Raw genomic sequence first — 57,671 nt, 5'->3', positions numbered from 1 at the left:
AGCTGGATGACCCAGTTCAGATTTTCGTAGCAACGCTCCTGATCACTGGATCTTGTCGAGAAGAAAATTTTACTGATCTCCACTGCGGTGATGGGCTCGTTCACCTCAAACCGGGGGTAGTACTCCACATGCTCAAACCCTATCAAGTAGGTGTTGTGGAAGTAGGCCGGATAGCGCTTGCCGGAGGCGCCGATGAACTGAAGCTCCAGAGAGTGGCCGAGCAGGTCGTACTCAGATTGCTCCGACCACTCTACAAAGTTGGTGACGCCGGAGCCGTCCTCACTGACCAGCACGGTCACCGTACCCTCCGGGAAGATACGGCTGTCCGACACAGCCGCCTTGGCCTCTGCCTGGATCAGATTCAGCTCCTTTTCATAGGTAAAAGTCTGGTACCCTTCGATTACCGAGTCGTCGATAAAGGTGATCCGGAGCCGGTAGTTCTCTCCCGCAAAGTCCCCCACCTGAAACAGGGAGGAGTGGGAGCCGTAGGTGCGGTACCCTGCCTCTCGCAGGGCCGCCCCTTCCGGACTGCCCCAGTCGTTGAGATCCTCGTAGCTGGCCGCAGACTTGTCCACCGCCTCTTCCTGAGACAGCCAGGGGCCATCCCCGTCTGCGGGGGGCAGCAGCTCCATCTCAAAGCTGTAGTCGGGTACGCCGGTGTTCACATCCGCACCCGGCTCCAGGCGGGTGGACAGGTACTCCATCTCTATAAAGAGCTGTCCGCCGGCCTGATGGGCGTCCAGATGGTAGGTCCAGGTGCCGTCGGTCCAGGTGAGTGGTTCCTCCAGCACCAGTACCGGGGTACCCTGATCCACCGCGCCCACCCCGGAAAAGTAGTCCGCGATCCGCTTGACCCCAGCCGCCACAGCCTGATAGTTGGCCAGGCACAGGATGAGGGCCAGACAGGCCACCAGGGTCCCCAGACGCTTGGGTGTAAAGATATGCTTTTTCCCGGCAGGGGAGGCCATGGCCTCGTTGGTGAGACGGGCCAGATCCTCCGCCTCCAGCAGTTGGTCCAGTTCATACCGCATAGGGGTCACTCCTTTCCGTCCATGGCGATGCCCTGGATCGCCAGCAGCTTTTTCAGCTTCTTCCGCAGCCGGTTCACCCGGGTGGTGACGGCGCTCTGGCTCAGCCCCAGGGCCTGGCTGATCTCCCCGCCGCCCCACTCGTACACGAACCGCAGGGTGAAGAGCTTCCGCTCCTCCGCCGTCAGCCCCTCCAGGGCCCGGCGCAGTCCGTCCCGCACCGCCGTACACTCGGTGCCGTCCGGTACTGTAAAAATCAAGGCGTGGTCCTCCAGAGGCTCCGCCGCACCGGCCAGCAGCTTTTTCCGGCGGTTTTTGGCCCGGCTGCGGGCCAGCATGCACAGATAGGTCTTTTCGCTGCCCCGGGAGGGGTCCCACTTGTCCGGCCCCTGGAGAAATTCCCACAGTACGTCCTGGGTACACTCCTCCGCGTCCTCCGGGGTGCCTGCACGGTCCAGAATACGGCTCACCACCGTCCGCACCAGGGTGTGATAGGTGTCGTAGATCCGCTGGGCCTCCCGGTCCTCCGCGGGTATCGTCCGCTCCATGCCTCCAACCCCCTTTCACCCTACAGTACCACGCCGGCAGTGGTTTTGTCACATGATACCGCAAAAATAGATTAGAACGGATGTTTGACTTTGCGAAAGAATAGGCATATAATAAAAGAAACGACCGTATCCTTTTGGAGGAGGGAGGGGCAGGCATGGACCGGGTGATTTTTCACTGTGATCTGAACAGCTTTTACGCCTCGGTGGAGCTGTTGGACCATCCGGAGCTGAAGGACAAGCCGGTGGCGGTGTGCGGCGACCCGGAGAGCCGCCACGGCATCATCCTAGCCAAGAATGAGCCCGCCAAGAAATACAAGGTCCAGACCGCCGAGACCATCTGGCAGGCCAGGCGGAAGTGCCCCGACCTGGTGCTGCTCCCCGCCCACCACTGGAAGTACCGGGAATACTCCCAAAAGGTCAACGCCATCTATGAGCGGTACACCGACCTGGTGGAGCCCTTCTCCATCGACGAGAGCTGGCTGGACGTGACGGGGACCCTCCACCTGTTTGGCGGGGATGGAAAAGCCCTGGCCGATGAGATCCGCCGGGTCATCCGGCAGGAGCTGGGCCTCACCGTGTCGGTGGGGGTCTCCTTTAATAAGGTGTTTGCCAAGATGGGCAGCGACTACAAAAAGCCGGACGCCACCACCGTCATCACCCGGGAGAATTTTCAGCAGCTGCTGTGGCCCCTGCCGGTGACCGACCTGCTCTTTGTGGGCCGGGCGGCGGCCCGGGTGCTGGCGGGCTACGGGGTGCGCACCATCGGAGATTTAGCCGCCTTTGACCGGGAGAGTTTGGGGGAGATCCTGGGGAAGGGGGGCTACACCCTCCACGACTACGCCACCGGCCGGGAGCATGCCCCGGTGATTCCAGCACGGGATATGCCGGGCCCCAAATCGGTGGGCAACGGCCTCACCTTTCCCCGCAACCTGGTGGGGTGGGGGGAGCTGCGCACCGCCCTGTCCGAGCTGGCCGACGAGGTGGCGGCCCGCCTGCGCAAGCACGGCCTGAAGTGTACCACGGTGCAGATTACCGTCCGGGACCCGGCCTTCAAGGACATCTGTCGCCAGAAGCGGCTGGGCGCCCCCACCTATGTATCCCGTGACCTGACCGACAGCGCCATGGAGCTGCTGCGGTCCTGCTGGAACGAGAAGCAGCCGGTGCGGGCCCTCACCATCACCGCCCAGAACCTGGTGGAGGAGGGGGACGCCGGGGAGCAGGTGGACCTGTTTGCCGCCGACGCCATTCCACGGCGTGACAAGCTGGAGAAGCTGGAAAAGGCCATGGATTCCATCCGGGACAAATACGGCCGCAAGGCCATCTCCCTGGCCTCCGCCGTCCATCCGGAGGGGCAGGGGGAACGGGAGGACCAGCGGCTGCCGCCCACCGACTGATATCATGTTCTATATTATATGACAATGTGCGAAAAACTATATAAATCAAGGGGAAGATTCTGACGTATTTTTAAGCAAACTGCCGTTTTTGTATAGAGTTTGGACAGGATGGGCCTTTTGTCTATTTTCATTTTTCAGCAAAAACGGTATCATAACCACAATGTTAGGTATCGATATGCCGTGAAAGGGGAAAAGAAAGATGAAAATTCCTGACAGTCTGAAGCGTTACGGTCTGGCTAAGGTCTTTGATTATCTGGACAAGGATCCCATGAACAACATGAGCAAGGTCATGGATCTGGTCAATAAATTTGCTGGCGACACCCTGTCTAAGCAGCGTGAGGCCTTTGACAATGTCATCAACGATAAGGATTCCTGCTGGCATCAGCTCATCGAGAAGGTCTGGACCCAGACCGATCCCGACGTGCTGAAGACCGTGTTCAACAACTTCTTTGTCAACGCCAACCTGGTGGGCTGGCCCAAGCAGGAGGAGATGCGCAAGAAGTACGGCTGCAACATCCCCTGGGCCATTCTGCTGGACCCCACCTCTGCCTGCAACCTGCACTGCACCGGCTGCTGGGCGGCGGAGTACGGCAATAAGCTGAACCTGACCTTTGATGATATCGACTCCATCATCACCCAGGGCAAGGAACTGGGCATCTATATGTACATCTACACCGGCGGCGAGCCCCTGGTGCGCAAGAAGGACCTGATCGCCCTGTGCGAGAAGCACAACGACGTGGCCTTCCTGTCCTTCACCAACGCCACCCTCATCGACGAGGAGTTCTGCCAGGATCTGCTACGGGTGAAGAACTTCATCCCCGCCATCAGCCTGGAGGGATTCGAGGAGGCCAACGACAGCCGCCGCGGCCAGGGCGTGTACGAGAAGGTCACCAACGCCATGGCCCTGCTGAAGAGCCATCACCTGCCCTTCGGTATCTCCACCTGCTACACCAGTGTCAACTACAAGGACATCACCAGCGAGGAGTTCTACGACAAGATCATCGACCTGGGTGCCTACTTCGTGTGGTTCTTCCACTACATGCCCGTGGGCAACGATGCCGCTCCCGAGCTGATGCCCACTCCCGAGCAGCGTGAGGAGATCTATCACCGCATCCGTGCCATGCGTCAGACCAAGGGCATCTTCGCCATGGACTTCCAGAACGACGGCGAGTACGTGGGCGGTTGTATCGCCGGTGGCCGCCGCTACCTGCACATCAACGCCAACGGCGACGTGGATCCCTGCGTGTTCATCCACTACTCCGACTCCAACATCCACGAGAAGACCCTGCTGGAGTGCCTGCAGTCCCCGCTGTTCATGGCCTACCATGACAACCAGCCCTTCAATGACAACATGCTGCGGCCCTGCCCCATGCTGGAGAACCCCGAGCGCATCGAGGAGATCGTCAGTAAGACCGGCGCCCACTCCACCGATCCTCAGTCTCCCGAGACCGTGGAGCACCTGACCGCCAAGACCCACCCCTACGCCGACAACTGGAAGCCCACCGCCGACAAGCTGTGGGCCGAGTCCCACCCCCAGTGCGGCGGCTGCACCGCTTGCAGCGGCAAGTAAGTACATAAAAAATCCTCCGTCCCAACCGGACGGAGGATTTTTTTCTTGCAATCAGGAATGGGAAGGGGAGCGGAAGTTCCGCAGATTGCAGAAGGTCTCCCGCAGATTTTCCTGGTGTACCTCCGCCGCCTTGAAGCGGAAGAGGGCGAAATTCAGATTAAACAGGGTGCCCAGCACCACGGCGGAGATGACGGTGCCGATGCCCACCTGGCCGCCCAGCAGCCAGCCCAGGATGATGACCCCGATCTCCACCACTGCCCGGCACAGGCCCACCGACCGGCCGGTTTTGCGGGCCAGGGCCACCATCAGGGAGTCCCGGGGACCGGACCCCAGCGCGGCCTTCATGTACATCCAGGTGCCGATGGCCAGCAGCTCCAGCCCCACCAGCAGCATCAGCGTGCCCGAGAGCAGATCATCCATCAGGGGGATCCAGTTCCGGGCCAGCAGAAAATCAATGAAGATGGCGCACAGGGTGATGTTCAGGACCGTGCCCAGCCCAAAACCCTCGCCGCAGAGGATGGCCACACCGATGGCGGCGGCGCCCACAATGATGGAGGCCGTGCCGTAGGTGATCCCAAAGGTTTGGGACATGCCCTGCTGGAGCACGCTCCAGGGCTCCAGACCAATGTTGGCCTGAAGCATCAAGACGATCCCGACGGCGCTGACGACCATGCCCAGTACCACCCACAGCAGGCGGCTGGGATAACGATGACTCATATGCCGTTCACCTCCCAAAATGATCAGGAATGGAACTGTGCGGCTGCGCCTTCAGTATAACGGATTTAATCTGGGATGTCAAAGTGATCTTAGAGTAAAATTCTCAAAAACAGCAGAAAATGAGCAGAACTTCTGTGTGGGACCACGGAGTTTTCGTGCACAACGCAATCAAGATAATAAAAAATTATTATAACGATAAACTACAGGGAAGAACGGCGGTCGCGGAGCTGCTCAAGAAAGGCGGGCAGGACCTCGAAAAGATCTCCCACCACCCCGTAGTGGGCCACGCCAAAGATGGGGGCGTTGGGGTCCCGGTTGATGGCCACAATGGTTTCGGCGTCCCGCATGCCGGCCAGATGCTGACCTGCGCCCGAGATGCCGCAGGCGATATACAGCCTGGGCCGTACCGTCTTGCCGGTGAGTCCCACCTGACAGGCGGGGGAGATCCAGCCCTCCTCCACGGCGGCCTGGGTGGCGCACAGCTGCCCGCCCAGCGCATCGGCCAGCTGGCGGAGCAGGGCAAAGCCCTGGGGACCGCCCACGCCTCTGCCGCCCGCCACCAAAACGGGTGCCTGCTCCAGCCCGGCGGACTCCTCCGGCAGGACCTCCAGCAGCTCGGTGCGGATGGCGTCGGTGGGGAAGGTGAAGTCCACCTTGGTGACCTCTGCCCGGTCCTCTCCGGCCTGAGGCAGGGGAAAGACGCCGGGGCGGACGGTGCCCAACTGGGGTCGGCGGGTGGGGCAGAGCACCGAGGCGGTGACGCTGCCGTCCACGGAGGGCCGGGACCAGAGGACGCAGCCGGTGTCACGGTCCAGGGCCATGCCGGTGCAGTCGGATACCAGTCCGGTGTCCAGGCGGCTGGCCAGCCGCGGGGCCAGATCCCGGCCGTTGGGGGTGGCTCCCAGGAGCAGAACGGCGGGGGATTGACGGGTCAGCAGGTGGTCCAGGGCGGCGACATAGGCGTCGGTGGAGTACCGGCGAAATTCCTCGCTGTCGATGAACAGAATCTGGTCGGCGCCGTGGCGGGAGGCAGCCCCCACGGCAGCCTTTACGCCGCAGCCGATGACCACAGCCACCAGCTTGCCGCCCTGTTCCCGGGCCAGATCCCGTCCGGGGCCCAGCAGCTCAATGCCTACATCCCTGGCGCTGCCGTCCTCCCGGGTCTCCACAAAGACCCAGAGGTCTCTGTTTGTTTCCATATGACAGACCTCCTTACAGTACCCCGGACTCCCGCAGCAGTCCGTATAGCTTTTTTGCAGCGGCCTGACCGGTCTCTTCCCGGATGACTACGGCTCTGCCTGCCGCCGGGGTGGGGGTGATAGCCTTTACCTGGGTGGCGGAGCCCTCCAACCCTACTTGGTCGAGGTCCAGATTGGGGAGCTGGGCGGCGGTCAGGCGTACGATGTTGGCTTTGCGGGCGGCCTCCTCGTACCGGGGGGTGGGGGCGGGAAGGCCGTGGGAGGGCGCGGCAAAGGTAATGAGACAGGGGGTCTTTATTCCCATCAGCCGGTAGTCGCCCTCCCCAGCGGTGAGCACGCAGAGGGTGCCGTCGGCATTGACTACCTCCAGTGCGCCGGTGATCTGGGGAAAGCTGAGCCGCTGGGCCAGGGCGGGGCCCACCGTGGCGGACCCGCCGTCGATGGACTGTCCGCCGCAGAAAACGGCGTCAAATTTCATCTCCTCCAGCAGCTCCACCAGGGAGATGGCGCTGTGAAGGATGCGGCTGGTGGCCATGGCGTCCGAGCCACGGAAGGCGGGATCGGTGACCAGATAGGCTCCGTCGGCCCCCAGGGCCAGAGCCTGTCGCAGGGTGTCCTCCGCCTGGAGCGGGCCCATGGACAGGGCTACCACACGGGTATCGGGGAAGAGAGAACGGATGCGGAGGGCGGCTGCCAGGGCACTGCCGTCATAGGGATTCATTCGGCCGGGGACGCCGTCCCGGACCAGGGTGTGGTCCTGGGGATCCATGATAAGAGGCGCCGTGTCCGGCACCTGCTTGATGCATACCAGAAGATTCATGCCAAACTTCCTTTCCAGAAAGGGGCGCGGGGAACGATGGCTCCGCCGCGCCTGGGAACAACAGCACTTTACCACATTTGGGCCGAAATGAAAACCCTGCATATTGTGTGAAAGCCCCCGGAGCAGCTCCGGGGGCCGGTGAAACCATTATTGCAGGGTGCCGTCGGGGGCCACCACGGCCACCCGCAGGGGGATATTCTTGCCGCTGGCGGCCACGGCGTTCTGGACGGCCCGCTGGATACCGCCGCAGCAGGGCACCGTCATGCGGACCACGGTGACGCTCTGCACGTCGTTGCCCGCCAGAATGGCGGTCAGCTTCTCGGTGTAGTCGCCTTCATCCAGCTTGGGGCAGCCGATGAGAGTCACCCGGCCACGAATGAAGTCCTGATGGAAGTTGCCGTAGGCGTAGGCGGTGCAGTCGGCGGCAATGAGCAGGTGGCAGCCGTTAAAGTAGGGGGCGTTCACCGGGGCCAGCTTGATCTGCACCGGCCACTGGCGCAGCTGGCTGGGTACGGTACCGACAGCAGGGGAGGGGGCCTCCTCCCGATGGATGGCCCGGCTCATGCTGCCGGGGCAGCCGCAGGGCGTGGGAGCAGCCTTGGTCGCCTTGGCAGCCATAACGGCGGCATGGTTGTAGGCGGGAGCCTCCCGCTCCTCAAAGGTGATGGCGCCGGTGGGGCAGGCGGGGAGACAGTCTCCCAGTCCGTCGCAGTAGTCCTCCCGGGTCAGCTTGGCCTTGCCGTCCACCATCTCAATGGCGCCCTCGTGGCAGGCGGCGGCACACAGGCCGCAGCCGTTGCACAGGTCCTGGTCGATCTTTATGATTCTGCGTTTCATGATAACGCCTCCTTGTGTTGTGTGGGTTAAGCATACCAGAGAGACAGCACATTTGATGTTGCAGGAGCAACAGAAACCGAAAAAATACGCCCGCGCCTTACAGCGCGGGCGTATCCGGTCCATCCTGAGGGGATCAGTCTCTGAGGTACTGCTTGACCAACTCCTGCAGCAGCTCGTCCCGATCCAGCTTGCGGATCAGGGCCCGGGCGTTGTTGTAGTTGGTGATATAGGTCGGGTCCTCCGAGAGGATGTACCCCACGATCTGATTGATGGGGTTATATCCCTTCTCCTGAAGGGAGTTGTATACGGAGGTCAGCACCTCTTTGATCTCAGGATCCTTCTCATAGCGGATACTGAATTTGCGGGTATAATCTGGCTCCATACCTGTCACACCTCCCGGTTAAAATCTAGTACCCATTGTAGCTGAAAAAGCCGCCGCTGTAAAGGGGCCCGACGAAAATTTATCAATCTTTAAGATGTTGGTAAGAAAAATCCTTCCGTGGTGCAACCATTTGCCAAAGAATATGGTATGATAGTATCAGGAAGAAATCTGCCCTGTTCCGGGCAAATCTGGTGACAAAACGGAAAGGAGATGACGGATCATGATGGACAAAGATGCCCTCCGGCCTGACCCGTCGGCGGTACGGGATAAGAAGAGAAAGCCCCTGAAAATCCTGGTGCCTGTCGGGGTGGCGGCTGTAGTTGCTGTGGCCCTGCTGGTGGCAGGTATCCCGGGGGTGACCGGCAACGGGCTGAGTGCCCACGCCGTTGCTCTGCCGGAGTACCCCGACCTGCCCCAGTGCCCCACGGAGCCCACGGGAAACAGCGAGGCGGCGTGGGAGCAGTTCAGTGAGGACTACAGCGCCTATTGGGACGCATGGTGGAACTACCGGAACGAGGCGGATAGCCTGTCCGATACCCCGGAGCTGCGTGCCGCTCTAGAGACCTACACCGGCGAGAGCACGGCTTTGGCCCTAGCGGGGGAGGGGAACCGGATCTATTCCCCCGTGTCCCTGTGGTTTGCCCTGGCCATGCTGGCTGAGACCACCGGCGGAGAGACCCGGCAGCAGGTGCTGGACACCCTGGGGGCATCCGACGCGGAGCAGCTGCGGGACTGGGCGGATATCCTGTGGCACACCATCTATCAGGATGATGGGACTGCTTCGTCCCTGCTGGGTACCTCCATCTGGCTGGATGAGGATGTAAAGTTCCACCAGGACACGCTGGACAGCCTTGCGGAGCACTACTACACCGGCTCCTTCCAGGTACCTATGGGCACCGATGCGGCGGATCACGCCCTCAGCCAATGGGTGGCCGAGCAGACCAAGGGCCTCATCGGCTCCGAGGGCAAGGTGCTGGAGACCGATGAGCTCACCCTGGCGGTACTGGCCTCAACCCTCTATTACAAGGCGGGATGGACCGATGAATTCAGCCCCAGCAAGACAGAAGAGGACCTGTTTACCGCCGCCGACGGCACAGAGACCAAGGCGGAGTTCATGCATAAGAACCAGGACAGCACCTTCCTGCGGCAGAATGGCTACCAGGCGGCCTCTCTGGGTACCAGCTTTGGAGAGATGATCTTCGTACTTCCTGATGAAGGAATTACCCCCGCCGACCTGCTGGCCCACCCGGACTTTCTGACCGAGGCCGCTGACTTTGAGAACGGTATCTTTGGGGAGGTCCAGTGGTCGGTGCCCAAGTTTGACATCAGCTCTGACCTGGACCTGAAATCCACCCTGACCGGTTTGGGCATCACCGATGTGTTCGACCCGGATGTCTCCGATTTCACCCCGCTCACCGATACCGAACCGGTATGGCTGGACCAGGCCAAGCAGATCGCCCGGGTGAAGGTGGATGAGCAGGGAGTGGAGGCCGCCGCGGTTACCCTGATGGCCAACTCCGGAGCGGCCGCTCCCCCGGAGGACTCCAAGATCTGCGTCATGGATCTGGACCGGCCCTTCCTGTGCCTCATCCGGGCCAGCGGCGTCACCCTCTTTGTGGGCGTGGTGGAACAGATATAAGTACAGCCCCTGCGGCAGATTGCCGCAGGGGCTTTGTTCGTTTTTATACCAGAGGGGCCAGTACACGCAGGATGGACCGGAACAGCCGCCGGGGCCAGGAGCGCTCCAGGCACTGCTCCAGGGTGATCCGCTGGCATTGCAGCTGGGTGGACCAGAAGTCGGCCTTGATGTCCAGAATGGCGGGGTCCTGATAGAGAAGCACCGCGTCCTCAAAGTGGAGGAACATGCTGCGGTAGTCCATGTTGATGGTGCCTACCACGCCCACCACGTCGTCGGATACCACATTCTTGGCGTGGACAAAGCCGGGGGTGTACTCGAAGATCTGCACCCCTGCCTCCAGCAGCGGCTGGTAGTGGGAGCGGGTCAGCTCAAACACCAGCTTTTTGTCGGGAATGTGGGGGGTGATGATGCGCACGTCCACCCCCGATTTGGCAGCGTTGCACAGGGCGGTGTTGACGCTGTCGCTGACGATGAGGTAGGGGGTCATGATATAGATATACCGCTTGGCTTTGGCAATCAGATTGAGGTATACCGTCTCGCCCACCGGCTCGTTGTCCAGAGGGTTGTCGGCGTAGGGCTGCACAAAGCAGTCCTTCCCCAGGGCGGCCTCCGGGGGCAGGGAGGTGGGACGCAGGGCGGAATAGTCCACGGTGACCTCCCGAATGTACTCCCACATGGTGAGGAACATCACCGTCATGCTCCAGGCAGCCTCCCCTTTCACCAGAATGGCGCTGTCCTTCCAGTGGCCGAAGCGGGGTTTTTGGTTGATATACTCGTCGGCCAGGTTGATACCGCCGGTGAAGGCGGTATGGCCGTCGATGATGCACAGCTTCCGGTGGTCCCGGTTGTTCATGCGGATGGAAATCACCGGCTTGAACCGGTTAAAGACACAGCAGGGGATGCCGGTCTCCTGCTCAAATTTGGCAGCGTAGTTGGCGGGCAGAGTGCCCAGAGAGCCTACGTCGTCGTAAATCACCCGCACATCCACTCCGGCGGCGTGCTTTTCTTTCAAAATCTCCACAATGCTGTCCCAGAATACGCCGGGAGCCAGAATGAAGTATTCCAGGAAAATATAGTGCTGGGCCTTTTTCAGCTCCTCCAGCATGACGGGGAACACATCGTCCCCCAGGGGGAAGTACCGGGTCCAGGTGTTGGTGTACACCGGGCAGCGGGCGTACCGCTCCAGGTAGCGGGCCTGATTCACCGCGTCCGCTCCCATGACAATCAGCTTGTGGGCCTTGTAGTCCCGCTCCAGCTGCTCCAGCATGGTGCGGTCCATGCCCTGCATTTTGCGGCGCATCCGGGCGGACAGCTTGTTGCCGCCGCACAGCAGATAGACCAGCCAGCCGAACATGGGGAAGAGGAGGATGGGGATGATCCAGCCGATCTTGTACCCCGGGTCGGTCTGCCGCCGGATGATGACCAGCACGGCCAGCAGAGACAGCACCACGCAGGTCCAGTACACGTAGACGTAGTAGCTGGAGGCCCACACCATGGGGACCAGCAGCACCACGGCCTGCAGCAGGATCAGCAGGGCCACGATCACTGAACGCTGAAAGAGAAAGGAAGATAGCTTTTTGATGTTCACAGGGTTACTCCTTGCCGCGAAACCGTAACGATCACTTTACCACCACATTGTCCGCTCCCAGCAGCTCCTTCAGCTCCTCCACCAGGGCGGGATGAATGAGACAGGGGGTGGTGAGCAGCTTGCCGGTGTCGGCGCAGCGTACCACCAGCTGCTCGGTGCCGGGGAACATGGTGAGCACCAGGCGGATCCTGCTCCAGCGGGGGTCCTCCAGACCGGGGATACGGATGTAAAGCTTTTTTGCTTTCGCCACCGGCTGCTCCGGCTCAAAGCTACCGCCGTCCCGCAGGTGGTCCAGAGGTACCACCCGGTCGCACATAAGCTGGGGGGCCTTTTCGTCCCGGACGGAGATGCGGCCCTCCGCCAGCAGGGGCATGTTGTCCTTCAGATAGGGGCCGCACTCGCCCAGGGCCCGAGCGAATACCAGCATCTCCATGGAGCCGCTGTCATCCTCCAGGGTGACATAGGCCATCAGGGTGTTGTTGCGGGTGGTGCGGGTGCGGGAGGCGGAAACCACACCGGCGATGGTCACCCGCTGCTCGTCCCGGAAGGTGGTGGGGCCGCCCTCCTGGGCGAAGTCGGACAGAATGGCGCCGATGGAGGCCACCTTCCGTTTTTTTACCACATCCCGGTACTCATCCATGGGGTGGCCGGACAGGTAGAGGCCGGTGGTCTCCTTCTCCATGGTCATCAGCTCCCGGCGGGAGAACTCGGGGATGTTTTTCAGGTTGAGCTGGGGGGCGGACTGGGGCTCGTCCCCTCCGCCGCCGAAGAGGTCAAACTGACCTTCCAGATTCTTGCGCTTGTTCTGGGCGATGGAGTCCACCAGGGACTCGTAGGCGTCCAGTAGCTGGGAGCGGAAGATCCCCATGCTGTCAAAGGCGCCGCACTTGATGAGGCTCTCCAGCACCCGCTTGTTGAGGTCGGAATCAAACATCCGCTGACAGAAGTCGGGGAAGGAGGTGAAAGACCCCTTCTTTCGTTCGGTCAGTACGTCATTGATAAAGCCGCGGCCCACACCCTTGACGGCCACCAGACCGAAGCGGATGTGGTCGCCGGACACGGTGAAGTCGGCCCCGGACTCGTTGATGTCGGGGGGGAGGAGGGGAATGCCGCAGTCCTTGCACTCGGCGATGTACTCTGCCACCTTTTCGCTGGAGTCCAGCACCGAGGTGAGGAGGGCGGCCATGTATTCCTTGGTGTAGTGGCACTTGAACCATGCGGTGTGATAGGCCACAATGGCGTAGCTCACCGCGTGGGCCTTGTTGAAGGCGTACTGGGCGAAGGCCTCGATCTCATCATAGATGTCCTCGGCGGTCTGCTGGGGGATGTCGTTTGCCATGCACCCGGCGATGTTCCGCTCGGGGTCGCCGTGGACGAAGGTGTGCCGCTCCTTCTCGATCTGGGCCTTCTTCTTCTTGGAGATGGCCCGGCGCACCATATCGGCCTGGCCCATGGTATACCCCGCCAGACGGCGGAAGATCTCAATGACCTGCTCCTGATACACGATGCAGCCGTAGGTCACCGACAGGATGGGCTCCAGAGCGGGATGCTTGTACTTCACCTTGTCTGGGTTGTGCTTGCAGGCGATGAACCGGGGGATGGAGTCCATGGGGCCGGGGCGGTAGAGGGCAATGATAGCGGTGATGTCCTCGATGTTGTGAGGCTTCAGGCCCACACACACACCGGTCATGCCCGCCGATTCCATCTGAAACACGCCGGAGGTCCTGCCGTCGGACAGCATCTGGAAGACCTCGGGGTCGTTGTCCGGAATGTCAGCCAGGGAGAAGCCGGGATGTTTCTGGGCCACCAGTTTGACGGTGTCGTCCAGGATGGTCAGGTTGCGCAGGCCCAGAAAGTCCATTTTCAGGAGGCCCAGCTCCTCCAGGGTGGTCATGACGTACTGGGTGACCACCGACTCGTCGTTTTTGGCCAGGGGCACATAGTCCATGACCGGGCGGCGGGTGATGACCACGCCGGCGGCGTGGGTGGAGGCGTGGCGGGGCATGCCCTCGATGGCCTTGGCGGTGTCGATAAGCTCCTTCACCCGGTCGTCCCCGTCGTAGAGGTCCTTCAAGGGCTTGGACAGTTTGAGGGCCTCGTCCAGGGTGATGTGGAGGGCGCCGGGGCCGCTGGGCACCTGCTTGGCCACCGCGTCCACGTCGGCGTAGGGGATGTTCAGGGCCCGCCCCACGTCCCGGATGGCCCCTCGGGCGGCCATGGTGCCGAAGGTGACGATCTGGGCCACGTGGTCCTCGCCGTACTTGCGCTGGACGTATTCAATGACCTCCTGCCGCCGGCGGATGCAGAAGTCGATGTCGATATCGGGCATGGTGACACGTTCGGGGTTGAGGAAGCGCTCGAAGTAGAGGGAGTACTTCATGGGGTCCACATCGGTGATGTTCATGCAGTAGGCCACCATGGAGCCTGCCGCCGAGCCACGGCCGGGACCCACCGGGATGCCCTGACTTTTAGCATACCCAATAAAGTCGGACACAATCAGGAAGTAGTCCACAAAGCCCATCTGCCGGATGACGCCCATCTCGTAGGCCAGCCGGTCCTGGTAGCCCTCGGGATCATCGGGGTAGCGGCGGGCATATCCCTCCCGGCACAGCTTCTCAAAATAGGCGTCCCCGTCGGTGTATCCCTCGGGCAGCTTGAATTCCGGCAGGTGGTAGGTGCCGAACTGGAAGTCCATGTTGCACAGGTCGGCGATTTTAAGGGTGTTGGCCACCGCCTCCGGGTAGTCGGGAAAGAGGGCGGCCATCTCCTCGGTGGACTTGACGTACAGCTCGCTGGTCTCCATCTTCAGACGGTTGGGGTCGTCCACCGTCTTGCCCATCTGGATGCACATGAGGGTGTCCTGCATTTGGGCGTCCTCCCGGCGGAGGTAGTGGGCGTCGTTGGTCACCACCAGGGGGATGCCGGTCTCCTGGTGGATGCGGATGAGGCCCTGGTTGATGGCAGGGTCGCCGGGCAGGTTGTGGTCCTGGAGCTCCAGGTAGTAGCCGTCCTCCCCGAACAGCTCCCGCATCTCCAGGGCGATGGCCTTGGCCCCCTCGTAGTCCCCGGCCAGGATGCGCCGGGGGACCTCGCCGGACTGGCAGGCCGACAGGGCGATGAGGCCGCCGCAGTGCTGCCGCAGCAGTTCCTTGTCAATGCGGGGGCGGATGTAAAAGCCCTCGGTAAAGGCGCAGGAGTCCAGGTAGCACAGGTTGCGGTAGCCCTCCTCGTTGCGGCACAGCAGGATCAGGTGGTACATGGCGGCGTCCAGCTCATGGACCCGGTCGGTGCGGCTCCGGGGGGCCACATAGACCTCGCAGCCGATGATGGGCTTGATGCCCTCCGCCTTGCAGGCCTTGTAGAAGTCCACCACGCCGTACATGACACCGTGGTCGGTGATGGCCACGGCGGGCTGGCCCAGCTCTTTTACCCGCTTGACCAGCAGGGGAATACGGCAGGCGCCGTCCAGCAGGGAAAATTCGGTATGGACGTGCAGGTGGACAAAGGACATAGGGTTACCTCCTCAGATCTGGGGTTGGGGGGACAGGGCGGTTCAGCAGATGGTGACGGTGTGCTCGCACTTGGGGCAGGTCACGTCTCCCTCCAGCTGGACCTTCAGGGCCTCCTGAAGGAGCAGCTTGTGGCAGTGGGGGCAGCGGAGCTTGCCCAGGGCCAGCACGCCCAGGACCATGCCCACTACCAGGGCCAGCACGAACAGCAGCATGATGCGCAGCAAAAAGCTGAGCAGGATGAGCACGGGAATAGCCAGAGTCAGGCCCCAAAAGACCTTTTTCCAGGTTTGATTCAGCTGGATCATCAGATCCATCCTCCTTTTTGGTTCAGGAACGGGACAGCTCCATCAATTTACGCAGCCGGTGGTTGAACGCGGATTTGGATACAGGGGGATCGCACAGCTCGGCCAGTTGGGACAGGGTGAGCTCCGGGTGGGCCATTCGCAGGTCCACCGCCTCCTTCAGCTTGTCCGGCAAGTCGGCCAGCATGCCACGCTCCTCCAGCTTGTAGATGGCCTCGATCTGGCCCTGGGCGGCGTCCACCGCCTTGTCCAGATTGGCGGCGTCGCAGTTGACCCGGCGGTTGATGCTCCCCCGCAGGTCCTTTTCCGCTTTGGCGTTCATCAGCTCCATGGCGGCCAGCGGGGCCCCCATGGCGGTGAGAAAATCCTCAATGGCATTGCTCTGCTTGAAGTAGGTGATGGCGTTGGACTTGCGGCTGCTCTCCTTGGGGGAGAAGCCCATCTCCAGCAGCAGGGCGTGGAGCTCCCGGCTCACCGACAGGTGGGAGGTGGCCAGCTCCAGGTGGTAGCGCTTAGCCGGGTCGGTTACCGAGCCCCCCGCCAGAAAGGCGCCCCGCAGGAAGGAGGCCCGGCAGTGGTCCTCCTCCAGCACGGCGAAGTTGATGTGGTGGGCCAGGGCCTCCGTAGGGTCGTGGCCGTAGACCGCCCACAGGGCGGACAACTTGTCCCGGTCGGTGATGGAAAAGATGCGCTTGCCCGCCCCCTCAGCGGGCAGACGGTCAAAGCGCACCTGAAAGGCCTTTTGAAACAGGTGGGGCAGCCGGTCGGCAAACTCCGGGGACTCAGTGGTGATGCGCACCTCAGAGGCGGTGGACAGGGAGCAGTAGAGCAGTACTCCGTAGGCCTCCGCCTGGGCGCAGCACTTCTTGGTGAGGGGCGCGCGGCACAGCTCGGCCTTCACCTGGGTGGAAAATGACATGGCTCCGCCCTCCTTACAGCACGCGGGTGGAGGCCCGCTCCTCGTAGAGCTCCATCACCGCGGCGGACAGCCGGGCGAAGGAGTGGCGGGCGTAGTCCAGGGTCTCGGAGGCCAGGGGCCGGGTGACCAGCTCCACGCCCAGGGCCTCGATGGCCTCTTTGTCCACCACGATGGGGGCGGCGTCCTCCTCCTTGTACCGCTCCAGCAGGCCGGGACGGACCGGGGCGGAGTTGCACAGGCAGATATCCACCAGGCCGGGGCCGGAGTGGCGCAGCAGGGCCTTCACATGGTCGGAGGCCGTCATGCCCTCGGTCTCGCCGTCCTGGGTCATAATGTTGCAGATGTAGATCTTCATGGCCCTGGAGGCGCACACCGCCTCCGAAATGCCGTCCACCAGCAGGTTGGGGATGACGCTGGTGTACAGGCTGCCGGGGCCCAGCAGGATCAGGTCGGCCTCCTCAATGGCCCGGACGGCCTCAGGCAGGGCCTTGGGGTGCTCAGGCAGCAGGCGCACGCTCTGGATGCGGCAGTCCTGGGCCTTTTTGAAGTCGCTGATCTTGGACTCGCCCTGGACCTGGGTGCCGTTTTCAAAGGTAGCCTCCAGCACCACGTCGGCGTTGGTCACCGGCAGCACCCGGCCGGTGATGGCCAGAACCTGGCTCATCTTGGACACCGCCTCGTCGAAGGAGCCGGAGATGCCGTTGAGGGCGGCCAGGATCAGGTTGCCGAAGGACTGGCCGGTGAGGTTGCCGGAGCCCTGGGGGAAGCGGTAGGTGAGCAGCTCCTGCATCAGCGGCTCGGCGTTGGCCAGGGCCTCCATGCAGTGGCGGATGTCCCCCGGCGGGGGCATGCCCAGGTCCTGCCGCAGCATGCCGGAACTGCCGCCGTCGTCGGCGACGGTGACGATGGCGGTCAGATTTTTGGTGTGGCTTTTCAGGCCGCGGAGCATGGTGGAAAGGCCGGTGCCGCCGCCGATGGCGACGACCTTGGGCCCCTGGGCCCAGCGGCGCTCATAAAAGGACTGATACACGGCGGCTCCTCCTTTATGCCCGGGTCATGTCCCGGTGGTTTTCCGTGGCCTGATAGCCCTTCTGCTTGATAAACTCGGCCAGGGCGTGGGTGATGGCCACAGAGCGGTGCTGTCCGCCGGTGCAGCCCACGGCAATGACCAGAGCGGCTTTGCCCTCCGCCACGTAGAGAGGGAGGAGGAAGCCGATGAGGTTCTCCAGATAGTTCATGAATTCGGTGGTCTGACGGTAGCCGAACACGAAGTCGTACACGCCTTCGTCCAGGCCGGTCTGGTGGCGCAGCTCGGCGATGTAGTAGGGGTTGGGGAGAAAGCGTACGTCAAACACCAGATCGGCCTCGATGGGAATGCCGTATTTGAAGCCGAAGGAGGTGACGCTGACGCTCATCTCCGGGGTGTCGCCTCCGTGGCCGAAGAGCCGCAGCACCTCACCCCGCAGCTTGGCGGTGGAGAGGGCGGAGGTGTCGATGATGTACTCCGCCCGCTGGCGGACGGGGGAGAGGACGGTACGCTCCAGCCGGACGGCTTCGTCCAGGGAGTGGGCCGAGCCTGCCAGGGGATGGCCCCGGCGGGTCTCCTTATACCGCTTGATGATGGCCTTCACGCTGGCCTCCACAAAGAGGATCTTGTAGTCGCACCCCATCTCCTGCAGGGCGTCCAGGGCGGAGAACAGCCCGTCGAAGGTCTGGCCGCCCCGGATGTCGGTGACCAGGGCCACCCGGTCGTACCGGGAGGGATTGGCCATGCACAGCTCGGCAAATTTGGGGATCAGGGGGGCGGGCATGTTGTCCACCACATAGAAGCCGATGTCCTCCAGAAAGGAGGCGGTCTTACTTTTGCCCGCGCCGGACAGGCCGGAAATAATGATAAAATCCATGGGAACTCACCTCAAAAGCCCAAAAACTTTACTTCTGGTTCCAGGGTCACGCCGGTCTCCCGGTGTACGGTGTCCTGGATCAGATCCATGAGTCGGCGCACGTCGTCGGCGGTGGCGCCGCCCCGGTTGACCACGAACCCGGCGTGCTTTTCCGATACCTGGGCCCCGCCGATGCCCACGCCCTTCAGGCCGCACTGCTCGATGAGGGCGGCGGCGAAGTAGCCCGCAGGGCGCTTGAAGGTGCTGCCGGCGGAGGGCAGATCCAGGGGTTGCTTGGAGCGGCGCTTCTGGGCCAGCTCATCCATTTTATCCTTGATGGCCGCCGGGTCGCCCTGAGCCAGTTCAAACTCAGCCCCCAGAATGAGCCACTCCGGGTGGTCGGTGAACAGGCTGTGCCGGTAGGTGAGGGCGCACTCCTCCACCGGCAGGGTAATGACCTCGGCCTCCTCATTGAGGAAGGTGACGGAGGTCAGTACCTGGACCAGTTCGCCGCCGTAGGCACCGGCGTTCATGGTGACGCCGCCCCCCAGGGTGCCGGGGATGCCGTGGGCAAACTCCAGGCCGGTGTGCCCCCGGCCAAGGGCGGCCATGGCCAGCCGGGCCAGGGGGATGCCGCTCTCCGCCCGCAGGCGGCGGTTGACCTCTCTGGTCTGGTCCAGGCCGGTGGTCTTGATGATAAAGCCGTCAAACCCCCGGTCGGACACCAGCAGGTCGCTGCCGTTGCCCAGGAAGAAGGGGGCGATGCCCAGCGCTCTGGCCGCCCTGACCGCGGCCGCGGCCTCCATCTGGCTGGCGGGCAGAGCCATCAGCCGGGCGGGGCCGCCGATGCGGAAGGTGGTGTGGCGGCTCATCGGCTCGTGCTCCCGCAGCGCCAGCTGAGGGGCGAGACGGTTGAGTTCCTGTATCAGTGCAGTCATTTGGTCCATGGGGGCCTCCTTGCTGTTAACTTGCGTGGGATCAGACCTTATTATACCAAAAAAAGCGGGGGAATAGAAGAGGGTGTTATCCCGGGCCGAACGTGTCAAAGGCCGCCTTGCTGCCCCGGAACACGTTCAGGTCGATCAGGGGCTGGGCGCCGGTGTAGCCCTCCAGTCTGGCGGAGTGGGAGTACTGCCAGAAGTGCCACCGGGGCAGCAGAGGGAACACGGTGGGGCTGGAGCACCATACCGGATAGTCGGCGTATTTGCTGCCGGCCAGATAGTTGTAGTAGGAGCGGTAGGTCACATAAAGGATAGGCTTGACGCCGTAGTGGGCCTCCAACTTCTCCAGCAGGGGGTCCAGGATGGACTGGACGTGCGCCTTGTCCGGCGGGTTCTCCAGGTATTCTCCATAGAATTCAATGTCCACCACCGGGGGGAGAGAGCCCTGGGTCGCCGGAACGACCGAGATGAAGTTGTCGGCCTGGGTCTCGCCGGGGCTGTCATAGCTGAGGAAGTGGTAGGCTCCGGCCCGGATACCCGCCTCCGCCGCGCCGGTCCAGTTGGCGGAAAAGCGGGTGTCCTGAAGCAGGGAGCCCTCGGTGGCCTTGATGAAGGCGAAATCCACACCCTGATCTTTCAGGGCGGTCCAGTCCACCGTCCCCTGGTAGGAGGACAGGTCTACGCCGAAGACCTCCCACTGGTCCGGGTTGGACTCATGGGAGTAGAGGATAAGGCCGCGCCAGCGCAGCAGGAAAAAGCCCAGCAGGGCCAGGGCCGCCAGGATCAGCAGCACCAGAACTATCCGCCCCAGTGTGCGGAACAATCGTTTCAAACAGCATCACCAAATAGACAGGGTATCGATACGCACGACAGCGTGCTCAATAAATATTATCATACCCGGATACGGGGCAAAAGGCAAGCAAAACCAAAAGCGCGCCGCAGCGATGTGCAGCGCGCCTGGATCATGCGGGGGTCTTTCGGCCCGACAGGAGCAGGCCCAGCAGAATGCCCGCGGCGGCGGGGAGGAGCCAGCCCAGCCCGATGGAGGCCAGGGGCATGGACTCCAAAAAGGTGAGGGGAAGACCGGCGTCCTGCAGGGCGTAGAGCAGGCTGGCCACGCCGGTAAACAGAATGGCCACCGGGTAGACCAGCTTCCGCCCTTCCAGCCAGCGCTGGAAGAAGGACAGAGCAATGAGCACAATGGCCATGGGGTAGAGTACCCCCAGCACCGGAGCGGATACCTTGATGATCTGCGCCAGACCGGCGTTGGAGATCACCATGCTGACCACGGCGAAGAGCACCGCCCAGCCCCGGTAGCTGATCCGGGGGAAGAGCTTGTGGAAGAACTCGCCGCAGGAGCTGATGAGGCCCACGCACACATTGAAGCAGGCAATCAGGAAGATGGCGGCCAGCAGAGCGTTGCCCAGGGGGCCGAAGAGCAGACCCACCACGTTGGTAAGGGCGGCAGCTCCGTCGGTGGGATTGGGAATGGCTCCGCCGGACAGGGCGCCGATGTGGGCCAGCATGGCATACACGATAAGCAGCATCACGCCAGCGATGATGCCGGAGTGGATGGTGCCCTTCACCACGGCCCGGTCCTCCTTGACGCCCCTGGCCTGGATGTTGACGGCGATGATGATGCCGAAGGCCAGGGCAGCGATGGTGTCCATGGTCTGGTAGCCCTCCAGGAAGCCCTTGACCACCGGGTGGGTGGCGTAGTCACCGGAGACGGCGCCATAGCCCGACAGGGGATTGACCAGACAGCCCACAAAGGTGACCACGATGAGGACCACCAGAATGGGGCACATGATCTTACCCAGCCGGTCGGTAAGCTTCTCCGGCCGCAGGGCGATGAACAGGGCCAAGGCGAAAAACACCAGGGAGTAAATCAGCCGAAAGAGGGACAGAGGGGCATCCGGCCCGGCGAAAGGAGGTACCGCCATCTCAAAGGAGGTGGTGGCGGTGCGGGGAATGGCCAGGCAGGGGCCGATGGCCAGATAGGCGACGATGGTGAAGGCCTTGGAAAACAGCGGGTGGACCCGGCTGCACAGCTGATCGAACCCACCGGCCCGGGCTACCGCCACAACACCCAGCACCGGCAGACCCACGGCGCTGATAGCCAGGCCCACAAAGGCAGGCCAGGTGGCGGTACCCGCCTGGGCGGCGATGCCCGGGGGGAAGATCAGGTTGCCCGCCCCGAAGAACATAGAAAACAGTGTAAGGCCCACCAGAAGCAGGCTCTTGCCCTTGAGCTGCATAATATCCTCTCTTTCTGCGCGAAAGGGCCTTGCCGACCCCGATGAGATTTGCATGGAAGTAAAAACAGCGGCATACCACTGGTATGCCGCTGTTTTTTTTACGTAGTGCGCCAATTAGCCCTGGGAAATAGCACCCGTGGGGCAGGTGTCGGCACAAGTGCCGCAATCGATGCAGGAACCGGCGTCGATCACGTAGTGGTCATCGCCCTGAGCGATCGCACCCACGGGGCAAGCACCCTCGCAAGCGCCACAGCTCACGCAAGCGTCGCTGATGACATAGGCCATTGGATCCACCTCCAAACTTCAAAGCTAACGCTATTGTATCATAACTTTTCAAAATTGCAATGCTAAAATGTGCGTATTGTGGGTATATTTTTTTCCGGTGGGAAAAATGATAACTGCGATGCCGACCGGAAGGGAGCGATCACATGGACAGAGCATCCAGATTCCGCATGGAGGCGGCGGGGGATCTGACACCCGAGCTGAACGGGGCCCCCTGCAGCGGGGACCACCCGCACAGAACAAAGGAGAAGGGGCGTGGCACGGCGTATGAAGCCTGTCAAGAAAAGGTGGTTCTTCCTCCCCTGGGGGAAGAGCCGGAAAGGCGAGAGCATGAATGAGACCCGGTTCACACAGCGGGCCCAGGCCGCCCTCCGGCTGGCGCAGGAGAGCGCGGCGGAGCTGGGCCACGGCTACGTGGGCAGTGAGCACCTGCTGCTGGGCCTGGCCCGGGAGGGCAGGGGGGTGGCCTCTAAAGTCCTCCAGGCCGCCGGTCTGGAGCCGGAGAGCCTGAAACAGACGGTGTCCCAGTTGGTGGGGGTGGGTACGCCGGGGACCGTCCCCTCTCAGGGGCTGACCCCCCGGTGCAAGAAGATCATAGAACTCTCCCTAACCGAGGCGGTGCGGCTGGGCCACCAGTATGTGGGCACCGAACATCTGCTGCTGGGCATCCTCCGGGAGGGGGACGGTGTGGCGGTGCGGGTGCTGGATGCCGCCGGGGTGGAGCCACGCCGCCTGCGGGCGGACGTGTCCGCCGCCATGGGGGGCGAGACCCAGCCGCCTCCCTTCCGGGGAAGCGGCAAGCCCCGCACCGAGCGGGACTACCCCGGAGAATCCAAGCTGCTGGAGCAGTTTGCCCGGGACCTGACCCGCATGGCTGCCGGGGGTCAGCTGGACCCGGTGGTGGGCCGGGACAAGGAGATCCGGCGGGTGATCCAGATCCTGTCCCGACGGCAGAAGAACAACCCCGCCCTCATCGGGGAGCCCGGTGTGGGCAAGACGGCGGTGGCCGAGGGCCTGGCCCGGATGATGGTGTCGGGCGATGTACCCGAGGAACTGCGGCGCAAGCGCCTGATCTCCCTGGATCTGTCCGCCATGGTGGCGGGCACCAAGTACCGGGGCGAATTTGAGGAGCGGGTGAAAAACGTGCTGTCCGAGGTGCGCCGGGTGGGGGATGTGATCCTCTTCATCGACGAGCTCCATACCATCGTGGGGGCGGGCTCCGCCGAGGGAGCCATTGACGCGGCCAACATCATCAAACCGGCCCTGGGCCGGGGTGAGATCCAGGTCATCGGAGCCACCACCACCGAGGAGTACCGTAAATATATTGAGAAGGACGCCGCCCTGGAGCGGCGCTTCCAGCCGGTGCTGGTGGGGGAGCCCGACCAGAAGATCGCTCAGGCCATCCTTATGGGCCTGCGGGACCGGTATGAGGCCCACCACCGCATCAGCATCAGCGACGAGGCCATCACCGCCGCCGTGGCCCTGTCCAGCCGGTATATCGGGGACCGACGCTTGCCCGACAAGGCCATCGACCTGATGGACGAGGCGGCGGCCCGGGTGCGGCTGGACCGGCTGGCCGCGCCCCCCGATCTCCGGGCCCTGGAGGACAAGGTGGCCCGGGCCAGAGGGGAGAAGGAGGAGGCTATCCGCAGCCAGGACTTTGAGAAGGCCGCCATGCTGCGGGACGCGGAGGAGGATTTCCGCCGGGAGCTGGACCAGCAGAAGGCTCTGTGGCGGGCAGGCCAGAACACCGGTGCGGTGACCGCCGAGGACGTGGCGGCGGTGGTGTCCGGCTGGACGGGAATCCCTGTCACCACCCTGACCCAGGCGGAGAGCGACCGGCTGCTCCAGCTGGAGGAGGAGCTCCACCGCCGGGTGGTGGGCCAGGAGGAGGCCGTCAAGGCGGTGGCCCGGGCGGTGCGCCGGGGCCGGGTGGGCCTGAAGGAGCCGGAGCGGCCCACCGGCTGCTTTCTCTTCCTGGGTCCCACCGGCGTGGGCAAGACCGAACTGAGCCGGGCTCTGGCCCTCTCCCTCTTCGGCAGCGAGGAGGCCCTGTTCCGCTTCGACATGTCGGAGTATATGGAAAAGCACGCCGTCTCCCGGCTCATCGGCTCCCCGCCGGGCTATGTGGGCCATGAGGAGGGGGGGCAGCTCACTGAGAAGGTACGGCGGCGGCCCTATTGCGTGGTGCTCTTTGACGAGATCGAAAAGGCTCACCCCGATGTGTGGGGCATCCTGCTTCAGATCATGGAGGACGGTGTGGTCACCGATTCCCAGGGCCGGAAAGCCGACTTCCGCAATGCGGTGGTGGTGCTTACCTCCAACGTGGGGGCGGCCAAAATCACTGCCAAGGGCAGCCGACTTGGCTTCTCCGCCGCCGAGCACAAGGACGGGGAGACCCGCACCCTGGAGGAACTGCGCGCGGCGGTGCTGGAGGACCTGAAGAAGGTGTTCCGGCCGGAATTTCTCAACCGTCTGGACGAGACCATCGTCTTTACCCAGCTGGGCCGCAGTGAGATCAAGTCCATTGCCCGGCGGATGCTCTCCCGGGTGTGGGAGCGGCTGCAGGCCCTGGGGGTGCGGCTCACCTGGACGGATGGGGCCCTGGACGCCCTGGCCAAGCTGGGCTTCGACCCCGACTACGGTGCCCGGCCCCTCCGCCGTACCATCCGCACCAAGGTGGAGGACCCGGCGGCCGAGCTGCTGCTCAGCGGCGCGGTGCGGGCGGGGGACACCCTGCTGGCCGATCGAGCGGGAGATACCCTGACCCTATGCAAACAAGAAGTGGAAAAGGAGAAAGAGACATGCGAAAACAACGGATGATGATTCCTGTGATGGTGTTGGCACTGCTGCTGGCACTGACCGGCTGCGGCAAGGTGGAAAACGAGATGGATAAAATGGAGAGCCAGATGGCACAAAAGGAGGAGCTGACCGCCGCAGAGCGGACCCAGCTTTACCAGACTGCCATTGAGGGCGCCCGGGATGCCGAGATGAACGAATCGGTGCCGGTGATCACCTCCCCGGAGGATGACCTGGCTTCTGCCATCTTTGTCCTGCTGGATGTGACGGCGGAGGACATGGAGAGCTTCGCCATTGCGGTATCGCCGGTGAACGTCAAGGCCTACGGCATTGCGGCCATCAAGCCCGTGGATGGACGGGAGGCGGCGGTGCTCAACGGCCTTCAGGACTTCATCGCCCAGCAGAAGAGTAATTTCCAGCAGTATTTGGCAGATCAGTATGCCATCGCGGAAAAAGCCCGGCTGGAGACCCTGGACGACGGTACGGTGCTGATGGTCATGTGTGAGGATCAGGACACCGTGCTGGAGCACATCAAGACCACCATCGAGGCCGGTACCTGATCGGAGAGCAACCCTTGAAAGCAAAGGCTTTCAAGGGTTGCGGCTTTTTAAGCGATGTAATATAATAAACAGGTCCGTAATCAATGAAGTGGAGGCCTGTTTATGCAAGCAAGAGCCAGCGGGATCCTGCTTCCCGTATTCGCCCTGCCGGGGCCCTACGGCATCGGCACGCTGGGCAAGCCGGCCCGGCAGTTTATCGACTTTTTGGCGGCGGGCGGCCAGAAATTCTGGCAGATCCTACCCCTGGTGCCGCCAGGAGGGGGCAACTCCCCCTATATGTCCCCCTCGTCCTTCGCGGGCAACCCCCTGTTCCTGGACCTGGAGGAGCTGGCGGAGGAGGGTTTGCTCACCGCCGACGAGCTGAACGCCGCCCGGCGGGACAATCCGGACCGGGTGGACTACGCCTGGCTCCACGAAACCCGCATGCCCCTGCTGCGGAAAGCCTTTGAACGGGGCCGGGAGAAGTACGCCTCTCAGCTGAAGCAGTTTGAGGGGGAGGAGGCCGACTGGCTGCCTGACTACACCCTCTTTATGGCCCTGCACGCCCACTTTGACAAAGAGCTGGCCCAGTGGCCCGACGAGGTCCGCCTGCGCAAGCCGGAGGCCATGGCCCGCTGCCGGGAAGAGGTGGGGGAGGAGTGCGCCTTCCAGACCTTCCTGCAATATCTGTTCTTCCGCCAGTGGAAGGCGGTCAAGACCTATGCCAACTCCAAGGGAGTCTCCATCATCGGCGACCTGCCCATCTATGTCTCTCCGGACAGCGCCGAGGTGTGGGGCAATCCGGAGCTCTTCCAGCTGAAGGAGGATATGCGCCCCTCCTGTGTGGCCGGCGTGCCCCCGGATGCCTTTACCGACAAGGGCCAGCACTGGGGCAATCCCCTGTACGACTGGGCCTATCACAAAAAGACCAGCTTTGCCTGGTGGAAGCGCCGGGGCGCCCATATGGCCCGGCTGTATGATGTGGTGCGCATCGACCACTTCCGGGCCTTCCATACCTACTGGTCCATCCCCGAGGGGGCCAAGGATGCCCGGGAGGGCCACTGGGAGAAGGGCCCCGGCAATGACCTGCTGGATGTGCTGAAAAATGTGCCAGGCCTGGCCCTGATTGCCGAGGACCTGGGCGACCTGGACGCCGATGCCCTGGCCTATATCGCCCAGAGCGGCTTGCCCGGCATGAAGGTGCTGGTCTACGCCTTTGACCCGGTGGGGGAGAGCGCCTACCTGCCCCACAACTGCCCCCGGGACGCGGTGATGTACACCGGCACCCACGACACGCCCACTTTCGTCCAGTGGCTCTTTACCGAGGCCAACCCGGACGAGCGGCAGTATGCCTTCGACTACCTGCGCCTGCGGGAGGACGAGGGCTTCGGCTGGGGTGCGATATGCGGAGCGTGGATGTCTCCCTGCCGGCTGGCCATCGCTCCCTTCCAGGACCTGCTGGGTCTGGGCGGGGACGCCCGGGTCAATGCTCCCGGTACCATGGGGGACCAGAACTGGTCCTGGCGGGTGCGTGCCGACGCCCTCAATCCCACGGTGTCCGGCAAGCTGGCCAGAATCACCCGTACTTATCGGAGATAAAGCAAAAACTGCCTGCCGCAAGACTGCGGCAGGCAGTTTTTTATGGGATTTACTGAAACGCCAAGCTGACGTCGCCGGTGCCGCTGACCAGAGACAGGGTTCGCTGGCCACTGCCGCCCTCCGACCAGAAGGGCTGCATGGTCTCTCCGTTCAGACGGATGTCGCCGGTGCCTGAGCTCAGCAGCCAGGAGTAGCCGGACTGGCTGTCTGCGATCTCAAGGGTCAGGTCGCCTGTCCCGGTAAGAATGTCGGCTTCTTCCACCGGAGCGGCCAGTTTCAGGGTCGCATCGCCCACACCGCTCTCCACATTCAGTCTGCCGCTGACGGCACAGTCCTCCCAGACCAGATCGCCCACACCAATGGTTAGCTCCGCACGGTCCAGGGTGGTCCCCTCCGGGATGGTCACCTCGACCTGAACGTCCGCCGATCTTTGAGCGGAGGGAACATCAGAGGGATAGGGGGTGCTCCACACGGAGAGTACCCCGTCGGTATTGCGGTAGTTCAGCTGGTAAGAGTCGACCGAGGCATCCTGGCTTCGTTTGACCAGGCGGATCTTCCACTCGCTGCCCGTTTTAAACTGGACCGAGGCCACGGCCACATCCAGCTCCAGTGCGTCAAAGGGGTCCAGTGTCACCGATACATCCTGGTTTGATCCAGCCAGCTCGGAAGATTCCAAAGACCGCCCCAGGATGTGCCAGCTGCCCTGGAAACAATCCGCGTCCACCACCACGCTGTAGTTGCCGGGCTGGAGCGTCACAGAGCCGGTCTCCTGCTGGGCGGTAAAAGCCCGCTTTTCATAAGGCCAGCTCTCATCTTCACGATTCTGAATCCCAAGGGACAGGCTGCCGTTGAGATTGCGCACGTCAAGACTCAGTTCCATGGGCTCATCCACCTTGAAATCAAAGCGGAGCCCGGAGGAGGTACGCCCTACATTTTTGTCGGCGAACTCCGGACACACAATGTATAGCTCATGGGGAAGGTCTATGATGTCGTGGGTGGGGGAGGGGGACTCTGATGCTGCCGACGGTGCGGGCGGTGTGGGAGATTCAACGGGACGGATCGTCGTCAGCAGGATCACTGACAGCACGATGATGACCGCCACCGCCCCAAGAACCCACAGAAGCACCGGCCGCCGCCGGCCGGAGGGTGCAGGGGGTGGAGTAGAAACCTGCTGGGCGCAGTCGCCCGCGTCCTTCAGCACCTGTTCCGCCACCGAGGCGGGGGAGCCCAGACGCTCGGCCACGGCTTCCTCATCCTCCTCCGAGTCATCGAAATAGGCCTCGTAGTAGGAGAGCACATCGGCCAGCTCCTCCTCCGGCAGTCGGCCCTCCAGCCTGTACTGAAGCTGTTTCAAGAATTGTGTCTTATTCATGCCCATCCTCCTTTTTCCCCAGCAGAAGCCCCTCGATCTGGCTGCGGTAGCGCACCCATTCCTCCCGATAGCCGGTGAGCAATGCCCGCCCCGCCGGTGTGATGGCATAGTAGCGCCGGTTGCGGCCCTGAAAGGGCTTGTCGTAGACGGTGAGGCAGCCGCTCTGCTGAAGCCGTCTTAACACGGGATAGAGCGTGGATTCCGACAGCTCCACCTGCTCCTTCATGCGCTGGGTCAGGCGGTAGCCGTAGGTGTCCCCCTCTGCCAGCACCGCCAGCACGCAGGCGTCCAGCAGGGGAGCGCCCAGTGGAAAGGTCATAGCCAGGCCCCCTTTCTGTTTGATAATATTATATGACGTATAATATTACTTGTCAACAATGATATCAGGGCAGACGTCCTTGTGAAAATTGCGCCGGTGGCCGGGGCGCTGGTAACGATTTTTGGGCATAATTCTTTCCTTATGCGGAACTTCCTGTATTTTGAAGGTTTTCTCTTGTCAAAAAAATGCTTTTGTTATATTATGATGGGTGCGAAATTCTTCATTATAAAGGATATCAGGTGAATCTATGAGTCTGCGGATTGGAATTGATATTGGCTCCACCACCGTAAAGGTGGTGGTACTGGACGAGGCGAACCAGCTGCTGTTCCGCTCCTACGAGCGGCACTACTCCAAAGCCAGAGAGCGTGCGGCTGAGACCCTGCGTTCCATCGAAGAGAAGCTGCGGGGCCAGCAGGTGCGCATCGCCATCACCGGCTCCGCCGGTCTGGGCGTGGCCAAGGCTGCGGAGATCGACTTTGTGCAGGAGGTGTACGCCACCGCCGCCGCCGTCAACACCTACATACCGGCCACCGACGCCGTGATCGAGCTGGGCGGCGAGGACGCCAAGATCATTTTCTTCGGCGGCGCTCTGGAGGAGCGTATGAACGGCTCCTGCGCCGGTGGTACCGGTGCCTTTATCGACCAGATGGCCACCCTGATGAACGTGTCGGTGAACGAGCTGGATGAGCTCTCCCTGAAGCACGAGAAGATCTACCCCATCGCCTCCCGCTGCGGCGTGTTCGCCAAGAGCGACATCCAGCCCATCCTGAACCAGGGCGGCCGGAAAGAGGACGTGGCGGCCTCCATTTTCCAGGCGGTGGTGGACCAGACCGTGGCCGGTCTGACCCAGGGCCGTGAGCTCAAGGGCAAGATCGTCTTCCTGGGCGGCCCGCTCCACTTCCTCAAGGGCCTGCGCCAGCGGTTCGTGGAGACCCTGAAGCTGGACGAGGAGCACGCCATCTTCCCCGAGGACGGCGACTGCTTCGCCGGTATCGGCGCCGCTCTATGCGCCACCGAGCTGGCCGAGCGTTCCTTTGATGAGATCCTGGAGCGGCTGGAGAAGAGCGTGGACAACGTGGGTCTGGTGGACACCATGCCGCCCCTGTTCCACGATCAGGCGGAGTATGACGCATTCCTGGCCCGCCACAACGCCATGCATCCCCCGGAGGTGGACGTTAACACCTATTCCGGCGATGCCTGGCTGGGCATCGACGCCGGTTCCACCACCACCAAGATGGTGCTCATCACCGCCGACGGCGGCCTGCTCTACACCTACTACCACTCCAACCTGGGCAACCCGGTGGCCATCGTGCTGGAGCAGCTGAAGGAGATCTACGCCCTGTGCGGCGACCGCATCACCATTAAGGGCGCGGCGGTCACCGGCTACGGCGAGGAGCTGATCAAGAACGCCTTCTCCTGCGACGCCGGTCTGGTGGAGACGGTGGCCCACTACAACGCCGCCCGCCACTTCAACCCCGACGTGGACTTCATCATCGACATCGGCGGCCAGGACATGAAGTGCTTCAAGATCCGCAACGGCGCGGTGGACTCCATCATGCTCAACGAGGCCTGCTCCTCCGGCTGCGGCTCCTTCATCGAGACCTTTGCCAAGGCCCTGGGCTATAACATTGCCGACTTCTCCAAGCTGGGCCTGCTGGCCAAGCACCCGGTGAATCTGGGCTCCCGCTGCACCGTGTTCATGAACTCCTCGGTGAAGCAGGCCCAGAAGGACGGCGCCAGCGTAGAGGACATCTCCGCCGGTCTGTCCATCTCCATTGTGAAAAACGCCGTGTACAAGGTCATCCGTGCTGCCAATGCCGACGACCTGGGCAAGCACATCGTAGTGCAGGGCGGTACCTTCCACAACGACGCGGTGCTTCGTGCCTTTGAGCTGGAGCTGGGCCGCAACGTGACCCGGCCCACCATCGCCGGTATCATGGGCGCCTTCGGCGCGGCTCTGGCCGCCCGGGACCTCCACCTGGAGAAGAGCGCCATCCTGACGGCGGAGGACCTGAAGTCCTTCTCCCACACCGCCAAGCCCGTGACCTGCAACCTGTGCACCAACCACTGCTCCCTTACCGTCAACACCTTCGACGGTGGGCGGCGGTTCATCTCGGGCAACCGGTGCTCCCGCCCCCTGGGCAAGGCCAAGGTGGAGAACCCTGACCTGATGAACTACAAGTACAAGAAGCTCCGTGCCCTCCACGGCAAGGGCAGCGGCAACGGTATCCGGGGCAAGATGGGCATTCCCTTCGGCCTGAATATGTACGAAAACCTGCCCTTCTGGTTTGAGTTCTTTACCCGCCTCAACTTTGAGGTGGTGATCTCTCCTGAGTCCTCCCGTAAGCTCTACCTGAAGGGCCAGCACACCATCCCCTCCGATACGGTGTGCTACCCCGCCAAGCTGCTCCACGGCCATGTGGAGGCCCTGGTGGAGGAGGGCGTGGACGCCATCTGGTATCCCTGCATGTCCTACAACAATAACGAGGGCATCGGCGACAACCACTACAACTGCCCGGTGGTGGCCTACTATCCCGAGCTGCTGGCCGCCAACGTGCCCTTGCTGAAACAGACCAAGTTCCTGGACCCCTATGTGGGCCTGTGGCGGCACAAGGACTTTACCAAGCGGATCGCCAAGCTCATGGAAGAGGAGTTCAACATCCCCAAGCGGGAGACCGAGGCGGCGGCCAAGGCGGCCTATGCGGCTTACGACGCCTACGTCCACGACGTGCGGGAGACCGGCAAGCGGTACATCGAGTACGCCCGGGCCCATGATATGCCCATCATCGTGGCCTGCGGCCGTCCCTACCACATCGACCCGGAGATCAACCACGGCATCAACGACCTGATCACCTCCTTCGGCTTCGTGCTGGTCACCGAGGACGCCCTCAGCTATCTGGAGGGCTACGCCCCCCGGAAGGTACTCAACCAGTGGACCTTCCAGTCCCGGATGTACAATGCCGCCCGCTATGTGTGCACCCAGCCCGACATGCAGGTGGTGCAGCTGGTCAGCTTCGGCTGCGGCACCGACGCCATCACCACCGACGAGCTGCGTGATATTCTGGAGAGCGGCGGCAAGCTGTACACCCAGCTGAAGATTGACGACATCAGCAACCTGGGCGCCGTCACCATCCGGGTGCGCTCCCTGATGGCGGCTATGGACGCCCGGAAGCAGAAGTGACCCCACGGACCGTGCAAGGAAAGGAACCATCGTTACTATGGCAGAACTGATTTACGATAAAACCGGACGGCTCCTGTTTACGCAGGAGATGAAGAAGGAGTATACCATCCTCTTTCCCACTATGCTGCCCGTCCACTTCGGACTGATGGCCCGCATCATTGAGACGGAGGGCTACAAGGTGGAGATGCTCACCACCAACCACCGCAACATCGTGGATGAGGGCCTGAAGTACGTCCACAACGACACCTGCTATCCCGCCCTGCTGGTCATCGGCCAGCTCATCGACGCGGTAAAGAGTGGTAAATACGACCCCCATAAGGTGGCTCTGCTGATCACCCAGACCGGCGGCGGCTGCCGTGCCTCCAACTACATCCACCTGCTGCGTAAGGCCCTGGTGAAGGCCGGACTGGACTATGTGCCCGTTATCTCCCTGAACCTGTCCGGCCTGGAGCACAATCCCGGCTTCAAACTGGGCCTGGGTACCCTGCGCAAAGCCATATTCGCCATGATGTACGGCGATATCATCGTACAGACCGCCAACCAAGTCCGGCCTTACGAGGTCAACGCCGGACAGACGGATGAGACCATCCGGCAGATCGAAGACCACCTGCTCTCTGAAATGAGCAAGGGCGATGGTCTGTCCTTCAAGAGCATGGTGGAGAACTTTGACCACATCGTGGCCGCCTTCAAGGCCATCCCCGTGGCCGGGGAGCCCAAGGTCCGTGTGGGCGTGGTGGGCGAGATCTACATCAAATACTCCCCCCTGGGCAACAACAACCTGGAGCAGTTCCTCCTGTCCGAGGGAGCGGAGCCTGTGGTGCCCGGCCTCACCGACTTCATCATCTTCAAGATCTACAACCGGGAAGTGGACGTGGACATCTACGGCGGCAAGCTGGCCAAGAAGGCCGCCTGCGCCAGCCTGCGCCACTACGTGGAGAAGTGTCAGCGGGCCATGATCGACGCCATGAAGCGGGGCGGCTTCCGGGCCCCCGGCACCTTCCAGGACCTGCGCCAGCTCATCAAGGGTTATCTGGGCGAGGGCAACAAGATGGGGGAGGGCTGGCTCCTCACCGCCGAGATGCTGGAGCTCATCCACACCGGCACCCCCAACATCGTCTGCACACAGCCCTTCGGCTGCCTGCCCAACCACATCGTGGGCAAGGGTATGATCCGCAAGCTGAAGGACGACTACCCCAACTCCAACATCGTGGCCATCGACTACGACCCCGGCGCCACCAAGATCAACCAGGAGAACCGCATCAAGCTGATGCTAGCCAACGCCCGGGCGCTGGCCCGGCAGGAGGCCCAGCGGGAGGCGGAACAGGCAGAGGAGACCGTCCATGCCTGAGCCCCTGCGCTTTGTGGACGCCTCCACGGAGGAGCACTTTGCGGCCATGAGCGCCATCCACTGCCGGGGCTGGCGGGCTGCCTACCCCGGCTATGTGCCCGGCGACTATCTGCGGGAGGTCACCACCGAGGAGCATTGGATCCCGTTTTTCCGGGAAGACTACGCCACCAAACGGTGCAAAGGTATTTTGCTTTACGAAAATGATGTGCCGGTAGGCTGCTGCAACTACGGACCCATCCGCAGCGGTCCCAGCCCCCGCCAGAGCGAGGGACTGGTGATCGACAGCAGTGAATACGGTGGATGGGGTGAAGTGATCTCCCTTTACGTTGAGCCTGCTGCAACTGGTCTGGGCTATGGAGGCCTGCTGCTGGAGGAGGCGGTGCGCCGCCTGAAAGCGGAGGGCTATCCGGGCTGCACCCTCTTTGTGCTGCGGGAGAATACCGGCGGCCGCCGGTTCTATGAGCGGCACGGTTTTGCCTGGGACGGCACGGTGCAGAAGGTGCCCTTTCCCCACGATATGGTTTGTAACGACCTGCGTTACGTCAGAAGTTTATAACTGTCCAGCGGGCTGCCACGCCGCTGGAGAAAATGAGATCGGGGCGTGCGTCAGCACGCCCCGATTTCTGTTTGGACCGCAAATAAGAGGAGGAAATCAAACTTGCAAGAGAACAAGATGGGAGTCATGCCGGTACGCCGGCTGCTGATCAACATGTCCTGGCCCATGATGCTGTCCATGCTGATCCAGGCCCTGTACAACATGGTGGACAGCCTGTTTGTAGCCAGGCTGAGCCGGGACGGCTTTGAGGCCCTGGCGCTGGTCTACCCGGTGCAGACGCTGATGATCGCGGTGTGCGTGGGTACAGGCGTGGGCTTCAACACCCTGCTGGCTCGGCGGCTGGGAGAGGGTCGGAAGGAGGAGGCCGACCGGGTGGCCGCCAACGGCTACTTCGTCTACTTTGTGTGCTGGCTGGTGTTCTTGGTGCTGGGCGTGAGCCTTGCCCGGCCTTTTCTCACCCTGTTCTCCGATGTGCCCCAGCAGATCGAGTACGGCGTGCAGTACCTGTCCATCGTGACCGGCCTGTCCATCGGTGTGTGCATGCAGTTTGCAGGGGAGCGCACTCTGCAGGCCACCGGCGATACGGTAGGCCCCATGATCATTCAGGGTATCGGTGCGGTGGTCAATCTGATCCTGGATCCCCTGTTTATCTTCGGCCTGGGGCCCATTCCCCGGATGGAGGTGGCAGGGGCGGCTCTGGCCACCGTTCTGGGGCAGATCGTGGGTCTGGCAGCCAGCTTCTGGATGGTGCGTCGCAGCCCGGTAATCCATCTGACCTTCCGCCGGTTTCGGCCGGATGGGGAGATCATCCGCACCATGTTCCGGGTGGGCTTTCCCGCCATTCTCATGCAGTCCCTCTCCAGCGTGATGAACGTGGGCATGAACCTCATCCTGCCCCTGTTCACCCCCTTTGGCGTTTTTATTCTGGGAGCCTACTACAAGATGCAGTCCTTTATCTTCATGCCGCTATACGGCATGAACAACGCCCTGGTGCCCATCATCAGCTTCAACTACGGTGCCAAGCACCGGGAGCGCATTACCGGCACCACCCACTTTGCCCTCATCCTCACCGTGGTCATCATGGGGGCGGGTACCCTCATTATGCTGGTACTGGCCGGTCCGCTGCTCACCTTGTTTGACGCCGAGGGTGAACTGCTGGTCGCCGGTATTTCCGCCCTGCGGGTGATCGCTCTGTCCTTCCTCTTTGCCGGAGTCTCCATCATTTTGTGCTCTGCTCTCCAGGCCCTGGGCTCGGCCAATGCCAGCCTGCTGATTTCTCTGCTGCGTCAGGTCATTCTGCTGCTGCCCGCTGCGCTGGCTCTGGGCGCGCTGAAGGGCGATCTGGTGTGGTTCGCGTTCCTGGTGGCGGAGCTGATCTCCTGCGGCGTGGCGGTGCTGCTTTACCGTCGGGTCTATCAGAAGAAGATCAGTACCTTGAGCCCGTGACCAAGAAAAAACCGGAGCAAGCGCATGGCGCTTGCTCCGGTTTTTCATTCCCGCAGCTTGTGGCAGTATTGGGTGCAGAGCTTATCGGTACACTTCGAGCACTTCAGGGCCTCGTTGGAGTGGTCCCAGAACCGTTCGGGGTACATCATCACGCACAACTCCCATACCAGCCAGGCCACGGCGGCCATGGAGACCAGAGAGCCGGCATAAAATCCGCCCATAAAGATCAGGGGGGAGAACATCATCAGGTGATCCCAGTTGAAGATCCGGCAGGTGGTGCAGCAGCGGTTTTTCAGGATCAGGCGGAAAGGACACCAGATCAGGACGCAGATCAGATCGCAGACGTAGAAGAGCACGGAGATCATGAACAGGTTGGCCTTGTCCAGCACGCCAGTATAGTACAGCGCCCCGATGGCCGCGATCAGCAGGCACCAAAGAAGGAAGACCTTGTAGGCCGCCTTGGTGGTGGAAACGATGTAGTTCCGCAGGGCCTCATAGTTGACCTTTTCCCGGATGGGCTTGAAGTGGTTGGCAAACAGCTTCTGGGAGCCCAGGGGAAGCTTGTTTTTGATGGGAATGATCTGGAGGAACATATCCATGACCCAAATGATCCACAGCAGATGCAGGGGAGAGAGGGTCTTAAAGAACTGGAATCCGTTCAGCACTGCAAAAGACTCGGGATGAAACAGATAAAGGAGGGTGCAGATGACGAAAACCAGACAGCGCCCGACCAGCCGGGCTATGTAGATCTTTCTTGTCCTGGACATTGGGACCTTCTTTCTGTGTCTTAAAAAAGCGGAGCAAGCGCTATGCGCTTGCCCCGATCTGGCGCAGCGGGTGGGATTCGAACCCACGTGCGGTTGCCCGCAAACTGATTTCGAGTCATTTCCCCCTTGTGACTTTTGGTGGAAATTAAGCGAAGATGGAAGTACACAACGGAAGCCCAAAAGCTGCGGTATACTGCGGATTTTGGCTTCCGTTTTTCGTTTTTATTTGAACCCACAGGGCTTTCCGAGTTCTTCCCATTTTTGCCCCGAATTATGACCGGAGGATAGAACAAGGATAGAACTGGACGCCAGATTGGGGGTATTCACACCCATACCATTTCACGAAAACGCAAATCACTATTTTGATTAGACAACTTGATCTTATTTGAACCCACTTCAAAATCCAATATTTTACACACCAGTGAAGTACCTCACCTACCAATGACAGATGAACAAGAAAGTGAGTGCTGCACATGGATTTGACTAAGTATTACCCCGACATCGTCGCAAAGTATCCCGCCTATGTAACCAAACGGGAACTATGCGAGATCTGCCACATCTGTCCCAAGACCGCCTACAATTTGGAGCAACAAGGTGAGATTCCCTACACCATTGAGCAAAACCACCTGATCCGTAGCCACAAAATCAAGCTGACGGACATTCTTGCCTATCTCTATCGGCGTGAGTGCAGACAGGAAGCAGACAGTCCCTATATCTGTGCTATGAGAACATTCTATGACAAACATCTATCTCCCTAGTATCGCTGCGCTCATTGTGAGTATCCTACCGCTGGCGGCTCTTGCCCCATCGCTTCTGCACCTTTCGCTGTCGGACGGAGTCCGAACCGCTTGGGCCGGAGCCAATATCGTTTTTGTCCTGCTGGGTCTGATTCTTTCGGTGGTATGTGTGCGGAGCAAGGAAAGCCGCAGCGTTATCAATATCGTATCTACGGCAATCAGCGCGTTTTGGGCTCTGCTGATGGTGGGAATTGTTGCGCTTGCCATGTTCCTTACTTTCGTTCAGTGAGGAAACGGTTATGTGCAAAATTGGAAAATTTATCGGGTGCTGTCTGATTGCGGCTTCTTTGCTTGCCTGTACTGCCTGTTCCGGCCTCGACAGGTTAAGTGAAAATCTCAAGGAAGGAGCAGAGCAATTAGGTGATGATGTAGTGATTGGGAAAAGCAACGCTCTTATAACCCCTTATCAGTCTTTTGAGGGCAGCCGGACTTCGGACAACGATGCTTTTCTGGCCACCTATGACGCTTCTGTAACTGGATTTAACGGACAGGATATTTTGGTTGCAGACACCGACCTCAAGGAAAATGAGTGCCGTGAAATTGTAGTCCGATACCAGTTTGATTCTCTTGATGGGGACTGTCAACTCATTTACATCTCCCCGGACTTGGAGGAGCAAGTGCTTTCTGAATCTGCCAGCGGAAGCGTTTCTGTTCAGCTTCAAGTAGGAGCGAACTACATCGGAATCACCGGCACAGACTATTCGGGCGCGATCCAGATTACTGTGGGATAAACGATAGAATGATATGAAACGAATATTGGTAGTGGATGATAACACGGAATATCTGCAAGTCCTGTCATCTGTGTTATCGGGCGATTTTGATACGATTAAGGCCACGGGCGTCAAGGAAGCATTGGACATACTTCAAGCAGTCACAGTTGATGCAGTCTGCTCCGATTTCAATATGAAAGATGGAACAGGGCTGGATTTACTTGAAATAATCCGTCAACAAGGTTTGAAAATCCCTTTTCTGCTGATGTCTGGCGATGACAGCAGAGCATTAGAGCAAAAAGCCAAACTGTACTATGGTGGTTTCTGCTGCAAAACGGATTTTGACTTAATCCGTAAAATTAAAGCCTTAGTCAGCAACTAAATAAAAATACCATCTGCCGCACGACGGCAAAAGAAAAAAAGCCGTCGTACAGCAGCCGTTTTAATACGCCCAAACGACTTTGCGGCGGCTTTGAGCAATCAAGGCCGCCGCTTCTCATTGTCCAGCGGGATCGGCGGACCGGGGAGGAAATCGTATGAAAGAGATTATAGTCATCCGCACTTCTGACCCAGATGGAAGTGTCTTTCGTTCTATCCTGGAAGCCTTACAGGGAAAAGATGTTCAGATTGTCCATGCCGCTGACCTTGATCCTTCTGCCCTAACTCTGGGAGATATTGAGATATTTCCAGAGCAGCGGCGGGTCACAAAGGCCGGTAAGGAGATCTGCCTGAACTACGGCGAGTTCTCCATCCTTTACTGCATGGCCCGCTGCCCTGGGCGTGTATTCAGTCGGGAGCAGCTCTACAATGCGGCCTGGGGCGAGGACTATGAATTAGGCACCAACACAGTGGACAACACGATCTGGCGGCTGCGGAGCAAGCTGGAGCCTGACCCAAAGCATCCCACTTACATCAAGACCGTTTTTCGGGTGGGATATAAAATTGAAAAATAACATAGCATTGATGCCGCACTGGCGGAGTGCCCCGCTGATCTGGACGAATATCTCGACCTGATGAGGCGGGGCAGATATGAAGTCAAGAAGATTCGGGGCGGCGGTATCAGTTTCCGGTTAACTGGACAAAGGCAGGAATGCTTTACCCGTCTGCGGCCCTCCAAGCTGGGGGACGGCTACAATTTGAAAGATATTCTGGCCGCCATTGAAGGCAAAGAGAAACGCCTCGGATGCCCGGAGCGAAAAATCAGTCTGGCGGTAGATATTCAAGCAAAACAGGCTTCCGGTAAGGGGCTGGGCTACAAGCGCAGTGGGCGAAGGTATATTAAGAAGCATTTTATTTCATACAGCAGAGTTGCAAGTAACACTAATGAAACCTATAATTGAATTGCAATTTCTTTTTCTTCATCATAAATTCAAGAAAAAATGTTATTCTCCCAAAGAGGAGGTTGTCTTATGCAGAGAATTTTAGTTATTGAAGATGACATTGACATTCAAGATATATTAAAAAACCATCTGACCGACGCAGGGTATGAGGTAGTGATTGCCGATGATGGTGTAGCCGGAATTGCAAAGTTTGATGATACCATTAGTCTTGTGCTGCTGGACATTATGCTGCCCAAGATTGATGGCTATGGTGTATGCGAGGTCATTCGACAAAAGTCGCAAGTGCCGATTATTATGCTTACTGCTCTCTCGGATGAAGAAAATCAACTAAAGGGATTTGAGCAGCAAATTGATGACTACATTCCCAAACCTTTTTCCCCTAAAATCCTGCTGTGCAAAATTGCAGCCATTCTTCGTCGTGGAGGCATTGAAAATAAACATCAATCCCTGCTTATCTATAAAGAGCTAAGTATGGATATTGAAGGCTTCCATTTATATCACAAAGGCAGCGAAGTCGTTTTGACCAGCAAAGAATTTGCGCTGCTCAGGCTTATGTTGGAAAATCAGGGGAAAGTCTTTACCAGACAAATGCTACTTGATCGGCTTTGGGATGACGACGCATTTGTGGAAGATCGCATTGTAGACAGCCACATAAAAAATATACGAAAAAAGTTGGATGCCGATTATATAGAAACCATTAGAGGGGTGGGATATAGAATTGATAAGGAGCATTAAAGGGAAACTGTCCGTTAAAGTATTCCTGATTACATTTATTCTTTTGGGAGTGGCTTGCAGCGGAACATATTTCTGTATTTCAAAACTTCTGCCTACAACTTATACAAAGCTGATCAATCAGACAACGGAAACTGCGGCCATTCAACTTGTAGATCAACTCACCGCCTACGATAACCTTTCTGACTGTGGGGAGGCTCTATCTGATTTTTCCAAAGAAACCAATGCCATATTTTGGGTGGAAGATCAAAATGGCAGCGTCGTTTATCCGGCAGGAACATCCACGGAAACGGAAATCATCTCCGGCGATACAGCTATAACATTTGATGAAGATACACCGTACATTGATGTAAATTCCTCTGGAAAAACCACCACAAGTTTTTATCCCATCACTTTGAAAGACGGAAGTAGCTATACACTGGCTGTTCAAGTAGATTTGTTTGTGGTTCAGCAGACAACAGAGGTCTTGTGGTCTATATTTCCGTATGTTTTTCTTATGATCTTTGTGTTGTCGCTGTTATGTTCTTGGATCTATGCAAGGTATATTACTCGGCCTATTGTTCGGTTAAGTAAAATATCAGAGCAAATGGCCTCGCTGGATTTTTCCGGCCAATGCAGTATGGAGCGAGAAGATGAGTTGGGGTGTCTGGCTCAAAATCTCAATTCCCTGTCCACATCCTTGTCAACTGCGCTGAATGATCTGCACACCGCAAATGACCAGCTCAAAGCAGACATCGAAAAAGAACAGGAATTAGAACGCCAGCGGGTAGAATTCTTTTCTGCGGCATCCCATGAGTTGAAAACACCTCTAACAATCTTGAAAGGCCATTTGGCTGGGATGCTGAACAAAGTCAGCGGATATGAAAACCACACAGAATATATGGAACGCTCACTTGCTGTTGTAGAACGGATGGAAAAACTGGTCAAAGAACTGCTGTATGTTTCTAAAGCCGACGGAAAACAGAAATCCGAATATAAAACCGCTGACTTTGCTGAACTGGTTCGGGTACAGATTGCCACCATAACAGATTTGCTGGAAGAAAAGAAACAGCGACTTGAAGTAAATATTCCTGACAGACTTTCCTGTGAAATGGAACCGGCGCAGATGGAACGGGCAATTCAAAATATTTTAGTTAATGCCATTCGATATTCTCCAGAGGGTGAATTGATCCGGGTATCTTTAGCCGAGGCTGACGATACCGTTTGGTGTGAGGTTGAAAATACTGGAGTTCACATACCGGAGGATGCGCTTTCCCATCTGTTTGAAGCGTTTTACCGTACCGACACTTCCCGTAACCGCAACACCGGCGGAACGGGTTTGGGGCTTTATATTGTTCGTAAAATCATGGAAATGCACCACGCTAAGTATGGCATCCAAAACACGGAAAGAGGCGTTTTGTTCTGGCTCAAGCTGCCTATCAAACAATCGACATTCAACTCCATCTAAAATCCATATTCCATGCAAACTCAATCCAAATCCTTTTGATATATTATAGCCGTCCCCAGAGGGGCGGCTATAATTCTTGAAAGCGAGGTTTTTTCCATGAAAAACAGAAAACTGCTGGTTGTGGGACTGTGCGGGGCCTTATGTTTAAGCCTTGCGGGTTTTACCTATGCCAGCGCACAGGCCGCCGATGCGCCTAAGACATCGGCGGAAGAAACAGCACAAATGTCAAGTACCGACATCTTTTTCAATGATGCTGATGGCATTAGCACCGATGGCGAAAATTGGGTGGCTGAAACGGACTATGAGAAAAACAACCCTGCACCGGATGTTGAATGGTGGACGGCAGAGGAATATGAACAGTGGATTGCCACCCAAAAGGAAGAACTGGAGGCCCTGATCGGCACGGGCGATGGCTGGTATGATGGGCAGGGAGTTTTTCACGAATGGACGCAGGAAAGCGTGGATGCCACCATCGCTGAATATCAAGAAACACTTGAAAGCATCAAAAACGGAACCTTATATTCCAAGGATAACGGCGAGGGAGATACCTATTCCATGATCCCTCCCACCGAGGATGTGGTTTCCGAATACGGAGTTAATGTGACGAAAGAGAACGGCGAGTCCGTCCACATCGGAAACTATGCGTCGAGCGAGGAACTGGACAAAGCCCTCAATGACGCGGTTGACAACGGACAACTTTCCCAGACTGAGGCTGACGCAGCGCATCAACAGTAAATAAAATTGAACCTGCCGGACGACGGCAAAAGAAAAAAGCCGTCGTGCAGCAGCCCATTACCCATGTCCCATTGAATATGCGGCGGTTTTGAGAAATCAAGGCCGCCGCTTCTCATTGCCCGGCGCAGGATCGGCGGCTGGGGAGGAATTTGTATGAATGAGATTATAGTCATCCGCACTTCTGATCCAGATGGGAGTATCTTTCGCTCCATTCTGGGAGCCTTACAAGGAAAAGATGTTCAGATTCTCCATGCTGCTGGCCTTGAGCCTTCTGCCCTGACTCTGGGGGATATAGAGATATTCCCAGAGCAGCGGCGGGTCACAAAGGCCGGTAAGGAGATCTGCCTGAACTACGGGGAGTTCTCCATCCTTTACTGCATGGCCCGCTGCCCTGGGCGTGTATTCAGTCGGGAGCAGCTATACAATGCGGCCTGGGGCGAGGACTATGAATTAGGCAGCAACACAGTGGACAACACGATCTGGCGGCTGCGGAGCAAGCTGGAGCCTGACCCCAAGCACCCCACCTACATCAAAACCGTTTTTCGGGTAGGATACAAAATTGAGAGATAGCACACCAAAGCGCTGGATATGATCTCACTGGGCCTACACCTGGCGCTTTTCTTCAATATTAGGATTTCTATCCAGAGGATATTTGATAAATCATTCTGCCCCCACCGACCACCGCCGAAAAGCCTTGGTTTCCGTGGGCTTTTTGTACCCTAAATGTGTAGACATCAAAGGCTTTTCAGCTCTCATATTCAGCCATATAGTATGTGGCGTTGCTGCACTCTATAATTCATACTTTGCGCCTTGTCTTAACTCTCCTGTTCTCATATAATCAAAGAAAAAGGAAAATACTCTGTGCTGTAACATTTTACGGACATTTTTCTGCTATGCTATAAGACAGTTCAAAGGAAGTGAAACAATGAAACAGATTTTGATTGTCGAGGACGACAGTTTTTTGAATAAGATGTTAGCTTATAATTTGACTGCTGACGGATACGAGGTGACTTCTGCTCTAAATGCAAGGACGGCCACCGACATTCTAAATGCACACGAATTTGATTTGGTCTTGCTTGATGTCAACCTGCCAGATGGAAATGGATATGATTTGTGCCGGTTGATTAAGCCGGAACAGCCGGATACCATTGTAATATTTCTGACAGCCAACGATCAGGAGAGCGATCAGATACGGGGATATGAAGTAGGAGCCGTAGACTATATTACCAAGCCGTTTGTTATTGGAGCCTTGCAGCGCAAAATAAAAGCTATGTTTGCCATGCTGGAACATCACAAACCTGCCAAGGACATTTACGATGACGGACGGTTATTTCTGGATTTCTCCGAACAGGCGGCAACCCTAAACGGAAAGCCGTTGGCGCTATCCCCGATGGAATATAAGATGCTTAACCTGTTCCGCAAGAATCCGAAGCAAGTTCTTACCCGGCAGCAGTTATTGGAAAAGTTATGGGATGCGGAAGAACGCTTTGTAGACGAACATACTTTGACAACCTCTATCAGCCGGATTCGCAGTAAGATTGAAACGGATGGCGGTGCGCCTTACATTAAAACCATTTATGGGATGGGCTATCAATGGATGGGCGGTGAAGCGAAATGAAGATGAATACCATCCCGATTAAATGGCTGTTTTTGGGGGTGTCTATCGGAACGGCACTCATAATGAGCGGTATTACTCTGGTTCTGTTTGTGTTGCTCCACCAGACTGCTATTTTGGTAACAGGCGGTTTATTGATTCTCTGTTCATTGATAGGATTATTACTTCTGACGCGAACTTTCGGGAAACGGCTTTCTCTATTTACGTCTGATTTGTGTAAAACTTTGGATAACATGATAGACGGAAAAGAAGAACCTGAAATCATAGATGACAGTGAAACACTTTTAGCGCGGATCAATCATCGCCTTTCCCGACTTTACCAGATTATGCAGAAAAACCGGCGCAAAGTGGACGAGGAGCGGCAGGAACTTCAAACTCTGGTGTCAGATATTTCCCATCAGGTAAAAACGCCGGTTAGCAATCTGAAAATGGTAACAGATACCCTGCTGACAAGGCCGGTATCAGAAGCAGAACGTATTGAATTTCTCCGAGGTATTTGTAACCAGACGGATAAACTGGACTTTCTCTTTCAGGCTCTTGTTAAAACATCTCGTCTGGAAACAGGCGTAATTCAGTTGGAGAAAAAAGACGGACGCCTTTTTGAAACTGTTGCCCAAGCTATGAGTGGCATTGTATATGCCGCAGAAAAGAAACAGATTAGTGTTTCAGTAGATTGTCCCGAAAACCTGACGGTTTCCCATGACAGCAAATGGACAGCGGAAGCCCTTTTTAATCTGTTAGACAATGCAGTGAAATATACCCCCATAGGTGGCAAAATTGCCGTGTCTGTAAAACAATGGGAAATGTATGTAGAAATCAAAGTGACTGATACTGGCAAGGGCATTTCTGAAAGCAATCAAGCTGCTATCTTCCGGCGTTTCTATCGAGAGGAAGAAGTACATGAACAGCCAGGCGTGGGGATCGGTTTGTATCTTGCCCGCGAAATTGTGACACGACAGGGCGGCTATATCAAAGTCGTTTCAGCACCGAAACAAGGCTCGGAATTTTCCATTATGCTCCCTTTGAAGTAAAGAACGGCGGGCAGTTTTTGAGCTGCCAGCCGTTCTTTTTCAAATGTCCCGAAAGTGTAACATTTCAGCCGGATTTTTAATGGAGGTTCTTGATCCCTCGGACATTTCTGTGACATTTGAGTTTTACAATAACCTTATTAACCGGAGGAAAACCTTGAAAGGAGCTTTGAATATGAGTGTTTTACAGGTTATTGACCTGAAAAAGTATTATGGTACAAAGCCAAACATTGTGCGCGCTCTTGACGGCGTGAATCTCACTGTGGAGGACGGCGAATTTGTGGCTATTGTTGGAACATCCGGCAGCGGTAAGTCTACTCTATTGCACATGATGGGCGGACTTGATACGCCCACTTCTGGCAATGTGATTGTCCGAGGCAAAATATTGGCAAAAATGAATGACGAACAGCTTACCATTTTCCGCCGTCGAAATATTGGCTTTATTTTTCAAAACTATAACCTTGTCCCTATTTTGAATGTCTATGAAAATATCGTCTTGCCGGTAGAGCTGGACGGCGATACCGTGGATAAACATTTTATGTATGAAGTGGTGAAAATGTTGGGACTGGAAGATAAATTAAAAAATATGCCCAGCAACCTTTCCGGCGGCCAGCAGCAGCGTGTCGCCATCGCCCGCGCTCTAATTACCAAACCGGCTATTATACTGGCTGACGAGCCGACCGGTAATCTTGACAGCAAGACCAGCGCCGAAGTGCTGGGACTTATCAAGCGCACCAGCGCCGAATTTCACCAGACCGTTGTAATGATCACCCATAACAATGATATAGCCCGTCTTTCTGATCGGATTGTCCGTATTGAGGACGGGAAGATCATGGGCTAAGGAGGTGAAGTGTTATGACATGGCCGTTTGAAAATGATACCCATAAAATTGAAAAAAAGTTGGCAAAAAAAAGTTTTCAAGCAAATCGCACAAGAAACATTATTGCTATTATTTCAATTATTTTAACTACAATTCTTTTCACGGGGCTGTTTACTTTACAAAGGGGATTAACAGAGAGTACAGAACGGGCCGACATGATTTTATCTGGCGGGGATGGTCATGCCAGAATCATTGATTTGAACCAGTCTGAGTACGATACCATTAGCACCCATCCTCTAATTCACGAAATTGCGTATTGCCGCACACTTGCTGATAGTGTGGATAACACAGAATTGTCTAAACGAGAAACTCTCTTTTTATATTATGACGATAATGCTCTGAAATATAATTTTATAGAACCTACCAGCGGACATAGGCCGAAAGCAGAAAATGAAATTATAGCAGATACGCAGACATTGGAACTTCTTAATGTTCCGCTGTCAGTAGGAGAAAAAATTACATTGGAATTGACCGTACAGGGCCAGAAAATAAAACGTGACTTTATTTTGGCTGGATGGTGGGAAAGCTATCCCGGCGTCTATTATGGAACTATCGTTACATCTAAATCATATATGCAGGCACATGCAGAGGAAATTCAATATAAGAAAGGCACCGAAACAGGTTCCATTACCGCAATTATTAAATTTGCTAACACAGATAATGTAAGTGAAGATTTGAAAACCGTTGTAGAAGAAAGTGGTTTTTCTACTAATGTTGATGATGACAACTATATCAATGCGGGGATAAATCCAAAGTATTCATCTTTGAGCAAAACAAATGCAATAGGAACAAATACCGTTCTTGTATGCACGTTGTTCATGTTTTTGTTGGTAGGATACCTTATCATATATAATATATTTCAAATTTCTGTGTTAAGAGATATTCATTTTTGGGGCCTCTTAAAAACCATTGGTACTTCAGAACGCCAAATTCGCTCAATCATTCGTAGGCAAACATTCCGGCTTTCCGTAATCGGAATTCCTGTTGGTCTGCTGGCGGGTTATTTGATTGGGAAAATATTGCTGCCTATACTGATGAAAGCCAGCGCCTTTTCCGATTATGATGCGATTGTATCTCCGAATCCTCTCATTTTTATTGCAGCTTCTTTATTTACCTTTTTGACCGTATGGATCAGCACGAGAAAATCCGAAAAGACAGCAGCAAAAGTTTCACCCATTGAAGCGGTTAGATATACAGACACCGACCCCGTCTTTGAGAAAAGAAAGAAGCGCCGTGTGCATATTGGAAATATTTGCTGTACTATGGCATGGGCAAATTTAGGGAGAAACAAAAAGCGTACCGCGCTGGTTGTCCTTAGTCTTTCCTTAAGTATTGTCCTGACCAATACAGTTTTTACGCTTTCAAACAGTGTCAACCCAGAAAAAGCGATTGAAAATTTGATTGGGGCAGATTTTTGTGTAGGACATAATGATCTTCTAAATTATATAGAGATAAACGAAAACAGCGCGTTAAGCATGAGTATGGTGGAAAGCATTCAATCTCAACCCGGTTTTGAAAATGGTGGCTGTGAATACGGGTGCCGCGCATCGTATAGGAGTGATACAACACAACAGGTTGGAAACCAGCAGGAGGACGGTTCTTTTGCTACCCACGTTTACGGATTAGATTATACGCTCCTTTCCTGGGCAAAATTAGTTGATGGCGAGTTAGATGCAGAAAAGCTGGCATCCGGGCAATATATTTTGGAAGGCGCTTATGTTAATTCCAGAGGTGACATGGATGAAAGCAGCATGAACCATGCCGTAGGTGATACCGTACAGTTATATTGCAATGGCGCGGTTCAAGAATTTACGGTATTAGGACATATCGTTGCAAATGAGGGTAATACCTATGATTGGCTCGGATCGTGCTTCTTCTTGCCCAGTAATATTTATCAGTCGTTCACCGGAAATAATTATGCCATGACGTACCTTTTTAATGTGTATGATGGTTATGAAAATCAAATGAACCGCTTTTTAGAACAATATGTGAGCGAAGTGGAACCGGAAATGGCCTTCCGTTCAAAAGATACGATTATGGCTGGTGTTTCAGACATCCAAAACATCATAATTTCCGTGGGCGGCACTATGGCTTTTCTCATTGGAATTATTGGCCTGTTGAATTTTGCCAATACAATATTGACCAGTTTATTCAGCCGCCGTCAAGAATTTGCGTTGATACAAAGTGTAGGTATGACCGGTAAACAGCTCCGCCGTTTGCTTTGCATGGAAAGTTGTTTATATATCATATTCTCTGTTTTAATCGCCGTACCATTTTGCTTAGCTATTGCCACAGCAGTTGTTCGTCCCGTATGTGAAATGATCTGGTTTTTAAGCTATAATGCAAACTTTTATCCAGTAATACTTATATCAATCATTTTGTTGTTCATCGGTATTTTCATTCCTTGTTTTCTCAATAAAGCAATCAGTAAGGAGAGTGTTGTGGAAAGGTTGAAGCGGGGTGAATAACAGTGGGACATAGGAGCAGAAAACCGAAAGGTAAAAGACTTGTTGGAGGATTGGTTTTAACGGCCATTTTCATAATGTTTATTACATGCGTTGCTAAGTTGCCCACAATCAATGTGCTACTACAGGAAATATTATCTCCGGGCCAGTCAGCAAGCACAGAATATGGCTGGAATTTGATACTGGTCAACCAAGACTATAAGGTGCCGAAGGATTGGGATATTGAGCTTACAGAGTTGTCTAATGGGCAAAGCGTTGATAGTCGCATTTATCCCAACCTGCAACAGATGTTCGATGATATGCGAGCGCAAGGAGTATACCCTGTCGTTGCTTCTGGCTATCGAACGGCAGAAAAGCAACAAGAATTGATGGATGAAAAAATTGATGAATTAAAAGAACAAGGATATTCCAATTCGGAGGCAAAAACAGAAGCACGACGCTGGGTATCGGTTGTGGGCTATAGTGAACACCAAACAGGTTTAGCTGTTGACATCAATGCAGATGGTGTGAACTCAACCGGAAATCAGGTATACAAATGGCTCGAGAAAAATGCCTGGCAATATGGCTTTATTTTACGGTATCCTTCGGACAAAGAAGATGTTACAGGTACAGCCTATGAGCCTTGGCATTACCGTTATGTAGGGAAAAACGCCGCAGAAGAAATATATCACCAAGGAATCTGCCTCGAGGAATATATTACCGAGTTAAAATGAAAAATTTTATCTGCCGGACGACGGCAAAAGAAAAAAGCCGTCGTTCGACAGACACTATCCATGCTTATTTATCGCTGCGGCGGCTTTGAACAATCAAGGCCGCCGCTTCTCATTGCCCGGCACAGGATCAGCGGTCTATGGAGGAAATCACATGAAGGAGATTATAGTCATTCGAACTTCCGACCCAGATGGAAGTGTCTTTCGTTCTATCCTGGGAGCCTTACAGGGAAAAGATGTTCAGGTTCTTCATGCTGCTGATCTGGAGCCTTCTGCCCTGACTCTGGGGGATATAGAGATATTCCCAGAGCAGCGGCGGGTCACGAAGGCCGGTACGGAGATTTGTCTGAATTATGGGGAGTTCTCCATCCTTTACTGCATGGCCCGCTGCCCTGGGCGTGTATTCAGCCGGGAGCAGCTCTACAATGCTGCCTGGGGCGAGGACTATGAATTAGGCAGCAACACAGTGGACAACACGATCTGGCGACTACGGAACAAGCTGGAACCTGACCCAAAGCACCCCACCTACATCAAGACTGTTTTTCGGGTGGGATATAAAATTGAAAAATAGCATATCAAAAGTGCCGGACGCAGAATCTACCTCTGAGTCCGGCGCTATTTTCTGCCATTATAAAAAACTAAAATGCGAAGAAAAGAAAGAAAATTTTACATTTTTCGATGAAGTCCTGATGATTTCTTCAAGATAAACTCTTACTGTGACAGTCTACCCATCCCCTGGGAAAAAGTGAGGTGAGGCCGATGAGGGGCTGCAAAAACAGTATCATACATAATCAGCGCATACGGCGGTCTTTATCTTATGGATAAGGGCCGCCTTTCTTTATGCTATCGACAAATTCCGAGGGAAACCGTCAAGGTTCCCCAAATTTAGAACTTACAATTAAAAATTATCAGCAAAGGCGGCAGAGTAGAACTGCCATATTGATGGAAGAAAGGGGATGATGCCAGCCGCCTGTGTGCCGTCCGCATAGCAGCGGACAAGGAGTAACAGTGCTATGGATCAGAAAATCCGCAGCATTGAGAAGTTGCTTTTTGTCCCATATCAACGACACACGGCTTTCAATGGACAAATTTCAATAGGCGTTGGTCTGCGTTTTTGTGCGCGGGAGTTTTCCCCAAGTGGGGACAAACCCCCGCCTGCCGGTGCTGCCTACTCTATTGGACTTCTCAATGCACATATCCAGGAAGCGGCTGATTTTGTATTCCGATACAAAGTCGGCCGCTTTCATTTAAGGCTCCCTGAACAAAGAGTTAGGGGGCCGCCACCTCCGATTTGTTTTCCGCAAAAAAACAAATCGGAGGTAACAGAGGTGCAAAATTATCGCAAAAGCGACTATGCGATAAACAAAAACAGCCCAAATATCGTTTATCGCTTTCATAACGAAATCATAGAAATCACACTGGAGGATTATCTGAAGGAGAATCCTGACAAAACGGAACATGACTTTGCAGAGCTGAAAGCCCTGTCCGATCAAATTTACTATGAGCAGGATCGGGCAGAGAGCGCCCAGACCCGCAAGGATGTTTCGATCCACGGTTTGGAGGAAACGGAGCATTGTGCCACTCGCGCTCTGGATGAAGAATGGGAAGAACGAGTTGTTGACATACAGAACCGCAAGTATGCCTGGAAAGCCCTGGAGCAGCTTTTTACAGTGGGCGCTTTGACCGAGGTTCAGAAACGGCGATTCCGGCTTCATGTTTTTCAGGGACTCTCTACCCGGCAGATCGGTCGCATGGAAGGGACAAGCCATCAAGCCGTTGCCAAGTCCATAAACCTGGCGATTGCCAAACTTAAAAAATATTTTGCGGCACAGGGTTGACACCCCTGCGGTTTCAGGACGATAGGTGAAAGGCATTCTTTCGAGTGTTCTTCTTTCACCTGTACCTTGACAACCGCATACTCATTCATCAGTAACATCCCCCCTTTCCAGCTCGAAGAGCTAAAGCCGATTCAGGGGCCGCGCCATGATATACGGACATGATGAGCAGATCCCACCTGATTATCATAATTGGTCTTGCATACAATCCTGTCCTGTATGAGCGAGTAACGGCAGCCTGTAAAAACCGGGCAGCACCCGGCGCGGCCATGACCGGAAAGGGGCATAATGGTACTCCTGTCCAGCCACAGCCCTGCTTAAGATCAGAGTAGTCCATAACATTTGGAAACCATCTGGTTGCAGGATCACGCAATGGGGGCAGCTCGGAGAGATCCTCGGAGGGGTGAGATTCCCGTGGGCCGGTTCGCTGCCGGTCACTGATGACTTCCCAATATGTGCGGGGTGTCAAGGACAAATGGCACATAACAAGAAAACAAATCGGATTTTGTATTTCGCCGGAAATGGGGCAGGTCTTATGGCCTGCCCCGTTTTCCGGCTTACTTAATATTCAGGAGGTCAGTTTATGCGAAAGGCTATCCGGCGTGGCGATCTGTTCTATGCAGACCTGAACCCGGTGGTCGGCTCCGAGCAAGGCGGCATCCGCCCTGTCCTTGTTATCCAAAATGATGTGGGGAATCACTTTAGTCCTACCGTTGTTGCGGCAGCCATCACCAGCAGAAAAGCGAAGAACAGTCTGCCTACCCATATCCTACTTGAGAATGTGCCGGGGCTTGCGCCTACCTCTCTGCTTCTGTTGGAACAACTGCGGACAATAGACCGGAAGCGGCTCCGTGGTTACATTGGGCGTATCAGCAAAGAAAAAATGCTGGAGATAGATGCAGCCCTGGCAATCAGCATCGGCATAGGATACCCCAACGAAAGGAGGACTCACAATGTATGAAAATGACGGCGGACTACTCTCCCCCAGAGATGCCTACCGATTGATGTTAAAAGACTACCCGGATGTGATGGACATTGGTCAAATGTGTGAGGCGCTTGGCGTCAGTACAAAAACCGGGTACAAGTTACTTAAAGATGGGAAAATTGAGTACCTGAAAATTGGACGGGCTTACCGCATCCCCAAAGCCCACATTCTTCGTTATTTGAAAATCACCTGCTCCACTTTGGCGGAGTAGCAGGCTATGGTGTCGATCTTCACCGGATAGACGCAGAAAGTTAACAATTCTGACGCGGATTTACCTGGAGTTTTGTTCTGTCCGATGATACAATAAAGGTGTCATTGGTAGGTGAACTCAATACCGCAAAAGGAGGAACAGATCAGTATGCCAGCGGTACACCTGCAAGAAAACAGCAAACTAATCTCCGGCCATGTGGCCGAGAAAAAAGGGTATCTCTATTGGGTTCTAAACCTTACCGATGAGAACGGTAAGAGAAAGCCCAAATGGATTCCCACCCATAAGAAAGTCAAGGGCAATAAGACCTGGGCAAACAATATGCTTCCCACCATCCGAAAAGAATGGACGGAAAAGCTGCTTCAGGAGGCTACGGCCTCACAGCAGTCGGCTTCTCCGTCTGGCCCGTCATCCGCAGCGATTTCCTTTGTGGATTTCCTGTACCAGTGGCTTGAGTACAAGTACAAGTCTGCTACCGGACGGGTGATGGACAGCAAGCCCATTGAACTCTCGACCTATTCGGGATACGAACAACAGCTTAACAACCCCATCGCCCCGTATTTCCGAGAGCATCCTGTCGCCCTTTGTGACCTTACCAAACAAGATATTCTCGCTTTTTATGAGAAAGAATTGGAACGGGTCAAGCCGACCACCGTTAAACATTACCACGCTCTGATTCATGGGGCGTTGAATTATGCGGTTGACAAAAATCTGATTCCAAGCAATCCGGCTGACCGGATTATCATTTCCAAGCCTGAACCCTTCAAGGGTGACTACTACCTGGATTCGGAAGTCCTGAATCTGTTTGAAGTTATCAAGGGGCATAAGATCGAGCTGGTAGTTCTACTGACTGCTTTTTACGGCCTGCGCCGCAGTGAGGTTATCGGTTTGAAATGGAGTGCCTTTGACTTCAACCATAACTGCTTCTCCATTCGGCATACGGTAACAACCTGCAATGTAAAGGGAGAGCGGGTCACGATTAAGAAGGACAAGGCAAAGAACAAATCCAGTCTGCGGACTTATCCATTGATTCCTTTTTTGAAAGAACGGTTAGGTCAGTTTACAAGGAACTACACGCAGACCACGAAACGGGGGCTGCTGACAACAAATAAAGGATGAGTATCAAGCACCGGGAAAGTGCGAGATATTCAGCCTGTTTTGTTGTCCAGGGTTTCCAAAGGGGCTTGCCCCTTGGCACACGACTTTGCTTGCAAAGTGTAGTGTGTTATACGCTCTGTCTGCGTTGCTGCGAAAATGAGGTTGCCGCCGGGGAGGGCAAGGGCATTTGAAGCAGCAGGAAAACAAAGCTGTGATTGTGTGGCATAGAGCCGCAAGCACAGGGTTGGTTTCATCAGCAGACAGGGCGTATATGAAAGCCCCCGTTCCTCGTCCTACGCCGGACTTCGGGACAAAATGTCCCTAACTTGTGGACACACTCACGAAAAAGCAGAGGGATTTTTCTCTTAAAATTGAAATGGGCGGGAAGCCATTTTAGGGCTTTCCCGCCTTGATTGCCTATCAGCAAAGACGGGCGGGACTGTCAACGGCGGCGCATTTGTGCGCCGTTCATCTTGACCGTTGACTGGCTCGGCTGGCTTTGCTATCTGCTTGATGAACTGGAAGCTGACCTATTACAAGGGGGGATACCTATTACCTATCATAATTTAGCTTATTCAATAAAATTGGATTAGGATTTTTCGACACCCACAAAACAGCAAGTTCACAAAGACGGTCGGTTATTTGTTCATCATCATCGCCTTTAGCGTGAATGCTTGATGTCAGCTTTTTTGTCTCACTTAACTCGTGTTCGGAAAGCGGTGTACCGGACGAAAAATGCATGAGCAACGCATCCAACATTTTCCGATAATTTCTATCCCAGTTTGCACCGCCGTTCCTGTATAATTCATCTCGTATACGTCCTGTTATGCGAACAACTTCGCCCTGTACGGTTTGCGCTGCACCACTGGATGGAACTAACAGTTGCCAAAGCACCTCATATTGTTTTTCCCAAGATTCATCTGTCACAATAATAGGAGAGACTCCATCGTGCATTTGACGCTTTGCAATGGGAGCTACATCAAACAAAGTATAGAGTTTTTTTAGTCCGGCGTCTGCTTCGGAAAGATAGTTTTTGTTAAAGTTGTCTCTGTGAAATTCAAATTCTTCGCCAATTCGCTTAACACTTTCAATCATATCCGATGTAATTTTTGCCCCTGCCTCTAACAATATAATAGAAATCTCAGCCATTTTCGATATGTCTGCATTGCGGCAGACCGCAAGGGAAGATTCAAGCGGCGTTTGTTTCATATCATTTTCCACATGAATATTTGCCCCGTTTTCCACCAAAAAGCGTACAGTATCTGCACGAAAAAAACTTGCTGCGGTATGCAACGGTCTGTTCCCGTACCGGTCAGGCTTCTCCATATCGGCGCCAAGCTCAAAAAGTAATTTTACAGTGTCACGCCCTCCTGTAGATTGCACATATAAAGGGGAACGTCCATAATCGTTTTCTATGTTGACATCCAGACCTTGTTCAACAAGCCAGCGAACGAGTTCATTAGGAACCCCATAATAATGCAATGCCGTATTCATACCATATCGCCCATCGTAGGTGGCAGATAGTTCGCATAGATTATAGATTGCTTTAAGTTTCTCAATATCGCCTATTTCGATAAGTTCTTTAAAGTCTTTTGGCAGTGTAACTCTTTTCTTTTTTGCCATATTCTATCCCCTCCATAACTCCCGATTTGTTGTTCTCTTACTTCCGCCCCCGTTGTGGGTTTGGATTTTTCAGCAAGTCCGACTTCTGTGCAATCTTTTTCAGCCACTTCTTTTCGTCCTCGGATAGCTTCTTGTAGTTCAGTTTAAGCCGTTTACAGATAAACGCCAAAGACGCTTGTTCCGGGTCGCTGTCCTCTTTGGCGGTTTCCTCGGCGGTCTGCAAAAAATCTTCCAGAGGATTGTCCTCCGGGACGCTGAAAAAATCGTCCTTATGTGCTTCTCGTAGGTCAAGAGCTATCTTGTTTATGTCCTGCTGTATCACATAGCGGCAAAAGCTGTCATCATCAATATGGGCGGCGATAAGCTGTCGTAACTGCGGGTCGGACAAGCCGGGATTGTACTGCTTCATAATGGTTGCGCTCACAGCGTCTACAATGGCGTTTGCGCTCTGCACCTGTTTGCCAGCGATACCGTTCACATAGATTTCAAGGTCAGCCATCAGCCGGGGGAAATCCGGGTGCGCCGCCAGCTCACACAAGAGGGAATTATCCACCAGCCCACTTTTCAAGAGTTCAATCATATCATCACTCAAACGCAGGTCTGCAAGATCGGCGTTTGGGTGATTTTTTGTTTGAGAACGCCCCAGCAGATAATCAACAGTCACTTCATAAAACTTTGCTAACTCAATAAGGGCATAATGGCTGATGTCCTTGAAATTATCCCCCTCATAACTGCCCAGCGCCGACTTGGAGAGATGTGTTTGCTCTGCAAGCTGTTCCAGCGTCAGCCCACGCTCCACACGCAGGTCTTTCAATCGTTCTTGTATGGATAGTTCCATGCTCTCCCTCCTTGTCTACTTAATATATGACGACTTAACTTCCTAAACAGTTTATAATTTCTTCTATTTCCATACAAGCATCCTCAACCCTGATTGCTGTTTCCTCGCTAAAGAAGCGGCTTCCTCCCGCTAATTGGTCAATCAAGCTAATTAACACTTCAACATCACAATTCAAAATAAATCCCTGTGTTCTCCACTTTGGCATTTCAATAAGGATTTGATTTTTAATTTCTAAATATTTCGTTTCGTCAAAAGTATTTTCACATCTTAATTTTACCAGAAAACTATCTTCTGCATTTATTAAATCACTTAATTTTGACATAGAGCCCTCCCTAAACGAAAATGGCATTCTGTTTTTTCCATTTTACCATAATTCCGAGAGCGTGGAAATAGAGAGTTTTCCGGGCTGATTTCCGACCTTATGGATATACGGGGCGGGCGGTCTTTTAGGTGTAGACTTAGGGTAGTTCATCGATGAGCTGCACCTTGAAAAATGAATAACCGTCCGAAAAGGAATACCCTGACAGGGGAAGCACCGCAACGAGCCACTTCGGGACAAAATGTCCCGAAGTCCGGGGAGCGTGCCAACGCTGGAACACGCCGCAGGAATGGGGCAGGAAGCCTTTTCGGGGAGAACGGCTAAGGAAAAATGGAGGGAACACATGAGAGAGAACCCATTTAAACGACTGCCGCCCATAGAGCGCAGGCAGGACGGTTCCCTTTACCGCATGACACCGGCACAGAGGAAACAGGCAAACGCCCTGATCCGTCGGGAGTGCTGCTGTTATGAGGACGGGAACTGTATGCTCCTTGACGATGGGGACACCCACACTTGCCCCCAGACCATTTCTTTCTCGGTCTGCTGTAAGTGGTTCCGCTGGTCGGTCTTGCCGCAAATCGGAATGCTGGAAGCAGAGATTTTCCGGGATAAGGAGCTAAAACGCTGTGCGGTCTGCGGCAGAGTGTTCGTCCCAAAGTCCAACCGGGCGAAATACTGTCCCGACTGCGCCGCCAGAGTTCACAGGCGGCAGAAAACAGAAAGTGAACGGAAAAGGAGGTCTACTGTGGACAGTTAGGGGCTGAAAGGTCCTTGATTTACAAGGCTTTGCAAGCACAGAACATGGGCAGGCAATAGAAACTACCGTCTGCCCCAGAAAAAGGGCTTCTAACCGTCCACAAAACACGATATGACAAACACCATTTATATCCATCAGCCGGAAAAGGCGGTCAACTTTACCCGGCTTCCTAATTTCCTTTTTGAAGCCCCCACATTCACCCCCCTGTCCAACGAAGCAAAGGTACTGTATGCCTTTATCCTGCGCCGGACAGACCTGTCCCGGAAAAATGGCTGGGCAGACGAATACGGGCGGATTTACCTCTACTATCCCATCAACGAGGTAGTGGAGCTGCTCCACTGTGGACGGCAGAAAGCGGTCAACACCCTGCGGGAACTGCAATATGCCGGACTGGTGGAGATCCAGAAGCAGGGCTGTGGAAAACCCAACCGTATTTACCCAAAATCCTACGAAGCGGTTCCAAACACCGACTTCAAGAAATCCGGTTATAGAACACCGGAGGACTGAAAACCGCACTCCACAAGTACGATAATCAATCCTCTTGAAGTACGAAAACCGGACGGTATATAGAAATACAGAGATAAAAATATTGATTTATATTCTATCCATTCCCTTCCTATCTGAGATATTTTCTGCGGGATTTTCCTGTGGAAAAGTCCCGGAAAGGAATGGAATGGGGAAAGGAGTTTCATGGCACAACACGCAATTTTGCGATTTGAAAAACACAAAGGCAATCCGGCAAGACCGCTGGAAGCCCATCACGAACGGCAAAAGGAACAGTACGCCAGCAATCCCGACATTGACACCAGCCGGAGCAAGTACAACTTCCATATCGTTAAGCCAGAGGGCAGGTACTACCACTTCATTAAAAGCCGCATTGAACAAGCTGGCTGCCGTACCCGTAAGGACAGTACCCGGTTTGTGGATACACTGATTACCGCCAGCCCGGAGTTTTTCAAGAAGAAGTCCCCAAAGGAAATACAGGAATTTTTCCAGAGGGCGGCTGATTTCTTAATCAGGCGGGTAGGGAAAGAAAATATCGTGTCGGCGGTGGTACACATGGACGAGAAAACGCCCCACCTGCATTTGGTCTTTGTCCCGCTGACAGAGGACAACCGCCTGTGTGCAAAGGAGATTATTGGGAACAGAGCCAACCTCACAAAATGGCAGGACGATTTTCACGCCTATATGGTGGAGAAATATCCCGACTTGGAGCGTGGAGAAAGTGCCAGCAAGACAGGCAGGAAGCATATCCCCACCCGTCTGTTCAAGCAGGCGGTCAATCTCTCCAAACAGGCAAGAGCCATTGAAGCCACGCTGGGCGATATTACCCCGTTCAACGCCGGAAAGAAGAAAGAGGAAGCCCTCTCCCTGCTGAAAAAGTGGTTTCCGCAGATGGAGAACTTCTCCGGTCAGCTCAAAAAATACAAGGTCACGATAAGCGACCTTTTGGCAGAAAATGAACAGTTGGAAGCCAAAGCCAAAGCCAGCGAAAAAGGCAAGATGAAAGATACGATGGAACGGGCAAAGCTGGAAAGCGAGCTGAAAGACATTCAGCGGCTGGTAGACCGTATCCCGCCGGAGGTGCTGGCAGAACTGAAACGGCAGCAGCGGCACACAAGGGAACGGTGATTGATGACAGAAAACATTTCACGCCGCAGCATGGCGGCACTGCACTTTGAAAATTAAATATGGAGTCCTGCAAACAAAAGTCAATAGCTGAAATAAAAAAAGTCCCGCAAAAATTGCGCGACTGAAAAAGGGCATGACAAAACAAGCTGGAGAAAAAGCTTCGCCAGCCGGG

The 57,671-nt window shown here is 56.1% G+C and carries 56 protein-coding genes and 1 tRNA gene (1 of these 57 running past the window's edge); 33 read left to right on the top strand and 24 right to left on the bottom strand.

Annotated features, from left to right (window positions below; genetic code table 11):
- Both J9789_RS09415 and J9789_RS09410 read right to left on the bottom strand, forming a co-directional pair.
- Positions 1–1,031: the 5' portion of a hypothetical protein gene (locus tag J9789_RS09415; protein ID WP_209344760.1), read on the bottom strand. Its footprint begins 13 nt before the window's first position; only the first 1,031 of its 1,044 coding nucleotides appear in the window; it begins with the start codon at positions 1,029–1,031; its stop codon lies beyond the left edge, outside the window.
- Positions 1,032–1,036: 5 nt separating this feature from the next.
- Positions 1,037–1,576 (bottom strand): sigma-70 family RNA polymerase sigma factor, encoded by a 540-nt coding sequence (locus tag J9789_RS09410; RefSeq protein WP_209344758.1) that lies wholly within the window; start codon positions 1,574–1,576, stop codon positions 1,037–1,039.
- Positions 1,577–1,731: 155 nt separating this feature from the next.
- Here J9789_RS09410 and dinB point away from each other — a divergent pair, with 155 nt between their 5' ends.
- Both dinB and J9789_RS09400 read left to right on the top strand, forming a co-directional pair.
- Positions 1,732–2,970, top strand: a complete 1,239-nt coding sequence (dinB, locus tag J9789_RS09405) for a DNA polymerase IV (RefSeq protein ID WP_209344756.1) — start codon at positions 1,732–1,734, stop codon at positions 2,968–2,970.
- Between the two features lie 199 nt (positions 2,971–3,169).
- Positions 3,170–4,540, top strand: a complete 1,371-nt coding sequence (locus J9789_RS09400; protein ID WP_209344754.1) for a radical SAM protein — start codon at positions 3,170–3,172, stop codon at positions 4,538–4,540.
- Between the two features lie 51 nt (positions 4,541–4,591).
- On the opposite strand, the gene J9789_RS09395 is transcribed toward J9789_RS09400, so the two are convergent.
- The 5 genes from J9789_RS09395 to J9789_RS09375 all read right to left on the bottom strand — a co-directional run bounded on the left by J9789_RS09395 (position 4,592) and on the right by J9789_RS09375 (position 8,495).
- The gene (locus J9789_RS09395; protein ID WP_209344752.1) at positions 4,592–5,257 is read right to left on the bottom strand and encodes a hypothetical protein; all 666 of its coding nucleotides are present in this window, start codon (positions 5,255–5,257) and stop codon (positions 4,592–4,594) included.
- Between the two features lie 200 nt (positions 5,258–5,457).
- Positions 5,458–6,456, bottom strand: coding sequence for an electron transfer flavoprotein subunit alpha/FixB family protein (locus J9789_RS09390; protein WP_209344750.1), 999 nt, complete (start codon positions 6,454–6,456; stop codon positions 5,458–5,460).
- A 13-nt stretch (positions 6,457–6,469) separates the two neighbouring features.
- A complete protein-coding gene (locus J9789_RS09385; protein ID WP_209344749.1) occupies positions 6,470–7,276 on the bottom strand; it encodes an electron transfer flavoprotein subunit beta/FixA family protein in 807 nt (268 codons plus the stop codon).
- A 147-nt stretch (positions 7,277–7,423) separates the two neighbouring features.
- Entirely contained in the window at positions 7,424–8,113 is a 690-nt protein-coding gene (locus tag J9789_RS09380) for a 4Fe-4S binding protein (protein ID WP_209344747.1), read from the bottom strand.
- A gap of 133 nt (positions 8,114–8,246) precedes the next feature.
- Complete coding sequence (locus J9789_RS09375) at positions 8,247–8,495, bottom strand: IreB family regulatory phosphoprotein (RefSeq protein ID WP_209344746.1); 249 nt, start codon at positions 8,493–8,495, stop codon at positions 8,247–8,249.
- Between the two features lie 220 nt (positions 8,496–8,715).
- On the opposite strand from J9789_RS09375, the gene J9789_RS09370 reads away from it, so the two are divergent.
- Positions 8,716–10,134, top strand: a complete 1,419-nt coding sequence (locus tag J9789_RS09370) for a serpin family protein (protein WP_209344744.1) — start codon at positions 8,716–8,718, stop codon at positions 10,132–10,134.
- Between the two features lie 43 nt (positions 10,135–10,177).
- Here the strand turns inward: J9789_RS09370 and cls are convergent, their stop codons facing one another.
- The 10 genes from cls to J9789_RS09320 form a co-directional block, all read right to left on the bottom strand.
- A complete protein-coding gene (gene cls / locus J9789_RS09365; RefSeq protein ID WP_209344742.1) occupies positions 10,178–11,722 on the bottom strand; it encodes a cardiolipin synthase in 1,545 nt (514 codons plus the stop codon).
- A gap of 31 nt (positions 11,723–11,753) precedes the next feature.
- Positions 11,754–15,233 (bottom strand): DNA polymerase III subunit alpha, encoded by a 3,480-nt coding sequence (locus tag J9789_RS09360; RefSeq protein WP_209344741.1) that lies wholly within the window; start codon positions 15,231–15,233, stop codon positions 11,754–11,756.
- A 42-nt stretch (positions 15,234–15,275) separates the two neighbouring features.
- Complete coding sequence (locus J9789_RS09355) at positions 15,276–15,539, bottom strand: hypothetical protein (protein ID WP_209344739.1); 264 nt, start codon at positions 15,537–15,539, stop codon at positions 15,276–15,278.
- Between the two features lie 22 nt (positions 15,540–15,561).
- Positions 15,562–16,455, bottom strand: a complete 894-nt coding sequence (whiA, locus tag J9789_RS09350; protein ID WP_209344737.1) for a DNA-binding protein WhiA — start codon at positions 16,453–16,455, stop codon at positions 15,562–15,564.
- A 13-nt stretch (positions 16,456–16,468) separates the two neighbouring features.
- Entirely contained in the window at positions 16,469–17,485 is a 1,017-nt protein-coding gene (locus J9789_RS09345) for a gluconeogenesis factor YvcK family protein (protein ID WP_209344734.1), read from the bottom strand.
- A gap of 13 nt (positions 17,486–17,498) precedes the next feature.
- Positions 17,499–18,359 (bottom strand): RNase adapter RapZ, encoded by an 861-nt coding sequence (rapZ, locus tag J9789_RS09340; RefSeq protein WP_209344732.1) that lies wholly within the window; start codon positions 18,357–18,359, stop codon positions 17,499–17,501.
- Positions 18,360–18,370: 11 nt separating this feature from the next.
- A complete protein-coding gene (murB, locus tag J9789_RS09335; RefSeq protein WP_348633667.1) occupies positions 18,371–19,276 on the bottom strand; it encodes a UDP-N-acetylmuramate dehydrogenase in 906 nt (301 codons plus the stop codon).
- 85 nt (positions 19,277–19,361) lie between these two features.
- Positions 19,362–20,111 carry a GH25 family lysozyme gene (locus tag J9789_RS09330; RefSeq protein ID WP_209344729.1) on the bottom strand — a complete coding sequence of 250 codons (750 nt, stop codon included), beginning with the start codon at positions 20,109–20,111 and terminating at the stop codon, positions 19,362–19,364.
- 130 nt (positions 20,112–20,241) lie between these two features.
- Positions 20,242–21,537 (bottom strand): branched-chain amino acid transport system II carrier protein, encoded by a 1,296-nt coding sequence (gene brnQ / locus J9789_RS09325; protein WP_209344727.1) that lies wholly within the window; start codon positions 21,535–21,537, stop codon positions 20,242–20,244.
- A 114-nt stretch (positions 21,538–21,651) separates the two neighbouring features.
- Complete coding sequence (locus J9789_RS09320; protein ID WP_087189254.1) at positions 21,652–21,822, bottom strand: 4Fe-4S binding protein; 171 nt, start codon at positions 21,820–21,822, stop codon at positions 21,652–21,654.
- Between the two features lie 327 nt (positions 21,823–22,149).
- On the opposite strand from J9789_RS09320, the gene J9789_RS09315 reads away from it, so the two are divergent.
- The 3 genes from J9789_RS09315 to malQ all read left to right on the top strand — a co-directional run bounded on the left by J9789_RS09315 (position 22,150) and on the right by malQ (position 26,756).
- Positions 22,150–24,642 carry an ATP-dependent Clp protease ATP-binding subunit gene (locus J9789_RS09315; protein ID WP_209345484.1) on the top strand — a complete coding sequence of 831 codons (2,493 nt, stop codon included), beginning with the start codon at positions 22,150–22,152 and terminating at the stop codon, positions 24,640–24,642.
- On the top strand, positions 24,624–25,178 hold the full coding sequence (locus J9789_RS09310; protein ID WP_209344725.1) for a DUF4358 domain-containing protein: 555 nt from the start codon (positions 24,624–24,626) through the stop codon (positions 25,176–25,178). Before J9789_RS09315 ends, J9789_RS09310 begins: the two co-directional genes overlap by 19 nt.
- A gap of 102 nt (positions 25,179–25,280) precedes the next feature.
- Positions 25,281–26,756, top strand: coding sequence for a 4-alpha-glucanotransferase (malQ, locus tag J9789_RS09305; RefSeq protein WP_209344723.1), 1,476 nt, complete (start codon positions 25,281–25,283; stop codon positions 26,754–26,756).
- Positions 26,757–26,805: 49 nt separating this feature from the next.
- Here malQ and J9789_RS09300 read toward each other — a convergent pair whose 3' ends face one another.
- Together J9789_RS09300 and J9789_RS09295 are read right to left on the bottom strand one after the other, a co-directional pair.
- Positions 26,806–28,128 carry a DUF1700 domain-containing protein gene (locus tag J9789_RS09300; RefSeq protein ID WP_209344722.1) on the bottom strand — a complete coding sequence of 441 codons (1,323 nt, stop codon included), beginning with the start codon at positions 28,126–28,128 and terminating at the stop codon, positions 26,806–26,808.
- Positions 28,121–28,447: a PadR family transcriptional regulator gene (locus tag J9789_RS09295; RefSeq protein WP_209344720.1), complete on the bottom strand. Its 327-nt coding sequence runs from the start codon at positions 28,445–28,447 to the stop codon at positions 28,121–28,123. The genes J9789_RS09300 and J9789_RS09295 overlap by 8 nt, the downstream gene beginning before the upstream one ends.
- A gap of 247 nt (positions 28,448–28,694) precedes the next feature.
- On the opposite strand from J9789_RS09295, the gene J9789_RS09290 reads away from it, so the two are divergent.
- The 4 genes from J9789_RS09290 (at position 28,695) to J9789_RS09275 (ending at position 34,978) form a co-directional block, all read left to right on the top strand.
- Complete coding sequence (locus tag J9789_RS09290; protein WP_209344718.1) at positions 28,695–31,628, top strand: acyl-CoA dehydratase activase; 2,934 nt, start codon at positions 28,695–28,697, stop codon at positions 31,626–31,628.
- Between the two features lie 37 nt (positions 31,629–31,665).
- Positions 31,666–32,976: a 2-hydroxyacyl-CoA dehydratase gene (locus J9789_RS09285; protein ID WP_209344716.1), complete on the top strand. Its 1,311-nt coding sequence runs from the start codon at positions 31,666–31,668 to the stop codon at positions 32,974–32,976.
- Positions 32,969–33,532: a GNAT family N-acetyltransferase gene (locus J9789_RS09280; protein ID WP_209344713.1), complete on the top strand. Its 564-nt coding sequence runs from the start codon at positions 32,969–32,971 to the stop codon at positions 33,530–33,532. Before J9789_RS09285 ends, J9789_RS09280 begins: the two co-directional genes overlap by 8 nt.
- 102 nt (positions 33,533–33,634) lie before the next feature.
- Positions 33,635–34,978 carry an MATE family efflux transporter gene (locus J9789_RS09275; protein ID WP_245185191.1) on the top strand — a complete coding sequence of 448 codons (1,344 nt, stop codon included), beginning with the start codon at positions 33,635–33,637 and terminating at the stop codon, positions 34,976–34,978.
- A 44-nt stretch (positions 34,979–35,022) separates the two neighbouring features.
- Here the strand turns inward: J9789_RS09275 and J9789_RS09270 are convergent, their stop codons facing one another.
- Positions 35,023–35,745: a hypothetical protein gene (locus J9789_RS09270; RefSeq protein WP_209344711.1), complete on the bottom strand. Its 723-nt coding sequence runs from the start codon at positions 35,743–35,745 to the stop codon at positions 35,023–35,025.
- Positions 35,746–35,804: 59 nt separating this feature from the next.
- A tRNA-Ser gene (locus J9789_RS09265) sits at positions 35,805–35,932 on the bottom strand.
- 286 nt (positions 35,933–36,218) lie between these two features.
- Here J9789_RS09265 and J9789_RS09260 point away from each other — a divergent pair.
- From J9789_RS09260 to J9789_RS09165, 20 genes are all read left to right on the top strand, one after another.
- Positions 36,219–36,503: a helix-turn-helix domain-containing protein gene (locus J9789_RS09260; RefSeq protein ID WP_209344709.1), complete on the top strand. Its 285-nt coding sequence runs from the start codon at positions 36,219–36,221 to the stop codon at positions 36,501–36,503.
- Positions 36,481–36,771, top strand: coding sequence for a hypothetical protein (locus tag J9789_RS09255; RefSeq protein WP_209344707.1), 291 nt, complete (start codon positions 36,481–36,483; stop codon positions 36,769–36,771). Before J9789_RS09260 ends, J9789_RS09255 begins: the two co-directional genes overlap by 23 nt.
- A gap of 10 nt (positions 36,772–36,781) precedes the next feature.
- Entirely contained in the window at positions 36,782–37,273 is a 492-nt protein-coding gene (locus tag J9789_RS09250; protein ID WP_209344705.1) for an anti-sigma factor, read from the top strand.
- Positions 37,274–37,286: 13 nt separating this feature from the next.
- Complete coding sequence (locus J9789_RS09245; RefSeq protein WP_209344703.1) at positions 37,287–37,634, top strand: response regulator; 348 nt, start codon at positions 37,287–37,289, stop codon at positions 37,632–37,634.
- Between the two features lie 154 nt (positions 37,635–37,788).
- The gene (locus tag J9789_RS09240) at positions 37,789–38,205 is read left to right on the top strand and encodes a winged helix-turn-helix domain-containing protein (RefSeq protein ID WP_178611453.1); all 417 of its coding nucleotides are present in this window, start codon (positions 37,789–37,791) and stop codon (positions 38,203–38,205) included.
- 183 nt (positions 38,206–38,388) lie between these two features.
- Positions 38,389–38,592 (top strand): hypothetical protein, encoded by a 204-nt coding sequence (locus J9789_RS17050; protein WP_245185190.1) that lies wholly within the window; start codon positions 38,389–38,391, stop codon positions 38,590–38,592.
- Between the two features lie 69 nt (positions 38,593–38,661).
- On the top strand, positions 38,662–39,327 hold the full coding sequence (locus J9789_RS09230) for a response regulator transcription factor (RefSeq protein WP_209344701.1): 666 nt from the start codon (positions 38,662–38,664) through the stop codon (positions 39,325–39,327).
- Positions 39,311–40,771 (top strand): HAMP domain-containing sensor histidine kinase, encoded by a 1,461-nt coding sequence (locus J9789_RS09225; RefSeq protein ID WP_209344699.1) that lies wholly within the window; start codon positions 39,311–39,313, stop codon positions 40,769–40,771. Before J9789_RS09230 ends, J9789_RS09225 begins: the two co-directional genes overlap by 17 nt.
- 96 nt (positions 40,772–40,867) lie before the next feature.
- Complete coding sequence (locus tag J9789_RS09220) at positions 40,868–41,506, top strand: hypothetical protein (RefSeq protein ID WP_209344697.1); 639 nt, start codon at positions 40,868–40,870, stop codon at positions 41,504–41,506.
- Between the two features lie 153 nt (positions 41,507–41,659).
- Positions 41,660–42,076, top strand: a complete 417-nt coding sequence (locus tag J9789_RS09215; protein ID WP_209344695.1) for a winged helix-turn-helix domain-containing protein — start codon at positions 41,660–41,662, stop codon at positions 42,074–42,076.
- 355 nt (positions 42,077–42,431) lie between these two features.
- Positions 42,432–43,124, top strand: coding sequence for a response regulator transcription factor (locus J9789_RS09210; protein WP_209344693.1), 693 nt, complete (start codon positions 42,432–42,434; stop codon positions 43,122–43,124).
- Complete coding sequence (locus tag J9789_RS09205; protein ID WP_209344690.1) at positions 43,121–44,152, top strand: HAMP domain-containing sensor histidine kinase; 1,032 nt, start codon at positions 43,121–43,123, stop codon at positions 44,150–44,152. The genes J9789_RS09210 and J9789_RS09205 overlap by 4 nt, the downstream gene beginning before the upstream one ends.
- A 172-nt stretch (positions 44,153–44,324) precedes the next feature.
- Complete coding sequence (locus J9789_RS09200) at positions 44,325–44,990, top strand: ABC transporter ATP-binding protein (RefSeq protein ID WP_209344688.1); 666 nt, start codon at positions 44,325–44,327, stop codon at positions 44,988–44,990.
- A 14-nt stretch (positions 44,991–45,004) separates the two neighbouring features.
- A complete protein-coding gene (locus tag J9789_RS09195) occupies positions 45,005–47,497 on the top strand; it encodes an ABC transporter permease (RefSeq protein WP_209344686.1) in 2,493 nt (830 codons plus the stop codon).
- A 98-nt stretch (positions 47,498–47,595) separates the two neighbouring features.
- Complete coding sequence (locus J9789_RS09190; RefSeq protein WP_348633666.1) at positions 47,596–48,207, top strand: M15 family metallopeptidase; 612 nt, start codon at positions 47,596–47,598, stop codon at positions 48,205–48,207.
- A gap of 151 nt (positions 48,208–48,358) precedes the next feature.
- Positions 48,359–48,775, top strand: coding sequence for a winged helix-turn-helix domain-containing protein (locus tag J9789_RS09185; protein ID WP_209344685.1), 417 nt, complete (start codon positions 48,359–48,361; stop codon positions 48,773–48,775).
- Between the two features lie 442 nt (positions 48,776–49,217).
- Positions 49,218–50,042, top strand: coding sequence for a hypothetical protein (locus J9789_RS17045; RefSeq protein ID WP_245185189.1), 825 nt, complete (start codon positions 49,218–49,220; stop codon positions 50,040–50,042).
- A gap of 580 nt (positions 50,043–50,622) precedes the next feature.
- Positions 50,623–51,000, top strand: coding sequence for a type II toxin-antitoxin system PemK/MazF family toxin (locus J9789_RS09175; protein ID WP_209344683.1), 378 nt, complete (start codon positions 50,623–50,625; stop codon positions 50,998–51,000).
- Complete coding sequence (locus J9789_RS09170; protein WP_058963940.1) at positions 50,993–51,235, top strand: helix-turn-helix domain-containing protein; 243 nt, start codon at positions 50,993–50,995, stop codon at positions 51,233–51,235. The genes J9789_RS09175 and J9789_RS09170 overlap by 8 nt, the downstream gene beginning before the upstream one ends.
- A gap of 147 nt (positions 51,236–51,382) precedes the next feature.
- Positions 51,383–52,351 (top strand): site-specific integrase, encoded by a 969-nt coding sequence (locus J9789_RS09165; protein ID WP_242864942.1) that lies wholly within the window; start codon positions 51,383–51,385, stop codon positions 52,349–52,351.
- A gap of 531 nt (positions 52,352–52,882) precedes the next feature.
- Here J9789_RS09165 and J9789_RS09160 read toward each other — a convergent pair.
- Genes J9789_RS09160 through J9789_RS09150 form a run of 3 tightly spaced genes read right to left on the bottom strand, consistent with a single transcriptional unit; the run spans position 52,883 to position 55,113 of the window.
- On the bottom strand, positions 52,883–53,953 hold the full coding sequence (locus J9789_RS09160; protein WP_209344681.1) for an ankyrin repeat domain-containing protein: 1,071 nt from the start codon (positions 53,951–53,953) through the stop codon (positions 52,883–52,885).
- A gap of 37 nt (positions 53,954–53,990) precedes the next feature.
- Positions 53,991–54,791 (bottom strand): helix-turn-helix transcriptional regulator, encoded by an 801-nt coding sequence (locus J9789_RS09155; RefSeq protein ID WP_209344679.1) that lies wholly within the window; start codon positions 54,789–54,791, stop codon positions 53,991–53,993.
- Between the two features lie 34 nt (positions 54,792–54,825).
- On the bottom strand, positions 54,826–55,113 hold the full coding sequence (locus J9789_RS09150; protein WP_025486815.1) for a hypothetical protein: 288 nt from the start codon (positions 55,111–55,113) through the stop codon (positions 54,826–54,828).
- Between the two features lie 340 nt (positions 55,114–55,453).
- Between J9789_RS09150 and J9789_RS09145 the strand changes: the two genes are divergently transcribed.
- From J9789_RS09145 to mobV, 3 genes are all read left to right on the top strand, one after another.
- A complete protein-coding gene (locus J9789_RS09145) occupies positions 55,454–55,867 on the top strand; it encodes a cysteine-rich VLP domain-containing protein (protein ID WP_209345477.1) in 414 nt (137 codons plus the stop codon).
- Between the two features lie 111 nt (positions 55,868–55,978).
- Positions 55,979–56,374 carry a replication initiator protein A gene (locus J9789_RS09140; RefSeq protein ID WP_209344677.1) on the top strand — a complete coding sequence of 132 codons (396 nt, stop codon included), beginning with the start codon at positions 55,979–55,981 and terminating at the stop codon, positions 56,372–56,374.
- Positions 56,375–56,557: 183 nt separating this feature from the next.
- Entirely contained in the window at positions 56,558–57,499 is a 942-nt protein-coding gene (gene mobV / locus J9789_RS09135) for a MobV family relaxase (protein WP_117634993.1), read from the top strand.
- The last annotated feature ends 172 nt before the right edge of the window (positions 57,500–57,671 follow it).

The organism is Flavonifractor sp. AGMB03687 (assembly GCF_017811815.1).
Taxonomy (GTDB): Bacteria; Bacillota; Clostridia; order Oscillospirales; family Oscillospiraceae; genus Flavonifractor.
Note: the sequence above shows the minus strand (reverse complement) of the source record. Positions and strands in the feature narration are given on the sequence as shown.

Bases quoted from the DNA above. Each gene is read 5' to 3' on its own strand.
- J9789_RS09410 (WP_209344758.1), bottom strand. From the start codon at position 1,576: ATGGAGCGGACGATACCCGCGGAGGACCGGGAGGCCCAGCGGATCTAC.
- dinB (WP_209344756.1), top strand. From the start codon at position 1,732: ATGGACCGGGTGATTTTTCACTGTGATCTGAACAGCTTTTACGCCTCG.
- J9789_RS09400 (WP_209344754.1), top strand. From the start codon at position 3,170: ATGAAAATTCCTGACAGTCTGAAGCGTTACGGTCTGGCTAAGGTCTTT.
- J9789_RS09395 (WP_209344752.1), bottom strand. From the start codon at position 5,257: ATGAGTCATCGTTATCCCAGCCGCCTGCTGTGGGTGGTACTGGGCATG.
- J9789_RS09390 (WP_209344750.1), bottom strand. From the start codon at position 6,456: ATGGAAACAAACAGAGACCTCTGGGTCTTTGTGGAGACCCGGGAGGAC.
- J9789_RS09385 (WP_209344749.1), bottom strand. From the start codon at position 7,276: ATGAATCTTCTGGTATGCATCAAGCAGGTGCCGGACACGGCGCCTCTT.
- J9789_RS09380 (WP_209344747.1), bottom strand. From the start codon at position 8,113: ATGAAACGCAGAATCATAAAGATCGACCAGGACCTGTGCAACGGCTGC.
- J9789_RS09375 (WP_209344746.1), bottom strand. From the start codon at position 8,495: ATGGAGCCAGATTATACCCGCAAATTCAGTATCCGCTATGAGAAGGAT.
- J9789_RS09370 (WP_209344744.1), top strand. From the start codon at position 8,716: ATGATGGACAAAGATGCCCTCCGGCCTGACCCGTCGGCGGTACGGGAT.
- J9789_RS09360 (WP_209344741.1), bottom strand. From the start codon at position 15,233: ATGTCCTTTGTCCACCTGCACGTCCATACCGAATTTTCCCTGCTGGAC.
- J9789_RS09355 (WP_209344739.1), bottom strand. From the start codon at position 15,539: ATGATCCAGCTGAATCAAACCTGGAAAAAGGTCTTTTGGGGCCTGACT.
- whiA (WP_209344737.1), bottom strand. From the start codon at position 16,455: ATGTCATTTTCCACCCAGGTGAAGGCCGAGCTGTGCCGCGCGCCCCTC.
- rapZ (WP_209344732.1), bottom strand. From the start codon at position 18,359: ATGGATTTTATCATTATTTCCGGCCTGTCCGGCGCGGGCAAAAGTAAG.
- murB (WP_348633667.1), bottom strand. From the start codon at position 19,276: ATGACTGCACTGATACAGGAACTCAACCGTCTCGCCCCTCAGCTGGCG.
- brnQ (WP_209344727.1), bottom strand. From the start codon at position 21,537: ATGCAGCTCAAGGGCAAGAGCCTGCTTCTGGTGGGCCTTACACTGTTT.
- J9789_RS09320 (WP_087189254.1), bottom strand. From the start codon at position 21,822: ATGGCCTATGTCATCAGCGACGCTTGCGTGAGCTGTGGCGCTTGCGAG.
- J9789_RS09315 (WP_209345484.1), top strand. From the start codon at position 22,150: ATGAATGAGACCCGGTTCACACAGCGGGCCCAGGCCGCCCTCCGGCTG.
- J9789_RS09310 (WP_209344725.1), top strand. From the start codon at position 24,624: ATGCGAAAACAACGGATGATGATTCCTGTGATGGTGTTGGCACTGCTG.
- malQ (WP_209344723.1), top strand. From the start codon at position 25,281: ATGCAAGCAAGAGCCAGCGGGATCCTGCTTCCCGTATTCGCCCTGCCG.
- J9789_RS09300 (WP_209344722.1), bottom strand. From the start codon at position 28,128: ATGAATAAGACACAATTCTTGAAACAGCTTCAGTACAGGCTGGAGGGC.
- J9789_RS09295 (WP_209344720.1), bottom strand. From the start codon at position 28,447: ATGACCTTTCCACTGGGCGCTCCCCTGCTGGACGCCTGCGTGCTGGCG.
- J9789_RS09290 (WP_209344718.1), top strand. From the start codon at position 28,695: ATGAGTCTGCGGATTGGAATTGATATTGGCTCCACCACCGTAAAGGTG.
- J9789_RS09285 (WP_209344716.1), top strand. From the start codon at position 31,666: ATGGCAGAACTGATTTACGATAAAACCGGACGGCTCCTGTTTACGCAG.
- J9789_RS09280 (WP_209344713.1), top strand. From the start codon at position 32,969: ATGCCTGAGCCCCTGCGCTTTGTGGACGCCTCCACGGAGGAGCACTTT.
- J9789_RS09270 (WP_209344711.1), bottom strand. From the start codon at position 35,745: ATGTCCAGGACAAGAAAGATCTACATAGCCCGGCTGGTCGGGCGCTGT.
- J9789_RS09260 (WP_209344709.1), top strand. From the start codon at position 36,219: ATGGATTTGACTAAGTATTACCCCGACATCGTCGCAAAGTATCCCGCC.
- J9789_RS09255 (WP_209344707.1), top strand. From the start codon at position 36,481: ATGACAAACATCTATCTCCCTAGTATCGCTGCGCTCATTGTGAGTATC.
- J9789_RS09250 (WP_209344705.1), top strand. From the start codon at position 36,782: ATGTGCAAAATTGGAAAATTTATCGGGTGCTGTCTGATTGCGGCTTCT.
- J9789_RS09245 (WP_209344703.1), top strand. From the start codon at position 37,287: ATGAAACGAATATTGGTAGTGGATGATAACACGGAATATCTGCAAGTC.
- J9789_RS09240 (WP_178611453.1), top strand. From the start codon at position 37,789: ATGAAAGAGATTATAGTCATCCGCACTTCTGACCCAGATGGAAGTGTC.
- J9789_RS09230 (WP_209344701.1), top strand. From the start codon at position 38,662: ATGCAGAGAATTTTAGTTATTGAAGATGACATTGACATTCAAGATATA.
- J9789_RS09220 (WP_209344697.1), top strand. From the start codon at position 40,868: ATGAAAAACAGAAAACTGCTGGTTGTGGGACTGTGCGGGGCCTTATGT.
- J9789_RS09215 (WP_209344695.1), top strand. From the start codon at position 41,660: ATGAATGAGATTATAGTCATCCGCACTTCTGATCCAGATGGGAGTATC.
- J9789_RS09210 (WP_209344693.1), top strand. From the start codon at position 42,432: ATGAAACAGATTTTGATTGTCGAGGACGACAGTTTTTTGAATAAGATG.
- J9789_RS09205 (WP_209344690.1), top strand. From the start codon at position 43,121: ATGAAGATGAATACCATCCCGATTAAATGGCTGTTTTTGGGGGTGTCT.
- J9789_RS09200 (WP_209344688.1), top strand. From the start codon at position 44,325: ATGAGTGTTTTACAGGTTATTGACCTGAAAAAGTATTATGGTACAAAG.
- J9789_RS09195 (WP_209344686.1), top strand. From the start codon at position 45,005: ATGACATGGCCGTTTGAAAATGATACCCATAAAATTGAAAAAAAGTTG.
- J9789_RS09185 (WP_209344685.1), top strand. From the start codon at position 48,359: ATGAAGGAGATTATAGTCATTCGAACTTCCGACCCAGATGGAAGTGTC.
- J9789_RS17045 (WP_245185189.1), top strand. From the start codon at position 49,218: ATGGATCAGAAAATCCGCAGCATTGAGAAGTTGCTTTTTGTCCCATAT.
- J9789_RS09175 (WP_209344683.1), top strand. From the start codon at position 50,623: ATGCGAAAGGCTATCCGGCGTGGCGATCTGTTCTATGCAGACCTGAAC.
- J9789_RS09170 (WP_058963940.1), top strand. From the start codon at position 50,993: ATGTATGAAAATGACGGCGGACTACTCTCCCCCAGAGATGCCTACCGA.
- J9789_RS09165 (WP_242864942.1), top strand. From the start codon at position 51,383: ATGCCAGCGGTACACCTGCAAGAAAACAGCAAACTAATCTCCGGCCAT.
- J9789_RS09160 (WP_209344681.1), bottom strand. From the start codon at position 53,953: ATGGCAAAAAAGAAAAGAGTTACACTGCCAAAAGACTTTAAAGAACTT.
- J9789_RS09155 (WP_209344679.1), bottom strand. From the start codon at position 54,791: ATGGAACTATCCATACAAGAACGATTGAAAGACCTGCGTGTGGAGCGT.
- J9789_RS09150 (WP_025486815.1), bottom strand. From the start codon at position 55,113: ATGTCAAAATTAAGTGATTTAATAAATGCAGAAGATAGTTTTCTGGTA.
- J9789_RS09145 (WP_209345477.1), top strand. From the start codon at position 55,454: ATGAGAGAGAACCCATTTAAACGACTGCCGCCCATAGAGCGCAGGCAG.
- J9789_RS09140 (WP_209344677.1), top strand. From the start codon at position 55,979: ATGACAAACACCATTTATATCCATCAGCCGGAAAAGGCGGTCAACTTT.
- mobV (WP_117634993.1), top strand. From the start codon at position 56,558: ATGGCACAACACGCAATTTTGCGATTTGAAAAACACAAAGGCAATCCG.